The following is a 57,030-nucleotide window of genomic DNA, read 5'->3' on the forward strand; positions in this document are numbered from 1 at the left end:
GGGCTTCGGGCGGACCCGGCCGGTGCGGGCGGTGACCGTGACGGCGGCGCCGGGGTCCTCCGCCGCCGCCCGGCGCAGCGGCTCCAGCTCCAGCTGGGCCCGCCAGGCGGCCGCGCCGTCGCCGCGCGCCTGGGCGGCCAGCAGGTCCACGGCGGCCTCGCCGGCCCGTCCGTAGCGCGCCAGCTGCTCCACCCACGGCCGTACGTCCGCACCGGCCACCGCCAGGTCCGCCGGGGCGGCGCGCATCACGGTGAACGCCCGGCGCAGCTCCCCGGCCGCCTTCGCCGCGGCCTTCGCGTCACCGCCGTCCCGGGTGCGCCAGAAGGCCGCGAGCAGCGGGCGCAGGTAGGCCGACTCGGTGGGGTCCAGGATCGAGGACGCGTCGTTCCCGGCGAGCGCCCCCAGCGCCTCGCGGGCCCTGGGGTCACCGGCCGCCAGGTCGTCCAGGGCGGCCCGCCAGGACGCCTCGGGGTCGTACGCGCGCGGGTTCCAGGCGAAGTCGGCGGCGGTGAACAGCGGGATCCGCGAGGCGGCCGCCTGCTCCATCGCGTTCGCCAGCAGGCCCGCCGACCCGATCGCCACCGCGGGCTCGCGGCCCCGGTAGGGGCCCAGGAAGATGCGGTCCTGGGCGAAGTCGTTGACCGGGTAGTTGTCCATCGTGACCAGCGGGTGCCCGAACGCGGCGCGGGCGTCCGCCAGTTCGCGGCCGGTGATGGTGCGCGGCACCACGCCCACCCCGGTCCAGGCCACCTGCACGCCGTCGTCGAGGCGCTCGGCCAGCTCGGTGCGGTACTCGGTGCGCCCGTCCTGGTAGAACTCCGTCGGCATCAACGACAGCGGCAGCGCGTCCGGATGGCGCTCGCGCAGGTGCCGGGCCAGCTCGCCGGCGACCCGCGCGTGCGCCCGCGCCGCCGCCCCGGGGCCCCGACCGAACGCGTCCGCGTCCTTGCCGCAGTGCCACTCGCTGTAGCTGACGTCCTGGAACTGCAGCTGGAACGCCCGCACTCCGAGCGCGTACATCCCGTCGACCTTGCGCAGCAGCGCCTTCACGTCGTCCGCCGAGGCCAGGCACATCGACTGCGCGGGCGCCACCGCCCAGCCCAGCGTCACGTGGTTGGCCGCCGCCCGCTCGGCCAGCTCCCGGAACCGGGCGCGCTGCTCCGCCGGGTACGGGTCGCGCCACCGCGTCTGGCGGTACGGGTCGTCCCCGGGCGCGTACAGGTAGCGGTTCTGCTTGGTGCGGCCCATGAAGTCCAGCTGCGCGAGCCGCTGTTGCTGGGTCCACGGCGTCCCGTAGAAGCCCTCCGTCATCCCCCGCACCGCCGTGGTCGGCCAGTCGCGCACCCGCACGCCCGGCACGGTCCCGGACGCCGCGAGCCCGCGCAGCGTCTGCACCGCGTGGAACAGGCCGTCCTCGCCGGTGCCGTCCAGCGCCACCGTGTCCCGGCCCTCGTACCGCCCGGACGCGATCCGGTAGCCGCCCCGCGGCAGGTCCCCGGCCTCCGTCCCGCCCAGCGCCCGCAGCGCGCGCCGCGCCGCGTCCCCGCCGACCAGCACCAGCGGGCCCCGGCCGGGCAGTTCGGTGTCCACGGTGCGCACGCCCGCGTCGCGCAGCGCCTTGTCGGCCGCCGCGACGGCGTACGGGTCGGAGCCGGGCCCCGCGACCAGCGTCGCGGTCGTGGTGAGCGGCACGGCCGTCCCGGCGGCCCGCAGCGACTGCGGCCGGGGCCACACGGCGGGGAGCGCGGCGCCGTCGGCCGGCCGCGCCAGGGGGGAGGCGGGTCCCGCGGGGGCGGCCAGCGCGCCCGGCGCCCCGCCGAGCAGTCCACCGAGCACGGCCACCGCCACGGCGGTCGCGGTCCTCTTCCGGCGCGCGATCTGCACCCGAGTCTCCCTCCGCTCCGAACTGCTGCGAGCCCACCACCCGCACGACGAGGGTGTCAATGCGCGTGGCCGTTGTGTCGTGTTTGCCCGCCGGACCAGGGGGCTTGCGTCCGCGCGCACTGGGTAGGGCTGCTGTGTCCCCTGCCGACGACGCCCTTGGGAGGCCGCACCGTGAAGACCGCCGAGATGACCGAAGAGAAACCCGCGAAACCCGCCGGGGAGTTCACCCCGGTCATCGCCGCGCCCGTGAGCGCCGACACCCTGGAGATACCCGAGATCGCCGAGATCCCGGACATCCCCGGCCCGCTCACCAGCGAGCCCCCGATGGCCGACGTCACGCCGCTGACCAGCGAGCCGCCGATGGCCGAGGTCCCGCTGACCAGCGAGCCGACCGCCCCCGCGTACGAGGCGGCGGGCTGCGCGGAGTCACCGGGGGTCTGAATGACCCTCGCCCGGCTCGCCGCGCTGCACGGTGTCGCCACCGCGTACTCCCCTTCCGCGGGCGTCACCGTCCCGGTCCCGGACGCGACGGTCGTCGCGGTCCTGGCGTCGCTGGGTGTGGACGCGTCCACCCCGTCCTCGATCCGCGCGTCCCTCCAGGAGGCCGAGAACGCCCGCCGCAGACGGCTGTTACCGCGGACGGTCGTGGTGTGGGGGGACGAAGGCACCCTCGACGTCCCCGCCGGGACGGTCGTGAGCGCGCGCCCCGCCGGCGAAGCGGAGGCGCCCCCGGCCGTCCTGGACCCCGCCGGGCCGCTCCCGCCGGGCGTCCACCTCCTGGACCTCGCCGCCCCGGACGGCCGCACGGAGACGGCCACCCTCGTCGTGGCCCCGCCCCGGGTCCCCTCCCCGCCGCCCGCCCACGGGCTCATGACCCAGCTCTACTCCCTCCTCTCCCGGCGCTCCTGGGGCATGGGCGACCTCGGCGACCTGCGTGAACTCGCCGACTGGAGCGCCCGCGACCTCGGGGTGGACTTCCTCCAGGTCAACCCGCTGCACGCGGCGGTCCCCGGCCTGGCGGGCCACCCGACCGACCCCTCCCCGTACCGCCCCTCCTCGCGCCGCTTCCCCGACCCGGTGCACCTGCGCGTGGAGGAGGTGCCGGAGTACGCGTACGTCGGCGCCGAGGACCGGCCCGAGCTGGACTCCCTCCTCGCCCGCGCCGGCGCGCTGCGCGAAGCCGTCCTGAAGAAGGGCGAGTTGATCGACCGGGACGCGGTGTGGGCGCTCAAGCGCCGCGCCCTCGAACTCGTGCGCAAGGTGCCGCTGGGCCCCGGCAGGCGCGCCGCCCACTGCGCCTTCCTGGCCGGGCAGGGCCGCGCCCTGGAGGACCACGCGACCTGGTACGCGCTCGCCGGGCGGCACGGCGCCGACTGGCACCACTGGCCCGCCCCGCTGCGGGACCCGCGGTCGGCGGCCGTCGCGCGGGCCCGCCGCGAGCTGCTCGACGAGACGGACTTCCACGCCTGGCTGGCCTGGCTCACCGACGAGCAGCTGGCCGCCGCCGCGGGCGCCGCCCGGGAGGCGGGCATGGCGGTCGGGGTGGTGCACGACCTGGCGGTGGGCGTGCACCCGGGCGGCGCGGACGCCTGGGCGCAGCAGGAGGTGTTCGCCCGGGGCATGTCGGTGGGGGCGCCGCCGGACGCCTTCAACGCCCGGGGCCAGGACTGGGGGCTGCCCCCGTGGCGCCCGGACCGGCTCGCGGAGGCGGGCTTCGCGCCCTTCCGCGACCTGGTGCGGGGCGTGCTGCGGCACGCGGGCGGGGTGCGGGTCGACCACGTGATGGGCCTGTTCCGGCTCTGGTGGGTGCCGGAGGGCCACGCGCCGTCGGAGGGCACGTACGTGCGCCACGACGCGGACGCGCTGCTCGCCGTACTGGCCCTGGAGGCGCACCGCGCGGGCGCCGCCGTGATCGGCGAGGACCTGGGCACCGTCGAGCCGGGGGTGCGCGAGGCGCTGGCCCGGCGCGGGGTGCTGGGCACCTCGGTGCTGTGGTTCGAGCGGGACTGGGAGGGCGACGGGCGGCCGCTGGCCCCCGAGGAGTGGCGGGAGGGCTGCGTGGCGACGGCCACCACGCACGACCTGCCGTCCACGGCCGCCCGGCTGACCGGCGACCACGTGGAGCTGCGCCACCGGCTCGGGCTGCTCACCGGGCCGCTGGAGCGCGAGCGGGTGCGGGAGGCCGCGGAGGTCGCCGACTGGCTGGGCCACCTGGGGCGCCTGGGGCTGCTGCCCGGCGGCCCGGGGGACGAGGAGCGGGAGGTGCGGGCGTTCTACCGGTTCCTGGCGCGCACCCCGGCGCGGCTGCTCGGGGTGTGGCTGCCGGACGCGGTGGGGGACCGGCGGCCGCAGAACCTGCCGGGCACCTGGGACCAGTACCCGAACTGGCGGCTGCCGGTGGCGGACGCCTCGGGACGGCCGGTGACCCTGGAGGAACTGGCCGCCTCGCCCCGGCTGCACGCCCTGTTCCAGGCCGTCGCGGAGGGGGTGCGGACCCGTACGGCACCCCCGGACGCGCGGCCGGCTTAGGCGTTCGCTACTTTTGCACCGTGGACAAGAAGAACGCCCTGCGCGCCGGCGCCGTCGCGGCCGGTACGACGCTGATGATGCTGCTCATGTCGTCCCCGGCCCTCGCGCTGACCCGCGACGACGGCGACGACCCGGGTTCCGGCCTGAGCGTGGCCGAGACGCTCGGCCTGTTCGTGGCCGCGCCGATCCTGCTGTTCGCGGTCATCGCCGGCCTGGTGATGGTCCTGGACAAGTCCAAGAAGGCCTGACGGCCCCGTCGGACCGCGCCTGAGGGCGCCCCGGCCCGTACGCGCCGCGTACGGGACGCCGGGGCGCCCTCAGTGCTGTCCGCTTCGCCGCGCGCTCCTCACTCCACCGCCTTGAGCAGCGGCCTGAGCAGCGCGTTCAACTGCGCGGCCGCGTCGGCGTCCAGGGCCGACTCCAGCGCCTCGCGCTGCACGTCGAGCCCGGCCGCCACGGCCGCGTCGATCATCTCCACGCCCCGCTCCGAGAGCGTCACCCGCAGGCCGCGCCGGTCGTGCGGATCGGGGCTGCGGGCCAGCCAGCCCGCCCGCTCCAGCTTGTCGAGCCGTCCCGTCATCCCGCCCGTGGTCACCATCAGCGTCGCCGAGAGCTGACGCGGGGACAGGGTGTACGGCTCCCCGGAGCGCCGCAGCGTCGCCAGCACGTCGAACTCGCCCCGGGAGATCCCGAAGCGCTTGTACGTGCGCTCCATGCGGACCGCCATCGCCTGCTCGATCCGCCACAGCCGCCCGAAGACCGCCATGGGCAGGGTCTCCAGGTCGGGCCGGACGGCCGCCCACTGGTCGGTGATCGCGTCCACGGGGTCGCGCGGGTCTTCCGGTGCCGGTTCTGGCGCGGGCGCCGCCGCTGGGGTCTGAGGCATGGGGGAAGTATCCGCGCCCGGATCGCTCACGGGCAAGCAGCTCACCACCGAGTGGCTCATGGGCAAGTGGCTCATCCAGGAGAAGCTTTCCAGGAAGCATCTTGCCAAAAAGTAGCTTAGAGATAAGCTACTTCCTGCTGAGCGATTCCGGCGCAGCACCGTCGTACGAGGGGGAAACGTCATGACCCGCAAGGCCGCCCTGGTCGCCCTGACCGCGCTCGCACCGGTCTCCTGGGGCTCCACCTACGCCGTCACCACCGAGTTCCTGCCGCCCGACCGCCCGCTGTTCACCGGCATGATGCGCGCCCTGCCCGCCGGGCTCGCCCTGCTCGCGCTCACCCGCAGGCTGCCGCGCGGCGCCTGGTGGGGGAAGGCGCTGGCGCTCGGCGCCCTGAACATCGGCGCCTTCTTCCCGCTGCTGTTCCTGGCCGCCTACCGGCTGCCGGGCGGCCTCGCGGCCGTGTTCGGCTCGGTGGGGCCGCTGTTCGTGGTCGGCCTGGCCGCCGTGGTGCTGGGGGAGCGGCCCACGGTGCGGACCCTGCTCACCGCGGTCGCCGCCGCCCTGGGCGTCAGCCTGGTGGTCCTCAAGGCGACCGCGGGCCTGGACCTCGTCGGCGTACTGGCCGCGCTCGCCTCGTCCGCCTCGATGGCCTCCGGGACCGTCCTGACCAAGCGCTGGGGCCGCCCCGAGGGCGTCGGCCCGCTCACCCTGACCGCCTGGCAGCTCACCGCGGGCGGCCTGCTGATCGCCCCGGTCGCCTTCCTCGCCGAGGGCGCCCCGCCCGCCCTGGACGCCCGCAACCTCGCCGGGTACGCCTACCTGGCGCTGGCCAACACCGCGGTCGCGTACTGGCTCTGGTTCCGCGGCATGGAGCGGATGACCGCCACCTCGGTCACCCTGCTCGGCCCGCTCTCGCCGCTCACCGCCGCCGTCATCGGCTGGGCCGCGCTCGGCCAGGCGCTCACCCCGGTCCAGCTGCTCGGCATGGCGATCGCGTTCGGCGCCACCCTGGCCGGCCAGCGGGCGGCGGCCCCGAAGCCGGTCGCCCCGGCCACCCTGGAAACGTTCGAAATTCCTGAAAAGAAGCTCCAGAACATTTCGATGGACCTGAAGAAGTAGCGGATGGGAGGTTGGGCGTCGACCGACACCGCCCACACCCCCGACGGGGAGAGAGACCAGGGATACGCCGTGGCGAGCGCTACCGCGACCACCGTCCGCACCACCACCGGAGCCCCGGCGCGCGGGGCGGGCCCCACCGCCCGCCGCGCCGCCGGGCTCGGCCTGCTCCTCGCGGTCCTCGCGACGGTCGTCTGGTCCGGCAGCTTCGTCGCCGCCCGCGCCCTGCACGACACCGTCCCGCCCGTCCAGCACGCCTTCTGGCGCTGGATCGTCGCCCTCGCCGCGGTAGCGCCCCTGGCCGCCCGGCAGACCTGGCGGCAGCGCGCCCTGATCCGCCGCCACCTGGGCTTCCTCACCCTGGCCTCGCTGCTCGGCGTCACCGTCTACAACACCCTGGTCAACCAGGCCGCGATGACCACCTCCGCCTCCAACATGGGCATGATCATGGCGGCCTCGCCGGTCCTGATGGCGCTCCACGCCCGGCTCGGCGGCGCCCGGCTCGGCGCCCGCCGGGCGCTGGGCACGCTGCTCGCCTGCGCCGGGGTGCTGCTGCTCGTCAGCAAGGGCTCACCCACCCTCGACCTGACCACCGGCGACCTGTGGATCAGCGCGGCGGCCGTCTGCTTCGCCTCCTACAGCGCCCTGCTCAAGCGCCGCCCGCCGGAGCTGGGCGGCCTGGTGTTCCTCTTCGCCACCTTCCTGCTCGGCGCCCTGATGCTGCTGCCCGCGTACGCCGTCAGCCTCACCGTCCAGGGCGGCTTCGCCGCCACCCCCGGCACCGTCGGCCCGCTGCTCTACGTGGGCGTGGCCTCCTCCGCGGTCGCCTTCTTCGCCTGGAACAAGGCGATCGCGCTGATCGGCGCGGCCCGCGCGGGCGTCGTCTACTACCTCCAGCCGGTCTGCGTGGCCCTGCTGTCCTACCCGGTCCTGCACGAGCCCCTCGGCGGCCTCCAGGCCCTGTGCATGGCGCTGATCCTCGGCGGCGTCTCGCTCGCGGCGGCGACCCGGGCGCGGCCCTGACCACCGGGTACGTTGGCCCGCATGACCGAGTGGGACGTCAAGAAGCTCCACATCCTGCGCACCCTGCGCGACCGCGGCACCGTCACCGCCACCGCCGAGGCCCTGCTGATGACCCCCTCGGCGGTCTCGCAGCAGCTCACCAACCTCTCCAAGCAGCTCGGCGTGCGGCTCCTGGAGGCCCACGGCCGCCGGGTGCGCCTGACCGACGCCGCCCATCTGGTGCTGCGGCACGCGGAGGCCGTCTTCGCCCAACTGGAGCGTGCCGACGCCGAACTCGCCGGGTACCTGCGCGGCGAGGCCGGCGAGGTGCGGGTCGGGGCCTTCTCCACCGCCGTGCCCGCCCTGGTCGTCCCGGCCGTGCGCGACCTCGCCGGGGCGCACCCCGCGCTGCGGGTGCGGGTCCGCGAGGCCGAGGCGGCGGAGGCGTACGAACTGCTCTCCGGCGGCGCCGTCGACCTCGCCCTGTCGCTGGCCGTCCACGCGCCGACCGCCCGCGACCCGAAGTTCACCCGCGTCCCGCTGCTCGCCGACCCCCTCGACGTCGCCCTGCCCGCCCGGCACCCGCTGGCCGGGGCCACCGGGCTGCGCCTCGCCGACCTCTCCGGCGAGCCCTGGATCTTCGGTGGCTCCGGGCCCTGGTCCGAGATCACCACCGCCGCCTGCGAGGCCGCCGGGTTCGTCCCCGAGCAGGCCCACAGCGCCGCCGGGTGGACCGCCATCCTGGCCATGGTCGAGGCGGGCATGGGCATCGCCCTGGTCCCGCGGATGGCCGCCGCCGAGCGCCGCACGGGGGTCGTCATGCGCGTCCTGAGCGCCGACCAGCCGCGCCGCCACGTGGTCGCCGCCGTCCGCAGGGGCGCCGAGGAGGGCCCTGCGGTCGGCCGGGTCCTGGCGGCCCTGGAGGCGGTCGCGCGCGGCAGGGCCGCGGAGGCGTCCGGGGGACCGTTCAGCGGGGCTTAAGAGCGACCACGGAAACTTTCGATGGACCTCACCGGTGGGCCGGAGCGAGAGTCGACGCCATGACCACCACCACCGACACCCAGGCCCACACCCCCGACGCCCACGACCCGCACGCCAACGACGCCGCACCCTACCCGGGCGGCGACCCCTACGCCGACTACCGCCGGGGCGACTTCGCCTTCACCGAGCTCGTCGACCTCGCCGACCGCCGCCTGGGCGCCGGGGTGGTGGCCGCCAACGACGAGTTCTTCGCCGAGCGCGAGAACCTGCTGCTGCGCGAGCCCGCCGTGTTCGACCCCGAGCGCTTCGGCCACAAGGGCAAGGTCATGGACGGCTGGGAGACCCGCCGCAGGCGCGGCGCCGACGCCGAGCACCCCTTCCCGGCCCCCGACGACCACGACTGGGCGATCGTGCGCCTCGGCGCCCCCGGGGTCATCCGCGGGCTGGTCGTCGACACCGCCCACTTCCGCGGCAACTACCCGCAGCGCGTCAGCGTCCAGGCCGCCGCGGTCGGGGGCACCCCGTCCGTCGCGGAACTGCTCGACGCGAGGTGGGAGGAGGTCGTGCCGCCCAGCCCGGTGCGCGGCCACGCCGCCAACGGGTTCGCGGTCCACGACGAGCGCCGCTTCACCCACGTACGGCTGTGCCAGCACCCCGACGGCGGCGTCGCCCGGCTGCGGGTGCACGGCGAGGTGGTGCCCGACCCGGAGTGGCTGGAGCTGCTGGGCACCTTCGACCTGGTCTCCGTGCTGCACGGGGGCGTGTACGAGGACGCGTCGGACCGCTTCTACTCCTCGCCCACCCAGATCATCCTGCCCGGGACCTCCCGCAAGATGGACGACGGCTGGGAGAACCGGCGGCGCCGGGTGCGCGGCACCAACGACTGGGTGCGCTTCCGGCTGGCCGCGCGGGGGGAGGTGCGCGCGGTGGAGATCGACACCGCGTACCTCAAGGGGAACTCGGCGGGCTGGGTCGCGCTGAGCGCCCGGGACGGTGAGGACGGGGAGTGGTACGAGTTCCTGCCGCGGACCCGGCTGCAGCCGGACGCGCTGCACCGCTTCGCCCTGCCCGTCCCGGTGCGGGCGACGCACGTGCGCCTGGACGCCTACCCCGACGGCGGCGTGGCCCGCCTCCGCCTCCACGGCACCCTCACCCCGGAGGGCCTGACGACCCTGCGGAACCGTTTCACCCGCTGAAACCGGGTCCTCGCGGGGCCCGGGCCGGTGGCCCGGGCCCCGTCGAGGATCAGGCGCCCGAGGCCGCCGCCCCGGTGTCGGCGGACTGGGCGTGGAGGGCGCGGGTGATGCCGGCGCGGGACTCCGAGACCAGGCGGCGCAGCGCCGCGTTCGGTCCGGCGGAGGCCAGCCAGGCGTCCGTCGCGGCCAGGGTCTCCTCGGAAACCTGGAGCGAGGGGTACAGGCCGATCGCGATCTGCTGCGCGATCTCGTGCGAGCGCGACTCCCACACCCCCTTCACCGCCGCGAAGAACTTCTCCGTGTACGGCGCCAGCAGCTCCCGCTGGTCGCTCTGCACGAACCCGCCGATCACCGCCTCCTGCACCGCGTTCGGCAGCCGGTCGGCCTCCACGACCGACGCCCACGCCTCGGCCTTCGCCTCGGCCGTCGGGCGCGCGGCGCGGGCCGTCGCGGCGTGTCGCTCGCCGGTGGCCGTGCGGTCGCGCTCCAGCTCGGCGGCGATCTCCGCCTCGTCGAAGCGCCCGGTCGCGGCCAGCCGCTCCACGAACGCCCAGCGCAGGTCCGCGTCGACGGTCAGGCCGTCGAGGGACGCGGTGCCGTCCAGCAGCCCCGCCAGGAGGTCGAGCTCCGCGCTCGTCCGGGCGGTCGCGGCGAACGCCCGCGCCCAGGCCAGCTGGTGGTCGCTGCCCGGCTCGGCGGCGCGCAGGTGCTCCTGGGCGGCCTGCGTCCAGCGGGCCAGGCCCGTGGTGCGCCACTCGGGCGCCGCGTACAGGTCGACGGCCAGCTTCACCTGGCGCTGCAGCGACTGCACCACGCCGATGTCGCTCTCCTTGCCGATCCCGCCGAGCACCAGCTCCAGGTAGTCGCGGGCGGCCAGCTCGCCGTCGCGGGTCATGTCCCAGGCGGAGGCCCAGCACAGCGCGCGCGGCAGCGACTCGGCGAAGTCGCCCAGGTGCCGGGTGACGACCCGCAGCGACTCCTCGTCCAGGCGGACCTTGGCGTACGACAGGTCGTCGTCGTTGAGCAGGATCACCGCGGGGCGGGCCCGGCCCACCAGCTGCGGCACCGCGGTCAGCTCGGCGGCCTCGACGTCCAGCTCGATCCGTTCGGTGCGGACCAGCTTGCCGCCCTGGAGGTCGTACAGGCCGATCGCGATCCGGTGCGGGCGCAGCGTCGGCTCGCCCTGCGCGCCCGCGGGCAGCGCCGGGGCCTCCTGGCGGACGGCGAAGGAGGTGATCACGCCGTCGGCGCCGGTCTCGACGGCCGGGCGCAGCACGTTGATGCCCGCGGTCTCCAGCCACGCCTTGGACCAGGCCTTGAGGTCGCGCCCCGAGGTCTCCTCCAGCGCGCCGAGCAGGTCGGAGAGCCGGGTGTTGCCGAAGGCGTGGGCCTTGAAGTAGGCCTGCACGCCCTGGAAGAACTCGTCCGTGCCGACGTACGCCACCAGCTGCTTCAGGACGCTGGCGCCCTTGGCGTAGGTGATGCCGTCGAAGTTGACCAGGACGTCGTCCAGGTCGCGGATCTCCGCCATGATCGGGTGGGTGGACGGCAGCTGGTCCTGCCGGTAGGCCCAGGTCTTCATGGAGTTGGCGAAGGTGGTCCAGGCGTGCGGCCACTTGCTGCCCGGGGCGTACGCCTGGCAGGCGATGGAGGTGTAGGTGGCGAACGACTCGTTGAGCCAGAGGTCGTTCCACCACTCCATGGTGACCAGGTCGCCGAACCACATGTGGGCCAGCTCGTGCAGGATCGTCTCGGCGCGCAGCTCGTAGGACGCGTCCGTCACCTTGGAGCGGAAGACGTACTGGTCGCGCAGGGTGACCGCGCCCGCGTTCTCCATCGCGCCCGCGTTGAACTCCGGCACGAAGAGCTGGTCGTACTTGGCGAACGGGTAGGCGTAGTCGAACTTCTCCTGGAACCAGTCGAAGCCCTGCCGGGTGACGTCGAAGATCTCGTCCGCGTCCAGGAACTCCGCCAGCGAGGGACGGCAGTACACGCCCAGCGGCACGACCTGGCCGCCCGGCCCCTCGTACACCGAGTGCACCGAGTGGTACGGGCCGACGATCAGGGCGGTGATGTAGGAGGAGATGCGCGGGGTCGGCTCGAAGACCCACACGTCGTCCTTGACGTCCTCGGCGGACGGCGTGGGCGAGTTGGAGATCACGGTCCAGCCCGCCGGGGCCTTCACGGTGAACTGGAAGGTCGCCTTGAGGTCGGGCTGCTCGAAGGAGGCGAACACCCGCCGCGCGTCCGGCACCTCGAACTGGGTGTAGAGGTACGCCTGCTGGTCGACCGGGTCGACGAACCGGTGCAGGCCCTCGCCGGTGTTGGTGTACGCGCAGTCGGCGACGACCACCAGCTCGTTGGCGCCCTGCCGCAGGTGCTTCAGGGCGATGCGGGAGTCCCGGAACGCGGCGGCGACGTCGAGCGCGCGGCCGTTCAGCACGACCTCGTGGACCGCCGGGGCGACCAGGTCGATGAAGGTCTCCGCGCCGTCCTCGGCGGACTCGAAGCGCACGGTGGTCACGGACCGGAAGGTGCCGCCCTCCTGCGCGCCGCTCAGGTCGAGGTCGATCGCGTACGAGTCCACGGTCAGCAGTCGTGCGCGCAGCTGCGCCTCTTCACGGGTCAGGTTTGTGCCAGGCACCCGGTCATCTCCTCGAAAAGTCCACGGTGGGTGACGTTTCCGGCCATCCTTCCATGGCCCCGGCGCCGGGTGCACCGCACATTCCGAGGGCCCGGACGCGCTGGGCGTCCGGGCCCTCGGGGAGTGCCGTGCGGCGGGGGTCAGCCCTTGAGCTCGGCGGCGACCAGCTCGGCGATCTGGACCGCGTTCAGCGCGGCGCCCTTGCGCAGGTTGTCGTTGGACAGGAACAGCGCCAGGCCGTTGTCCACGGTCTCGTCGACGCGGATGCGGCCCACGTAGGAGGCGTCCTTGCCGGCGGCCTGGAGCGGGGTCGGGATGTCGGAGAGCTCGACGCCCTCGGCGTCCCTGAGCAGCTCGGTGGCGCGCTCGACGCCGAGCGGGCGCTCGAAGCGCAGGTTGACCTGGAGGGAGTGGCCGGAGAAGACGGGCACGCGCACGCAGGTGCCGGAGACCTTGAGGTCCGGGATCTCCAGGATCTTGCGGGACTCGTTGCGGAGCTTCTGCTCCTCGTCGGTCTCGAAGGAGCCGTCGTCGACCAGGTTGCCGGCCAGCGGCAGCACGTTGAAGGCGATCGGGCGCTGGTAGACGCCGGGCTCCGGGAAGTCCACGGCCGAGCCGTCGTGGGTGAGCGCGGTGGCGCCCTCGGCGACGGCCTTGACCTGGCCGTCCAGCTCGGCGACGCCGGCCAGGCCGGAGCCGGAGACGGCCTGGTAGGTGGTGGCGACCAGCGCGGTCAGCCCGGCCTCCTGGTGGAGCGGCTTGAGGACCGGCATGGCGGCCATCGTGGTGCAGTTCGGGTTGGCGATGATGCCCTTGGGGCGGTCCTTGACCGCGTGCGGGTTCACCTCGGAGACCACCAGCGGGACCTCGGGGTCGCGGCGCCAGGCGGAGGAGTTGTCGATCACCACGGCGCCCTGGGAGGCGACCTTCTCGGCGAGCGCCTTGGAGGTGGCGCCGCCCGCGGAGAACAGGACGATGTCGAGGCCGGTGTAGTCGGCGGTGGCGGCGTCCTCCACCGTCACCCCGTCCAGGACCGTGCCGGCCGAGCGGGCGGAGGCGAAGAGGCGCAGCTCGTCGACCGGGAAGGCCCGCTCGACCAGGATCCTGCGCATGACCGTGCCGACCTGACCGGTGGCTCCGACGATTCCGACCTTCACAGTTCCTCCGTACGTCCTGGTGGGCAGGGTGCCGCCCCATGATGCGTATGTCCAGACCCACCTTGTCCAATCCATTGTCCGACAGATGGAACTGTCGTGTCCGCGTCAAGCAGGGAAGCGGAAGGGGCGGGCGCCCCGGAGGACGCCCGCCCCTCACGCAGAGGTGCTACGGGGTCACGGCGTGACCTTCTCGATCACGACGCTGCCCTTGCCCGCGGCGGTGCCCCGGGCGTTGACCAGGCTGACCTCGCCGAAGAACTGCCGGCCCTCGGGGGCCGCCGAGTTCACCAGGACGTTGGCCGAGACCTGGGCGGTGGCGCCGTTGGCCAGGCTGATGACCTTGGAGTCGTCGACCTGGACGGTGCCGAGGCCCGCCGAGAAGAACACGTCCTTGTAGTCGTACGTGGTCTCCCCGGACGGGACCGAGTAGCCGTCGACGACGATCGTGTACGTGCCCGCGGCGGGCTTCACCAGGGAGACGGCCTCCTCGGAGTCGCCGTCGGCGGACTGGCCCACCACCGCGCCGTTGCGCAGCACGGTCAGGTCCAGGTCGGCGCCCTTGTCGGAGGTGTTGCCGATCGCCACGTCGAGGCGCTCCACGCCCTCACCGATGACGACGGTGGAGGTCTGCGACTCGTGGTGCTTGATCGTCTGCGTGGCGACCTTGGCCGAGCCGAGCGAGCCGCCCTTGAGCTTGCCCTCCAGCGCGGCGGCCTCGTTGGTGACCTTCCAGTCGACCGTGGCCGGGGTGCCGATCCTGGCCTCCGGCAGGGTCTTCACGGCCGGGTCGAAGGACGCGCCGAGCAGGGTGACGTTCAGCTCGAAGGGGTTCTCCAGGAGCGGCGACGTGCGGCGCGACTCGACCTCGATCTCCCAGACGCCCGGCTGCGGGTTCGCGTACGAACGCAGGTCGGGGCGGCAGGTGTTGGCCGGGTTGTTGTAGTTGTTGTAGCAGACGGTCGACGCGGTGTCCTCGAGGCCCACACCGTACGGGTGGAAGGAGATGAACCGGGTCTGGCTGTCCTTGGCGAGACCGCCGAGGGCGACCTCCAGGTTCTTGGCGCCCTGGGGGACCGTCACGAAGTAGGACTTGAAGCTGTTGCGCTGGACCTTGTCCTTCGCGGTGAAGGAGAAGGACGGCTTGGCCAGCGCGTTGGACGCGACGACCGTGGCCAGGATCTGCTTGTCGACGCCCTCGGTGCGGAAGTCGTCCACCTCGACGATGGCGCTGTGCACGCCGGACGTCTTCGGCTTGGCCGCGACCTTGATGGTGACCGGCTGGTTCAGCGGGAGCTTGACCTCGCCGGCGCCCAGGATGTCGAACGTGCCGTCGTCGTTCTTCAGGCTCAGGTCGTGCCACAGGGCGCGGTCCGGGCCGGAGGTGCGGGTGACGACGACGTCGTAGACCTTGCGCTGGCCGACCTTCAGGCCGCCCTCACGGTCGTAGATGCCGGTGCCGAAGCCGGGGTTCGGCTGCAGCAGGTGGTCCAGCGCGGTGTCGACCGGGGCCTTGACCGCGTAGGAGTTGGCCGTGGCGCCGTCCTTGATGGACTCCCAGGCCTCGTTGATGTCGATCAGGCCGGCGCCCTGCTCGTGCGCCTTGACGCCCGGGATCTGGTGGGCGGTGCTGGCCAGCGCGGTGCGCAGGGTCAGCGGGTTCAGCTTGATCTTCTGCTGCTTGGCGGCGGAGATCAGCAGCGCCGAGGCGCCGGTGGCCTGCGGGGACGACATCGAGGTGCCGTTGAGCATGCCGTAGCCCGCGGGCAGCGGGTAGCCGGCCTCGGCGACCGGGCCGCCGGGCTGCCAGGTCGGGATCGTGTTGATCGCCGAGCCGGGGGCGGTGACGGTCGGCGTGAAGTTGCCGTTCTCCGTCGGGCCGCGCGAGGAGAAGTTGAACATCGCGTACGGCTTCTCCACCTGCGAGCCGTAGTTGGCCGCCCAGGTCTCCTTGGAGATGGCCGCGCCGACCGAGAGGACCTTGTTGGCCAGGCCCGGGTCGCCGATGGTGTTGATGCCGGGGCCCGAGTTGCCCGCCGAGATGACCAGCTGGACGCCGGTCTGGTCGATCAGCCGGTTGTACAGCAGGGCGCGCGCGTTGTCCGCGTCGTCGCCGCGGTCGCTGTCGTCGTAGTTCAGGGCCGGCAGGCCGCCGATGGACATGTTGATGATGTCCACGCCGCGGTTGGTGGCCAGGTCCTTCATGCCCTCGAACAGGGCGATGTTGGTGCAGCCGCCGCTCCAGGTGCAGGCGCGCGAGGAGACGATCTTCGCGCCGGGGGCTGCGCCGTTCATCTTGCCGCCGAACAGGCTGTTCGCCGCGGTGATGCCCGCGACGTGGGTGCCGTGCTCGCCCTCGATGACGCCGATGCTGACGTAGTCGGCGAACAGGTTGTCGCCGTACTGCACGTTCTTGCGGACCTCGACGACGAACGGGATGCGCTCGGCGATCTCGGTGGCCGGGTTGTCGGTGCCGAAGTAGCCGACCTGGAAGCCGTCCTTGTACGGCTTCATGGCTTCGTCGTTGCCGAAGTTGCCGTCGTCGTTCAGGTCGACGCGGACGGTCCCGGCGGCGGCGTCGTAGAGCACGCCCCACTTGTCCGTGGTGTCGCCGTCGCGGTTCAGGTCGCCCTGCATCTCGCCGCCGAGCGTGGCCGCCTCGGAGAAGACGCTGAACTTGTACGTGCCCGCCGGGGCGCTCCAGGTCCGGCCGCCCGCGGTGAAGGTGGGGCCCGAGACCTCGGTGGTCATCCGGCGCCAGGTGCCGTCGCCGTCGGCGACCGGGTCGGTCGCGGTGACCCAGTCGACGATCTTGCGCTCGCCGGTGGTGGTCTTCTGCAGCGCGGGGTGGGCCAGGTCGACGCCCGAGTCGAGGATGCCGATGGTCACGCCGCGGCCGTCGGCCTTGGGGTGGTCCTTGACGAACTCGACCGCGCCCGTCTCGTGCGACGGGTTGTACGGGTTCTTCGCCGGGGTGTCCTTGCCGGGCGCCGGGTACGAGCCCGCCACGGGCTTCTTCTTCGCGGACGCGCCCTGGGCGGCGCCCGCGTCCGGCTTGGGGTCGTCCAGCTTGATCTCGCGCTGGAGGTCCATGCCCTGGACGCTGTCGAGGGCGCCGGCCCTGCCGAGCGCGGCCTTGGCCTTGGCGGTGGGCAGGGTGGCGCGGACGTAGCCGAGCTTGTCGTCCTTCTGCGCCACGATCGCGCCGTCGATCGCGTCCAGCTCTCCGGCGACCTGGGCGGTCTTGCCGGGCTGGGTGGCGACCATGACGGTCACGCTCTTCTGGCCCTTGGACTCGGCGTCGGCCAGCAGCTGGGCGTCGTCCTTGCCGAGCTTCTCGGCGGGGGTGGCGGTCTTGACGGGGGCGGTCGCCGGGTCGTTCGCGGCGTCGGCCGCGAGGACGGGGGCGGATCCCGCCGCCACCAGCGCGGCGACGAGGCCGGCTGCGGCGGCGACCCGGGCGACACGTCTGTGCCCGGATATGGAGCCCTGCGAGTCGAGGGTGGTCATCAGCATCCCTGTTGGTGAAAGGAACGGTCCGGAATTCGGTGCCGGATGACCGCTCAGCCTTTCCTAAGTGACAGGGGTTTGGGGAGAGTTGATGGAGGCGGATTGTGGTCATGGCGCACATCCGCCACTGTGCGGAGCGCGCCATGCGGGACGAACCCGCCGTTACCAGGCGTACGAAAGCGCCTACTGACTGTTTCCGGGGGTTACTTGACCGTGCGACTACCCGGCTACGGGGTGTCCTTGACCCGCGCGTAGTGCCGCGAGGCCTTCGCCCGGTTCCCGCACGCCGCCATCGAGCACCACCGCCGGGTGCCGTTGCGCGAGGTGTCGAAGAAGTGCAGGACGCACGCCTCGTGGGCGCAGGCCCTGATCCGGTCGGGGGCGGTGCGCAGCAGGTCCAGGTAGTCGCGGGCGGCCGTCCAGCCCGGCCCCCAGGAGGGGTCGGTGAACTCGGCGCGCTCGCCCGGGCCCCGGGCGTCCAGCGTGGCCCGGATCCGGCCGTGCTCCAGGACCGCGTCCAGGGCGGCGGAGGTGATCGGGTCGCCGGGGCGCCGCACGGCGGCGAGCAGCGCCTCGCGTGCGGCGAGGGTGTGCCGCAGGGTCGCGGCGTCGGCGTCGAACCGCCCGTCCAGGCCGTTCGCCGCCAGCCAGACGCCGAGGCCCTCGGTACCGCTGAGCAGGTCCTCGCGCACGCCCTCGTGGTTCCAGCGGGTGTTCAGCAGGTCGAGGGAGACGGGCTCGCCGAGCAGGGGACGGGGGTCGTTCATCGGCGGGCTGCTCCCTCGCGTACGGCTCATCTAACCCCTCAAGCGTACGACAAAGGTTGACGCTCTCCGTATCTAACCTCTAAAGTCGAATTAAGAGGTTAGGTCATCACTGGTGACCGACGACGCGACCGAGAGGCACGCCATGGCACTGCGCACCGGACACATCGGCCTGAACGTCACCGACCTGGGCAAGTCCCTCGCCTTCTACGCCGGGACGCTCGGCTTCGAGGTGCTCGGCGAAGGGACGGAGGAGGGGCGTCAGTACGCCTTCCTGGGGCGTGACGGACAGCTCGCCCTCACGCTCTGGCAGCAGGCGCGGGGCGCGTACGACCCCGGCCGCGCGGGACTGCACCACCTCGCCTTCGAGGTCGCCACCGTCGAGGAGGTGCGGGAGTACGAGAGCGGCCTGCGGGCCCTCGGCGTCGACTTCGCGCACGAGGGTGTCGTCGCCCACGGCGAGGGCGCCGCCTCCGGCGGGATCTTCTTCCACGACCCCGACGGCACCCGCCTGGAGATCTACGCCCCGCAGGGCGCCGAGAACGCCCCCGCCCCCTCCGGATCCGCCCCCACCTGCGGGTTCTTCTAGAGCGACCGCAGCGGCCAGAAGAGACCGCGGCGCTGGGCGACCACAGCGCCGAGAGCCCGCCGACCCGAGGAGCGCGCACCGTGACCACCCCCTACCACCCCGGTTCCCTCGCCGTGCAGGACCGCGTCGGCGTGCGTGAGCAGGCCGCCCACGTCGGGCGGTCCATCAGCCGCGGCATCCGCCCGGTCGCCGCCGCCTTCCTGGAGCTCCAGCCGATGCTGGTGCTCGGCGCCGCCGACGGCGACGGGCGCCTGTGGAGCTCGCTGCTCACCGGCCGCCCCGGGTTCGTCCGCGCCACCGGCCCCGGGCAGGTCTCGGTCACCGGGGGAGTGCGCCCCGACGACCCGCTCGCCGGGGCCCTCGCGGTCGCGGGCACCCGGGTCGGCTCCCTCGCCCTCGACCCGCGCACCCGGCGCCGCATGCGGGTCAACGGACGGGCCAGGCCCACCCCGCGCGGCCTCGCGATCGAGGCCGACGAGGTGTTCGCCAACTGCCCCAAGTACCTCCAGCAGCGCGAGGGGTACGCGTACGAGAGCACACGCGCGCCCGGTGCCGCGCGGCACGCCGACCGCCTCGACCCCGCCCAGCAGGCGTTCGTCCGGGCCGCCGACACGCTCTTCGTGGCCACCGCCGCCGAGGACGGCGCCGACGCCAGCCACCGGGGCGGCAACCCCGGCTTCGTCCACGTCTCCTCGCCGACCGAGCTGAGCTGGCCCGACTACCCGGGCAACGCGATGTTCCTGACCCTCGGCAACCTCCAGGCCGACCCGCGCGCCGGGATCCTGCTGCTCGACTGGGCCACCGGCACCACCCTCCAGCTCTCCGGCACCGCCCGCACCGAACACCACCCCGACGGCCGCACCGTCCGCTTCACCGTGGAGCGGGTCGTCCAGACCGACGCGGCCAGCCCGCTGCGCTGGTCCCCGCCCGCGTACTCACCCGCCAACCCGCCCGTCGACTAGGACCGGTCCCGGCTCCCCTCCAGGGCCGCTCCACAACACCGCGCGCAGGAAGGCCGATTCGCGCTCAACCACCCGATCGGGCGGCAACCCCGCGCGCCTCCACCGGGTCCCCCTCGGCGACCGCAGTCTCGGAGCACAGCCAAGGAACCAGGGGAACCCACATGTCCGTACGCACGGTCCGGCCGGTCCGCACGGCCCTCGCCGCCACCGCGGTGGCCGCCGCCCTCGCCGTCACCGCCCTGCCCTCCACCGCCTCCGCCGCCACCCACGGCGGCGGGGGCCACGCGGGCACCCAGCGCGCGCTCGACGCCGCGGTGGCCGCCGGGGTGCCCGGCGCCCTGGCCTCCGCCCGGCTGGGGGACCGCACCTGGTACGGCGAGGCGGGCGTCGCCGACCTGCGCACCGGCCGGGAGCGCGGCGCGCGGGACCGCTTCCGGGTCGGCTCCATCACCAAGACGTTCACCGCGACCGTGCTGCTCCAGCTCCAGGCCGAGGGCAGACTCGACCTCGACGACACCGTCGACCACTGGCTGCCCGGCGTGGTCACCGGCAACGGCAACGACGGCCGCGCGATCACGGTGCGCCAGCTCCTCAACCACACCAGCGGGATCTACAACTACACCGAGGACCCCGGCTTCCAGGAGAAGGTCTTCGGCCCCGGCTTCCTGCGGCACCGCTACGACACCTGGACGCCCGGGCAGCTCGTCGGCGTCGCCCTCGCCCACGCCCCCGAGTTCACCCCCGGGTCCCGCTGGCAGTACTCCAACACCAACTACGTCCTGGCCGGCATGGTGATCCGGAAGGTCACCGGCCGCCCCTACGGCGAGGAGGTGGAGCGGCGCGTCCTCAAGCCCCTGCACCTGACGGGCACGTCCGTCCCCGGCACCCGGTCCGCCCTGCCCGCGCCCAGCGGCCGGGCCTACTCCAAGCTGTCGCGCGAGGCCACCGGGCCGACCTACGACGTCACCGCGCTCAACCCCTCCGCGGCCTCCGCCGCGGGCGAGATGGTCTCCACCACTAGTGACCTGCAGACCTTCTACCGGGCGCTGCTGCGCGGCACGTTGCTCCCCGCCGCCCAGCTCAAGGAGATGAAGCGGACCGTCGCCGTCGACCCGTCGGTCACCAACATCCGCTACGGCCTGGGCCTGATGTGGCAGAAGCTCGACTGCGGCACCGAGGTGTGGGGCCACAGCGGCGGCATCCACGGCTCCACCTCCAACGCCGTCACCACCGCCGACGGCGCGCACTCGCTGGCCAGCAACTTCAACGGGGACTGGGCGGGCGACGAACAGGCCCTGGCCGACGCCGAGTTCTGCGGCAGCGGCCGGTAGCGGCGCGCGGGGGTCACCGGGGCAGCACGACGACGTAGGCGGCCGGCTCCCGGTCGACGGAGGCCATCAGCGCCGTACGCACCACCGTCGCCTGCTGCTCCGGTGCCTCGCGCAGCTTCTTCGGCGTGAGGTGCACGACCGTGATCCCCAGCCGCTCCAGGTGGTCGCGCTTGCGGGTGTACTCCGTCCACACCGTAGCTTCGTCCTGCCGGGGCGCGCGCGTGTCCAGCTCCACGGCCACCGCCTGCTCCGGCCAGTACGCGTCCACGCCGCCCAGGTGCGGGCCGCCCGGCATCCGCAGGTCCACGTTCCACACCGGGTCGGGCAGGCCATGCGCCCGCACCATCTCGTACAGCCGCTCCTCGGCCCTCGCCCGCCCCTCGGCGAGCAGCGCGTCCACGGCGTCCACGACGTGCGGCCGCGAGAGCAGCCTGGCCCCGTTCAACTCCCGCACGATCGCGGCCGGTTCGCAGTGGCCGCCGCGCACCGCCTCGGTCAGCACCAGCCGGACGTCGTCCGCGTCGGCGAGCTGCGCCACCGCGTCGGCCACGGCCCGAGCCACCGGCGCGACGGGAAGCCCGGTGACCTCCTCGGCCACCGGGACCTCGGCGCTGCGCACCACCCGCACGCAGCCGGTGGAGCGCAGCCGCCGGGTGCGCGGCACCAGCACGTCGAACCGGTCCAGGCCGGTCAGCGCGGGCGTGGAGGCGAAGCCGTGCAGGGCGAGCGCCGCCAGGCCGGTGATCAGGGCCTCGGGGGCGCCGCCCGGCCGGGGCAGCGGGCCGGTGGCCGGGCGCCCGGCGTACAGCAGGGCGCCGTGCAGCCGCTCCTCGCTGGTGGGCGGGCCCGGGTGCAGCAGGTAGACGCCCGGGAGGAGCTGCTGCCAGGGGCCGCCGGGGCGGCACTGGGCGGAGAGCCGCGCGGCGGGGACCCCGTGCTCGCGGAGCTGCGCGGCGCTCATCACGCGCCGGTGCGCCTCGGAGAGGTGGGAGAGCGGGCGGGGGGAGAGCGGGGTGTTGTGGTTCATGCCGGGGGTCTTCCGCCCCGGGGCCCCGGGATAACCGCTGTTACGGTCCCGTCGACAAACCCGGACGAGCTGCCGCTAAAGCGGGGCCCCGGAGAACCCGATAGGGGGACCCCGGGGCGAACTCCCGTACGTGGAAAGCCCGTTCGGCGGGTGCGGGGAGGGGCGGTCCGCCCCTCCCCGCGGCCGGACGGTCCGTCAGGCCGCCGCGTCGCGCTCCTGGCCGCGCAGCGCGCGGGCCAGGTCGTCACGGGCCTCCAGGACCAGCCGGCGCAGCGCCGGCGCCGCGTCCGGGCGCTCCGCCAGCCAGGCGTCCGTGGCCGCCAGCGCGGACGCGCCGCCCCACCACGGGTAGAGGCCCGACACCACGTCCATGCCGATCTGGATCGACCGCTGCTCCCACACCCGCTCGATCGCCGCGAAGTACTTCGGGGCGTACGGCGCGACCAGGTCACGCTGGGAGCCCTGGACGAACCCCGCGATCGTCGCGCCCACCAGCGCGTTGGACAGCGCGTCCGACTCCACGACCGCGGCCCACGCCTGCGCCTTCACCGCCTCGGACGGCCGGGCCGCCAGGCAGCGCACCTGGTGGCGCTTGCCGGACGCCGTGTCGTCCAGGGCCAGCTCCGCGCCGACCGCGGCCTCGTCGGCCCGCCCGTGCGCCGCCAGCGGCAGCAGGAACGCCCAGCGCAGCTCCTGGTCCACGTCCAGGCCGTCCACCTTCGCCGACCCGGCGAGCAGTCCTTCGAGGAGCTGGAAGTCCGCGTCCGAGGCCGCCACCGAGGCGAAGAACCGCGCCCAGGTCAGCTGCTGCTCGCTGCCGGGACCCGCGAGCCGCAGCTCGCGCAGCGCGCCCTCGGCGAGCAGCCGCCCGCCCTCCTCGCGCCACTCGGGCGCCGCGTAGTGGGTGACCGCCGACTGGGCCCAGGCGTGCACCATCTGCAGCACGCCGATGTCGCTCTCGCGCCCCGCGAAGTCCAGCACCAGGCGCACGAAGTCCCGGGCCGGCATCAGCGCGTCGCGCGTCATGTTCCACAGCGCCGACCAGCACACGGCCCGCGCCAGCGGGTCGGTCACGTCGCCCAGGTGGTCCCGCAGCGTGGCCAGCGACCCCTCGTCGAACCGGCTCTTGCAGTACGTCAGGTCGTCGTCGTTGACCAGCACCAGGTCGGGCCGCGGCTCGCCCGCCAGGGCCGCCACCACGGTGCGGGTGCCCACCACGTCCACCTCGGCGCGCGCGTAGCGCACCAGCTCCCCGCCGACCAGCCGGTACAGGCCGACCGCCGAGCGGTGCGGGCGCGGCTCGTCGCCCTCCTGGACCACCGCGAGCTCGGTGATCCGGCCCTCGGCGTCGTGGGTGACCAGCGGGGTCAGGGAGTTGACGCCCGAGGTCTGCAGCCAGGAGCGCGCCCACTCCTTCATGTCGCGCCCGGAGGTCTCCTCCAGGACAGACAGCAGGTCGCCCAGGCGGGTGTTGCCGTAGGCGTGCCGCTTGAAGTAGCGCCGGGCGCCCTCCAGGAACGCGTCCCGCCCCACGTACGCCACCAGCTGCTTGAGCACCGAGGCGCCCTTGGCGTAGGTGATGCCGTCGAAGTTCAGCTTGGCGTCCTCCAGGTCACGGATGTCGGCCGTGATCGGGTGGGTGGACGGCAGCTGGTCGGCCCGGTAGGCCCACGACTTGCGGTTGTTGGCGAAGGTCACCCAGGCGTTGGTGAAGCGCGTCGCCTCGGCCAGCGAGAACGAGCCCATGAAGTCCGCGAAGGACTCCTTCAGCCACAGGTCGTCCCACCACTGCATGGTCACCAGGTCGCCGAACCACATGTGCGCCATCTCGTGCAGGATGACGTTGGCCCGCCGCTCGTACGACGCCCGGGTGACCTTGCCCCGGAAGACGTACTCCTCGCGGAAGGTGACGCAGCCCGGGTTCTCCATCGCGCCGATGTTGTACTCGGGCACGAACGCCTGGTCGTACTTCCCGAAGGGGTACGGGTAGTCGAAGTGCTCGTGGAAGAAGTCCAGGCCCTGCTTGGTGACCAGGAAGATGTCGTCCGCGTCGAAGTGCCGGGCCAGGCCCTTGCGGCACAGCGCGCCCAGCGGGATCTCCAGCTCGCCGCCGTCCGCCAGGGTGCGCCGGTAGACGTCGGTGACGTAGTGGTACGGGCCCGCGACCACGGCCGTGATGTACGTGGAGATGGGCTTGGTCCCGGCGAACCGGCGGACGTCGCCGTCGCGGGACTCCTCGGCGCCGTTGCTCCACACCGTCCAGTCGGCCGGCGCGGCCACCTCGAAGCGGAACGGGGCCTTGAGGTCCGGCTGCTCGAAGTTGGCGAAGACGCGGCGGGCGTCGGCGGGCTCGTACTGCGTGTAGAGGTAGACCTCGCCGTCCTCGGGGTCGACGAAGCGGTGCATGCCCTCGCCGGTGCGGCTGTAGGCGCACTGCGCGTCCACCACCAGCACGTTCTCGGCGGCGAGCGAGGGGAGCGTCACCCGGGTGCCGTCGAAGACCTCGGCCGGGTCCAGCGCGGTGCCGTTCAGCGTGACCGCGTTGACCGAGGGGGCCACCAGGTCGGCGAAGGTGCTCGCGCCGGGCGAGGAGCAGCCGAAGCGGATCGTGGTGACCGAGCGGAAGGTGCGCACGGGCCCGTCCGGGTCGCCGACCGCCGATCGCAGGTCGAGGAAGACCTCGTACCCGTCGACGGACAGCAGGACGGCCCGCTCGCGGGCCTCGTCGCGGGACAGATTCTCACCGGGCACCGGACACTCCACTCCTTCGTGGCTGATTTCGAACGGGATCGATCCTCCCACGGCGGGAATGCCGCCGCCGACCGGCGGTGTTGCCGGTCACGAGCGTGCTCGTGAACCCCCTGTGGAGGAGTGACATGTCCGAGACCCGGACCCCCGCCGACTTCTGGTTCGACCCGCTGTGCCCGTGGGCCTGGATGACCTCGCGCTGGATGCTGGAGGTGGAGAAGGTCCGCCCGGTCGACGTGCGCTGGCACGTGATGAGCCTGGCGGTGCTCAACGAGGACCGCCTCGACGAGCTGCCGGAGCAGTACCGGGAGCTGCTGAAGACCGCCTGGGGCCCGGTGCGCGTGGTCGTCGCCGCCCAGCAGCTGCACGGCGACGAGGTGGTCGGCAAGCTGTACACGGCCATGGGCACCCGCTTCCACAACGAGGGGCTCGGCCACGGCCGTGAGGCGATCGTGGCCGCCCTGGCCGACGCCGGGCTCCCGGCCGAGCTGGTGGAGTACGCGGACAAGGACACGTACGACGAGCAGCTGCGCGCCTCCCACCAGGAGGGCATCGACAAGGTCGGCCAGGACGTCGGCACGCCGGTGATCGCGGTCCCGGGTGCCGACGGCGAGCAGATCGCCTTCTTCGGCCCGGTGGTCACCCCGGCGCCGCAGGGCGAGGCGGCGGCCCGGCTGTGGGACGGCACGCTGCTGGTGGCGTCGACCCCGGGCTTCTACGAGATCAAGCGGACGCGGACCGCGGGCCCGGACTTCAGCAACCTGTAGGACCTGAGTGACCGGCGGACGCAGAAGACCCCCGCGAGTCACGTCCTCGCGGGGGTCTTCCTCTGTTCCGCCTGCAGGTGAAGGTTGAGAAGACGATCACGAGCAGGACGCGGGGCGGGTCAGGGCGTCACGGCGTGATGAGCGGCGTGCGGCCCTTGGCCTCGGTGTAGCGCTTGGCGACGTCCTGCCAGTTGACGACCTGCCACATGGCCTCGATGAAGTCGACCTTCTGGTTCTTGTACTGCAGGTAGAAGGCGTGCTCCCAGGCGTCGAAGACCAGGATCGGCACGGAGCCCTGGCCCACGTTGCCCTGGTGGTCGTAGACCTGCTCGACGATCAGGCGGCCGCTGACCGGCTCGTAGGCGAGGACGCCCCAGCCGGAGCCCTGGGTGGTGGCGGAGGCCTTGGTGAGCTGGGTCTTGAACTTGGCGAAGGAGCCGAAGGACTCGGCGATGGCGTCGGCGAGCTCGCCCACGCCGTCCGCGGCCAGCGGCTCACCGCCGCCGCCCTCCTTCGGGCTGTTCATGTTGTTCCAGTAGATGCTGTGCAGGATGTGGCCGGAGAGGTGGAACGCGAGGTTCTTCTCCAGGCCGTTGATCGAGCCCCACTGGTCCTTGTCGCGCGCCTCCTCGAGCTGTTCGAGGGTGTCGTTCGCGCCCTTCACGTACGCCGCGTGGTGCTTGTCGTGGTGCAGCTCGATGATCTGCGGGTTGATCACCGGCTCGAGAGCGGCGTAGTCGTACGGAAGTTCAGGAAGCGTGTAAATGGCCATGTCCGAGCCCTCCAACTGCTTATTGCAACCCGTGTGCAACTACACGCTAGCAGCAGGTGCATGGCGATGTTGATCAGCCCTTCGTCCTAGGACCGGGGCAGGACCGGGGCGCCGCCCGGGCACGCGCGAGGGCCCCGGACCGTCACCCGGTCCGGGGCCCTCCACGTCGTCGCTCCGCGTGCGCTACGCGTCCGCGCGCGCCGCCAGCTTCTGCCGTACGAAGCCGGTCACGGCGAGCACCAGCGTCAGCCCGCCCGTGTAGTACAGCTGCTCGCGGGTGCCCGCCTCCCGGGCCATCAGCACGAACACCGTCGCCATCCCGGCCAGCGCCACCCAGGTCAGGTACGGGTACAGCCACATCCGCACCACCAGCTTCCCGGGCGACTCCCGCTCCAGGCGGCGGCGCAGCACCAGCTGCGAGGCGGCGATGAAGAACCAGACGACCAGGATGATCGCGCCGATCATGTTCAGCAGCCACAGGAAGACGGTGTCCGGGTAGACGTAGCTGAGCAGCACGCAGAAGAAGCCGAAGACCGAGCTGACCAGTACCGCGACCCGGGGCACCCCGCCGGAGACCTTGCCCAGCACCTTCGGGCCCTGGCCGCGCGCCACCAGCGAGCCCGCCATGCGCGAGGCGCCGTAGATGTTGGCGTTCATCGCGGACAGCAGCGCGATCAGGATGACGACCTGCATGATCTGCCCGGCGGCCGGCAGCCCCAGGTGCTCCAGGGTGGCGACGTAACTGCCCTTGTCGGGGTCGACCAGGGCCTTGTCGTTCCACGGGATCAGCGTGACCACCACGGCCATCGAGCCGACGTAGAAGATCGCGATCCGCCACATCGCGGTGCGCACCGCCTTGGCGACGCCCTGGACCGGGTGCTCGGACTCGGCCGCCGCGATGGTGACCGTCTCCAGGCCGCCGTACGCGAACACCGAGGCCAGCAGGCCGACGATCAGCCCCTCGCTGCCGTTGGGCATGAACCCGCCGTGGCCGGTGAGGTTGGCGCCGCCCGGCGCGTCCGTGCCGGGCAGCACGCCCAGGATCGCCAGCACGCCGATGACCAGGAAGAGCACGATCGCGCCGACCTTGAGGGCGGCGAACCAGAACTCGAACTCGCCGAAGTTCTTCACCGCCGCCAGGTTGGTGGCGCAGAAGACCAGCATGAAGAGCGCGACGAAGGCCCACTCCGGGACGCCCGGGACCCAGCCGTGCACGATCTTGGCGGCGCCGATGCCCTCCAGACCGACCGCCACGCACAGCAGGAACCAGAACGACCAGCCCGCCGTGAAGCCGGCCCAGGGGCCGATGGCCCGCTCGGCGTGCACGGAGAAGGAGCCGGAGGCCGGGTTGGCGGCGGCCATCTCGCCCAGCATGCGCATCACCAGCATGACCAGGGCGCCGGATATCGCGTAGGCGACGATGATCGACGGGCCGGCGGCCGCGATGGCGCCGCCGGAGCCGACGAAGAGCCCGGCGCCGATGACACCGCCCAGGGCGATCATCGACAGATGGCGTTGCTTGAGGCTGTGGGACAGCTGGGAGGCGGGGGGCGCCTGCTCGGCGGGCGCGGGCGCGGTTGTCCGGGACATGAGCGGCCCTGTTCAGTAGCTGAGACGGGGGAGCGGTCCCACAGTCTGGCCACGGTCACCGCTCACGGGGAACGCCCGTCCGCTATACGGGCACGATCTTCACACAAGGTGAAGCGCTACCCACGCTTCGTGCGTACCTCGCGCACGCCCGCGACCAGCAGCACCGCCGCCGTCGCCGCCCCCGACCACAGCACCTGCGGCCGCGCCGAGTCGTCCAGCAGCATCAGCACCAGCACGACGGCCATCGCCACCAGCGCCGCCCAGGTCAGGTACGGGAAGCCCCACATCCGCAGCACCAGCTTCTCCGGCTCCTCCCGCTCGATCCGGCGCCGCAGCCGCAGCTGCGACACCGCGATCAGCGCCCACACGAACAGCAGCACCGCGCCGACCGCGTTGAGCATGTAGAGGAACACCGAGTCCGGCCACTTCAGGTTCAGCAGTACGGAGACGAAGCCGAAGGCCACCGACGCCAGCACCGCCCGGCGCGGCACCCCGCGCACCACCTTGAGCAGCCCCTGGGGCGCCTCGCCGCGCTCGGCCAGCGAGAACACCATCCGCGAGGAGCCGTACAGGTTGGCGTTCAGCGCCGAGAGCAGCGCCACGAACACCACCACGTTCATGATCTGCCCGGCCGCCGGGATGCCGATCGAGTCGAGCACCGCCACGTACGGCGACTTCCCCGGCGTCATCGACGTCCACGGCAGCAGCGTGACGATCACCAGCATCGAGCCGACGTAGAAGAACAGGATCCGCCACACCGCGCTGCGCACCGCCCGCGCCACGTTGCGCGCGGGGTCGTCCGACTCGGCCGCCGCGATCGTCACGACCTCCAGGCCGCCGAACGCGAACACCACCGCGAGCACCCCGGAGACCACGCCCTCCCAGCCGTTGGGCAGGAAGCCGCCCCGGCCGGTCAGGTTCGTCAGGCCCACCGCCCCGGTGTCCGGCAGCACGCCGAACACGGCGAGCAGCCCGAGCACCAGGAAGAGCACGATCGCGCCGACCTTCAGCGTGGCGAACCAGAACTCGAACTCGCCGAAGTTCTTCACCGCCGCCAGGTTCGAGGCGGTGAACACCACCATGAACAGCAGCACCCAGGCCCACTGCGGGACCGCCGGCAGCCAGCCGTTGGCGATCTGGGCCGCGCCCGTCGCCTCCACCGCGAGCACCACCACCAGCAGGAACCAGTACAGCCAGCCCACCGAGAAGCCCGCCCAGCGGCCCAGCGCGCGCTCGGCGTGCACCGAGAAGGCGCCCGAGGCGGGCATCGCCGACGACATCTCGCCCAGCATCCGCATGACCAGCATCGCCAGCGCGCCCGCGATCAGGTACGACACGACGATGCCCGGGCCCGCCACCGCGATGCCCGCGCCGGAGCCGACGAAGAGCCCGGCGCCGATCACGCCGCCGAGGCCCAGCATGGTCAGGTGGCGTCGCTTCAGCCCGTGCGAGAGGGGCTCGGCCCCGGGGGCCGGGGGGACGGGCGGGGCATCGTGCATGGCGCTCAGGATTCCTTGGTGGTGCGTGGGGGAGGAGCACGCGCCGTCGTTTATGGGGAACCCACAGTGTCCCCGTTGGGTGGCGCTCGGCGCAAAAGCACCCCTTTCGCACGCCGTACGAGGTGATGAGCGTCACGCCCACGCGTGGTGGCGTACCGCCGTTTGTACGGAACCCATCAACGAGCGGGCCGGGGCTTTGTCGGCGGCTGACGGTGATCGGACGATCGCCCTTCGGCTAGCGTCGGGCTGTCCCGACCCGTCCCCACGATCCGCGGAGTACCGATGAGCACTGCTGCCGCCCCCGTCCGTCCCGGAGTGGTCCTCGCCGACCTGCTGCCCGCCTCCCGTACCCGGGACATCGCCCTGGTCCTCGGCGGCGCCGTCCTCACCGGCATCGCCGCCCAGATATCGCTGCCGGTCCCGGGCTCCCCGGTCCCGGTCTCCGGCCAGACCTTCGCGGCCCTGCTCGTGGGCACCGCCCTCGGCGCCCGCCGCGGCTTCCTCTCCCTCGCGCTGTACGCGGTCGTCGGCATGGCGGGCGTCCCGTGGTTCGCCGAGGCCAAGGCGGGCTACGCGATGCCGTCCTTCGGCTACGTCCTCGGCATGCTGCTGGCCGCGACCGTGGTCGGCGCCCTGGCCCGTCGCGGCGGCGACCGCGGGGTGCTGCGCACCGCGGGCACCATGGCGGTCGGCTCGCTGGTCGTCTACGCGGTCGGCGTGCCCTACCTGGCCCTGGCCACCGGGATGACGCTCGGCCAGGCGGTCGCCGCGGGCCTGGTGCCGTTCCTGGTCGGCGACGCGCTGAAGGCCGCGCTCGCCATGGGCGCGCTGCCCACCGCCTGGAAGCTGGCGGGCCGCAAGGGCTGAGCCCGCGCCCGAGGTACGTACGAAGGGGTCCGCCCGGACCGACGCGTGAGCCGTCGGCCCGGGCGGACCCCTTTGCGTGCGGGAGGTGCGTACGGGTTCGCGTGCTGGTCCGTGTGCGTCGCACTCGTCCGTACGCGCCGTGCGCTTCGTGCGCGGGTCAGCGGGGAGCCCTGCGGGACGTCCACCACAGCCCGGCGCCGCCGGCCGCGAACAGCACGGCCGCGGCGAGGCCCAGCGGCAGCGCCGCGTCCGGCGCACCGGTGCGCGGCAGGTCCCCGCCCCCGGTCGAGCCGCCCGTGGAGCCCCCGGTCGAACCCCCGGTCGAGCCGCCGGTGCCGCCCGTCGCGCCCCCGTCCCCGGTGCCGCTGGAAGGCGGCGGGGACGGCACGTTCACCGTGTTCAGCAGCAGCGGGGTGTCCGGGGCGTTCGGCGTGGGCCGGGTGGTGCCGAACGGCACCGGTCCCTGCTGCCAGATCAGTTCCCTGCCCGTCCCCTTGGTGACCGGCAGGCAGATCCGGCCGGTCTTGCGCAGGTCGAAGGTGGCGGACACGGCGTACGCGCGCTCCTGGCCCGCCGCGACGTTGTCGATCACGCACGCGTAGCCGCTGTTGGAGCCCGGGGGCAGCATGGCCTTCGGGATCGCCACGCAGCCCCCGACACCGGTGACGGCCAGTCCGTCGAAGCCGACGACGGAGAGGGTGACGGGCCCGCTGTCCTTGGTGCCGCCGTTGCGCACCTTCGCGGTCAGCGTGGTCTTCCCGGACGCGTTGTCGACGGTGATCTTCCCGGGCAGTTCGGTGGTGATCTTCACGTCGGCGGGCGCGGCCGGGCCCGGGGTCCCCCCTTCGCTGCTGCCGGGTGCCGGATCGTCCGCGTACGCGCCGAGCGGAAGGGCGAGGACGCCCGCGGTGAATACCGCGACCATGATTCCCCGGAGTCCTCTGCCGCCCCGTTCCTTTTTCTCGGATTTCTCGAACAATTTCCTCTCCCCCTTCACCGCGCACGCGCCCCTCCGGGCTGTGCGTATCGGAAAGGGTTCCACAAGATTTCGAGGAACTATGCTGTCATGGTGGCAAGTTCATGCTTCTGTCCTGCTCGTAGCAGGTGTGCAAGGGGCTGAGGGGGCGAGCGCTCATGCCGGGTGTTCCAGGGCTTTTGGTCGCGGGCCGTTATCGCCTGGACGAAAGCATCGGGCAGGGGGGAATGGGGCGCGTGTGGCGTGCCGCCGATGAAATGCTCGACCGTCCGGTCGCGGTCAAGGAAATGCGCGTGGACCATGTGTCCGATGCCGAGGACAGCCGGATCCGGCGCGAACGCAGCCTGCGCGAGGCGCGGGCCACGGCCCGGATCGACCACCCCAACGTGGTGCGGGTCTACGACGTCGTGGAGGACGGCGACCGGCTCTGGATCGTGATGGAGCTGGTGGAGTCCCGCTCGCTGGAACGGGCCCTTGCCGAGGGCGGCCCGCTGCCGCCGCGCGAGGCCGCCCGCATCGGCACCGGCCTGGCGGCGGCCCTGCGCGAGGTCCACGCGGTGGGCGTGCTGCACCGCGACATCAAGCCGGGCAACGTGCTGCTCGGACCGCAGGGGCGGGTGGTGCTCACCGACTTCGGGATCGCCGCCATCCAGGACGCCGAACAGCTGACGATGGCCGGGATGCTGGTGGGCTCTCCGGACTACATGGCGCCCGAGCGCGTCAGCGGACGCCCGCAGGGCCCGCCGTCGGACCTGTGGTCCCTGGGGGCGACGCTGTGCGCGGCCCTGGCCGGCACCTCGCCGTTCAGTCGCCCCACGACGCTGGCGACCCTGCACGCGGTCCTGTACGAGGAGCCACGACTCCCGCCGGAGGCGGGCCCGTTGACCCCGCTCCTGACGGCCCTCCTGGTGAAGGACCCGGAATCCCGCCCAGGTCTGGACGAGGTGTACGACCGCCTGAACGAGACAGCGGCACCACCGACCCTGTTGGACCTGCCCGGCGGGCAGTCGTTCAGCAGGGCGGAACGGGTGGGCACCCCCCGGACGAGCGAAGCGCTTACGTCGCTCCCGCCCCCGGAGACCCCGCTCCCCCCGGAGGAGCCCGCACCCCGCAAACGCCCCCGCACCCCGCTCCTCGCAGGAGCGGTCCTGGCCCTCGCGGCGGCGGCCACGGCCACGGCCCTGGTCCTCCAGCGCCAGGACGACCACGGCACCCCCACCCCCACCACCCCGCCCCCCACCGTCGCCGGCACCTCCCGCCCCCAGTCCCCGCCCCAGTCCCCGACCCGGTCCGGGTCCCCGGCCCCGACCCTCGCCCCCGGCTCCCGCGACGAGACCGGCTTCGCCTGGGTCCCCCCGGCGGGCTGGACCCGCAGCGCCAAGAGTCCGTCCAACGTCCACTACCACGCGCCGGACGGCACACAGGAGATCGCCGCCTCGTACGCACTCGCGCGAGGCGGCGATCTGCTCACCCAGTGGCAGGAGGCCGAGCGCGGCCAGGACGACGTCCCGGGGTACGGGAACATCCGCCTGGAGCGCACCACCTTCCGCGGCGCCCCCGCGGTGATCTGGGAGTACCGCTTCACCCAGGGCGGGGACGCCTGGCTGGCCCGTCAGCTCGGGTTCACCTCGGGCGGCAAGTCGTACCAGCTCAACGTCTGGTACGCCGCCGCCGTCAGGACCGCGGCGCTGGCCGCCTACGAGCGGGTCACGGACTCCTTCGTACCGCTCTGAGCCTCGTCCGCGGCGCCCCGGCGCGGCGCGAGCTTCTGCCGTACCAGCGCGACGGCCAGCACCAGCGCCGCCACCAGGAGCGAGAGCAGGACCTGCTCCCGGGCGTCCCCGCCGTCGTAGATCATGTAGCCGAGCACGAAGGTGATCATGGCGATGGTCAGCCAGGTCAGGTACGGGAAGGCCCACATCCGCACGACCAGCTTCTCCGGCGCCTCGCGCAGGATGATCCCGCGCATCCGCAGCTGCGTCACGCAGATCACCAGCCAGACGAAGAGGGCGACCGCGCCGGAGGAGTTGAGCAGGAACGCGAAGACGGTGTCCGGCCACTTGTAGTTGAAGAACACGGCGACGAAGCCGAAGAGCACGGACGCCAGGATCGCCTTCTGCGGCACGGCGCGCACGCTGGTCGTGGCGAAGGCCTTGGGCGCGTCACCGCGCTGCCCCAGCGAGAACGCCATCCGGGAGGCCGTGTACAGGCCGGAGTTGAGGCAGGACAGCACGGCGGTCAGCACGATGACCTCCATGATCCGGCCCGCGTTCGGGATGCCGATGGAGTCCAGCGCGGCGACGTACGAGCCCTTGTCGACGATCGACTCGTCGTTCCACGGCAGCAGCGTGAGGACGACGAAGATCGAGCCCAGGTAGAAGACGGCGATGCGCCAGATCACGCTGTTGGTGGCCCGGGTGACGGCCTTCTGCGGGTCCTCGGACTCGCCGGCGGCCAGCGTCACGATCTCGCTGCCCATGAAGGAGAAGACGACCATCAGCACGCCGGTGAGGATCGCGCCCGCGCCCATCGGGAAGAACCCGCCGTGGTCGGTGAGGTACGCGACGCCGTGGCCGGGGTTGTCGGAGCCCGGCAGCACGCCGAAGACGGCGAGCAGGCCGACGACCACGAACGCGCCGATCGCCACGACCTTGATCCCGGCGAACCAGAACTCGAACTCGCCGTAGGAGGAGACGGACGCCAGGTTGGTCGCGGTGAGCACCACCATCACGATCAGCGCCCAGGCCCACTGCGGCACGGCCGGGATCCAGCCCTCCAGGATCTTGGCACCGGCGGTCGCCTCGACCGCCAGCACCACGACCCAGAAGAACCAGTACAGCCAGCCGATGGTGAACCCGGCCCAGCGGCCGAGCGCGCGGTCCGCGTAGGCGGAGAAGGAGCCCGAGGTGGGCTGGGCGGCGGCCATCTCGCCGAGCATCCGCATGACGAAGACGACCATCACGCCGACGAGGGCGTACGACAGGAGGATGGCGGGGCCCGCCGCGGCGATGCCGGAGCCGGAGCCGACGAAGAGGCCCGCGCCGATCACGCCGCCGATGGCGATCATGGACAGGTGGCGGTTCTTGAGGCCGGCCTTGAGGCCGTCGGAGGACTGAGGATTCCCGGGTTCTCCGGCCTTCCCGCCTTCCTTGGGCAGGGTGGGCTGCGTGGTCATGGACGCATCCTTACGTTTTCGAGGTGCTCGGGTGACGAGCCCGTACATGGGAACCCGTCACCCGCCCGGGTCGAAAGACCCCGTTTCCGGATCGTGATCCAGGACCTCCGTCTGCGACCAAGGTCCGGACCCCCGCTGGCACCTGCCCCCCGATCTCCGTGCCACACTCGGAGCCATGCGCGTCTACCTCGGCTCCGACCATGCCGGTTACGAACTGAAGAACCACCTCGTGGAGTGGCTGAAGGCCCACGGCCACGAGCCCGTCGACTGCGGACCCCACGTCTACGACGCCCAGGACGACTACCCGCCGTTCTGCCTGCGCGCCGCGGAGCGCACGGCCGCGGACCCCGACGCCCTGGGCATCGTGATCGGCGGCTCGGGCAACGGCGAGCAGATCGCCGCGAACAAGGTCAAGGGCGTCCGCGCCGCGCTGGCCTGGAGCGAGCAGACCGCCGCCCTGGGCCGCGAGCACAACAACGCCAACGTCATCTCCGTCGGCGGCCGGATGCACACCGAGGAGGAGGCGACCAAGTTCGTCGAGATCTTCCTCGCCACCCCGTACTCGGGCGAGGAGCGCCACACCCGCCGCATCGAGATGCTCTCCGCCTACGAGGAGACCGGCGAGCTCCCCCCGATCCCGGCCCACCACCCGCAGCAGGACGCCTGACGGCCGATGCCTGAAGGGCACACCATCCACCGGCTGGCCGCCGACTACCGCGAGCGGTTCGGCGGCTGGCCCGTGCGCGCCTCCAGCCCCCAGGGCAAGTTCGCCGACGCGGCGGCCCTGCTCGACGGCAGCGTCCTGGAGTCCACCGAGGCGCACGGCAAGCACCTGTTCCTCGGCTTCCCGCGCGACGAGTGGGTGCACATCCACCTCGGCCTGTTCGGCAAGGTGGACTTCGCCGCGGCCCCCGCCGCGCCGCCCACCGACACGGTCCGGCTGCGCCTGGCCAACGCGGAGTCGTACGTGGACCTGCGCGGGCCCACCACCTGCGCGCTGATCACCGACGGCGAGAAGGCCGCGGTGCACGAGCGGCTCGGCCCCGACCCGCTGCGCCCCGCCGACGACGGCGAGCGCGCCTGGAGCCGGGTCTCCCGCTCCCGTACGACCGTCGCGGCGCTGCTGATGGACCAGAAGGTCATCGCGGGCGTCGGCAACGTCTACCGCGCCGAGGTCCTCTTCCGGCACGGCATCGACCCCTACCGCGCGGGCCGCGACCTGACCCGCGCCGAGTGGGACGCGGTCTGGGCGGACCTGGTGGCGCTGATGGCGGAGGGCGTGCGGCTCAACCGCATCGACACCGTCCGCCCCGAGCACACCCCCGAGGCCATGGGCCGCCCGCCGCGGGTGGACGACCACGGCGGCGAGGTGTACGTCTACCGGCGCGCCCACCAGCCGTGCCACCTGTGCGGTACGGAGATCCGCACCGCCGGGCTGGCCGCCCGCAACCTCTTCTGGTGCCCCGGCTGCCAGACGGCCTGAGGCCCGACGCGACTCAGAAGCCGTGCGCGACCCACGGCGCGCGGGCCGCCCCGAAGGCCAGGGACGCCCGCTCCAGGGTCCCGGGGACCAGCTCCCGCACCCGGCCCGCCCCGGCCAGCTCGACCAGCGAGGTGCCGCCCAGGTAGGCCGCCCCCAGCTCCCGCGCGCCCAGCGCCAGGTCCGCCGGGTCCTCGGTGCGCTCGCAGCGGGCGCCCGGCCCGTCCGCGACCAGCCGCCAGCGGCCCGCGTTCCACGGGCAGAAGTCGTCCGCCACCTCCAGGACCACGTCCAGCGGCACCTGGTAGCTCCGGGCCGCCAGGGCCGCGCCCACGTCCACCACCCGTACGAACAGCTCGTCGCGCACCATGACCTCGCAGCGGCGCACGTCGCTGACCATCTGCAGCAGCGGGTCGTCCACCGGGCGGCGCTTGGCCACCACCCACGAGGTCAGGTCGATCCCGAACAGGAAGTTCCACAGCGCCCCGCGGGCCGCCGGGTCCAGCGCGTCCAGGTCGCGCACCAGCACCACCCCGTCCGGGCCCGCGGGCGCCCACTTCGGCTGGGTGTGGAAGCGCGCGTACCCCACGGCCACGCCGTCCCGCTCGGCCACCACGCAGCGCAGCGCGGAGCCGCCGTCGCGGTCCTGCGGGGGGTCGAGCAGGGCCTGGCGCTCCCAGCCGGGCGCGTGCGTGGTCGTCCCGGGCCGCTCCGGCACCAGGCGCGCGTACACCTCCTCGCAGGCGGCCAGCGCCTTCGCCGGGTCCACCTCGCGCAGCCGCACCCGGTCGGTGCCCCCGGGCAGCCGCAGCGTCACCCGCCGGGTGTCCACGCGCAGCCAGAGCTTGCGGCTGCCGAGCCCGTAGCCGAAGCGGCCGTAGATGTCCGGCTCGGACGCGGTCAGCACGGCCAGCGGCTCGCCCAGGGCGTGCACGTCGTCCAGCTGGCGGCGCATCATCGAGGTCAGCACGCCCCGGCGGCGGTGGGTCGCGGCGACCGAGACCATCGTCACGCCGGCCGCCCGCACCAGCTGCCCGCCGGGCACGGTGAGGCCGAAGGAGAACGCCCCCGCGGTGCCCACCCAGCGGTCGTCGTCGCGCACCCCCAGGGAGCGCTCGCACTCGGTCAGCTCCCGGTAGAGCTCCACCTCCTCCGGGGCCTCCGGCACGCCCCCGAACGCCAGCGTCAGACTGCCGTACCACTCGTCCCAGTCGGCAGGTCGCAGCACCTGCGGCGGTGTCGTCATATGCCATGGGTACCAGGGGCCCGGCACCCGACGCGACCCGATTTCGAACGCAATGTCTCAGGGGTCCCCCTGCGCGCGGGGCGCACGGGTGGATAGGGTCCTGGCCAATGGCCAAGAGAGCGGGAGCGGACTCCTTCACGGCCCGGCTGCGCAAGAGCGTCCACCGGGTCCGCGTCGCGCTGCGCAAATCGGGTGTCGACTACTTCCGCGGCGACGGCTCCGACTGGATCGCCCTGGTGGGCCTGATACTGACCATCCCGGCGATCACCCTGGGCACGATCGCGATGCCCGTGTGGGTCTCGCCGCCCGCCCTGGTGCTGCCGATCGTCGCGGGCGGCCTGCTGCTGCGCCCGGCCAGCCTGCTCGGCCTGTACGCGGGGACGGCCGCGGCCCTCATCGTGGAGTCCGTCGCCCTCGGCCCGTACACCCAGGGCCCCGGCCGGGTCACCCCGGGCACGGTCCTGGTGGTCGCCGCCTGCGGTCTGTTCGGCCTGCTCATCGCCCAGTTCAGGGCCCGGGTCGGAGTGCCCTGGCGGCGCGGCGGCACCATGCTCTTCGACCTGCGCGAGCGGATCCGGGTGCAGAGTTCGCTGCCCGCGCTGCCCCGGGGCTGGCACCACGAGATGGCGCTGCGCCCGGCCGGCGGCCAGTCCTTCTCCGGCGACTTCGTGGTGGCCGCGCGCACCAACGGCGGGCGCACCCTGGAGGTCGTGCTCACCGACGTCTCCGGCAAGGGCATGGACGCGGGATCGCGCGCCCTGCTGCTCTCCGGCGCCTTCGGCGGGCTGCTCGGCTCGCTGCCCCCGCACGGCTTCCTGCCCGCAGCCAACGGCTACCTGCTGCGCCAGGACTGGGACGAGGGCTTCGCCACCTCGATCCACCTGGTCCTCGACCTGGAGTCGGGGGACTACGAACTGCTCTCCGCGGGCCACCTGCCCGCCCTGCAGCTGCACGCGGGCAGCGGGCGCTGGGAGGAGAAGGACGCCGCCGAGGGCCCGCTGCTGGGGGTGTACGACGGGGCCGAGTTCCACCCGGCCAAGGGGTCGCTGCGCCCCGGCGACGTCCTGATGCTCTTCACCGACGGCCTGGTGGAGGCCGCCGACCGGGACATCGCCGAGGGCGTCGACCGCCTCACCGGCGAGGCGGACCGCTACGTCGCCTCGGGGTTCCAGGGCGCCGCCTGGCACCTGATCGAGGCGTGCGCCAAGGACGTCAACGACGACCGGGCGCTGCTGCTCATCTCGCGGGAGGCGTGAGCTCCGCGAGCGCCGGCTCCTCGTCGCCGGCCGCTTCCGGCCCGCGGCCCCGGCCGCCGGGGAGCAGCCGGGCCAGCCACGCGGAGCGCCCGGCGGCGAGCGGCCCGAGGACGGCGAGCAGCAGCACGTAGCCCGCGATGAACGGCGAGAGCCGCTCGTCGAGCCCGGCCGCCGCGGCCATGGTCGCCAGGATCAGCGCGAACTCGCCCCGGGCCAGCAGGGTCGTCGCCACGTTGGCCGCGGGGCCCGCCCCGAACCCGTACACCCGCGCCGCGGCCAGTCCCGCGACCACGTTCATCACCAGGGTCACCGCGACCGCCGCGAGGACCGGCCAGAGGACCACCGGCAGGTCGCCGGGGTCGATGGAGAGCCCGAAGGCGAAGAAGAACATCGCGCCGAAGGCGTCGCGCAGCGGGTGCACCAGGGAGCGGATCCGGGCGCCGGAGGCGGTGGAGCCGAGCATCAGGCCGACCATGAACGCGCCGATCGCGTCGGCGACCCCGAACCACTCGGAGACCCCGGCCACGAAGACGGCGGCGCCCAGGAACGAGATGACCAGCAGCTCGTCGTCGCGGGTGGCGAAGAGGCGGGAGACCACGCGGGTGCCGAAGCGCGCCGCGAGCGCGAGCAGCAGCAGGAAGCCGAAGGCCTTGCCGCCGTCCACCACGGCCGCCGCCAGGCTGTCGGCGCCGGACAGGATGGGCTGCAGCGCCGCCAGGTAGAGGGCGAGGAAGACGTCCTCGACGACGATGATGCCGAGGATGGGCTTGGTCTCGGGGTTGCCGATGCGGCCGAGGTCGACGAGGACCTTGGTGACGATGGCGGACGAGGAGATGCCCAGGACCCCTGCGAGGACCAGGGCCTCCGCGGTGCCCCAGCCGAGCGCGAAGCCGAAGGCGAGCCCGGCGCCGACGTTCAGGGCGAGGTAGGCGCCGCCCGCGAGGGCCATCCTGCGCCCGCCGGTCCTCAGGTCGTCGAGGTGGAACTCCAGGCCCAGGTAGAAGAGCAGCAGTACCAGGCCGAGGGCGGAGAGCATCTCCAGCTCGTGCGGGTCGGAGACCAGGACGATGCCGGGGGTGTGCGGGCCGAGGAGTATCCCGGCCAGGATGAACAGGGGGATGGTCGGCAGTCCGATGCGGTTGCCGAGCCGGGCGAGGACGGCGGCGGCCAGGAAGGCCCCGCCCATGGCGATGAGGGTGTCCGCGTGTCCGATGGGCCTGCCTCCACGGGTCAAGAGAGCGTCAAGGAATCGTCAGTAATTAGTTTACCGAAAGATTGACGCCGCAACCAATGGGTGGATTCCCCTACGGGGCGGGGCGTACCGGTACGGTCCGGACGCCACCGGAGCCGGGCCGCACCGCCCCCGTACAGTCGGGCCCATGGCCGAGCTGACACCGACCGCGATCGAGGAACTGGCCCGCGCCGCGCACGCCGGGCAGACCGACAAGGCGGGCCGCCCCTACGAGGAACACCTGGCCGCCGTCGCCGCCGGGGTGCGGGCGCGCGGCGGCAGCGACGAGCAGATCGCCGCCGCCTGGCTGCACGACGCGGTGGAGGACGACGCGCTCAGCGAGCAGTGGCTGGCGGACGCGCCCCTGCCGCGGGCCGTCAAGGACGTCGTCCTGGCGCTCACCAAGCGGGCGGGGGAGGAGCCGGAGGACTACGCGGCCCGGATCCTGGCCGTCCCCGGCGCGCTGCTGGTCAAGGAGGCCGACCTGGCCCACAACGCGGACCCGGGCCGGCTCGCCGCACTCGACGCACCGACCCGGGACCGGCTCACCGCGAAGTACGCGCGGATGCGACGGCTGCTCGGCCTGGCGGACGGCTGACCTCGCGGCCGGCCTCCCGGCGGAACGCCCAGTCCATCCGGGGCTCGGTCACCGGCCGCAGCAGCCGGCGCACCGGAGGCGTGCACAGAAGGGTGACGGCCGCGGCGGCGGCCAGGGTGACGGCGACGATGCCCGGCGGCGTCGTCAGCCACGGCTCCACCCGCGGCACCCGCCAGAAGACCAGCGACTTCACCAGGAAGCCGTGCAGCAGGTAGCCGCAGATCGTGCCGGTGCCCAGCACCGTGAACCAGGTCCGCCGGCGCGGTACGAGGGCCAGGAACGACGCGGTCAGCAGCAGGCTCCCGGCGAACAGCGCCAGCGTCATCAGCGGCCCCGACCACCAGGGCGCGTCCAGCTCCACCGCGCTGGTGGAGTGGTAGAACCAGCCCATCCGCAGCCGCGGCGCGAGGAAGTAGAAGGCGGGCAGGGCCAGCGCCAGGACCGCGGCGGCCGCCCGGCGCGCCAGCGGCCGGTGCAGCAACGCGAAGTGCTCGCGCCGCAGTTGCAGCCCCAGCACGAAGAACGGCAGGAACTGCAGGATCCGCTGGAGGTCCAGGTCCGCGCCCACGTCCGGGGTCAGCGTGCCCACCATCGCCACGCCCAGCGCCACGGGCAGCGGCCAGCGCGCCGCCCGCCACAGCGGCGTGGACAGCCGCCACACGAAGAGCGCGATCAGGAACCAGGTCAGGTAGAAGGGGTCCAGGATGCTCAGCGGGTACTCCGGGTCACCGGTCGCCCAGCGCCGGTAGAGCGTGTACCCGACCTCGAAGACCACGTACGGCACCAGCAGGGTGGTCACCAGCTTGCGCAGCTGGTCGGGGCGCCCGGTGTAGGAGCGCGAGAAGTAGCCCGAGACGACGATGAACGCCGGCATGTGCAGGGCGTACACGAGCATGTACAGCGCCCTGGTGGCCCGGCTGCCCTCCATCACGGGCTCCCAGGCGTGGCCGACCGCGACGAGCACGATCGCCAGGTACTTCGCGTTGTCGAAGAAGGCGTCTCGTCTGCTGGACGCCCCGCCGTCCGACTGCCGGCGCCCGGCTCCCTCCGCGACCGGATCCGGTTCCCGGGTCCCGGAGGGCGACCCGCTGGCACATTCCTGCGTGGCGTGGAACATCCAAGGCACCCTAGTAAGCGCCGACGGAGCGTTGTCAACTGCCGGAAATGCCCTGGTTAATCCGGAGGAAAACCCGCATTTCGGCACACGGAACCCCGTGTTCCAGGGCTGCGCACACGGGGCGCACGCGCCCCGCGCACCTCGCGATTTCCAGCCGATCTGGTGACGGCGCGCCGCTGATCAACACGGCCCGGGACCCTTTTGATGGCGTGAACCGTTCGCCAACGATTCGTCACGCGGCAGCGCCCGCAGGGGGGTTGGTGGCACGATGGTGCGAACGGGGGCGCTGGGTGTGCGCTGCCGGGCCGGCTAGGCGGACCGACCGAGGGTGTGATGAGACGTGGCCGTTTCACTGTCAGTGGTGCTTCTGCTGGCCATCATCATGGTGGTGCTCATCCGGGGCGGCTCGCTCAAGGCGGGCCCCGCGGTCGTCGCGGCCCTCTTCGGCTTCTTCCTGGCGTCGACCGGCATGGCCCCGTCGATCCAGCGCTTCATGAACTCGATAGCCGAGACGATCAACAGCATCAGCTTCTGAGGCGTGCCGCCCCGAGCCGCACGGCCCGGGCGTCCGCACGCCCGGGCGCGGCCCGTGAACGAGACCGGGGCCGGGGGGGGGGGGGGGGGGCCGCCCCCCCCCCCCCGGGGGGAGGCGTGGCCACGGCAGCCCGGCAGACCGGCGCGAGCGAAGAGGCCATGCGCCGGGCCTTCGCGGAGTATGACCGGCTGTACCCGGAGATCGGGGACCCAGGTCCCCGCCCGGCCCCGGGCCGGTTGGAGCGGGCGACGGGAATCGAACCCGCGTAGCTAGTTTGGAAGACTAGGGCTCTACCATTGAGCTACGCCCGCATGCGTGCGCCGCAGGTCACGAGGGCCGCGGCACGAAGAGCATGGTAGCGGGTCCGGGCCCGGTCGCGCACGCCCCGCCCCGGCCCGCGGAATGCGGGCGTCGCACGGCTCCGGGACATGTACCCTACGGATCGCACCGACGGGGTGTGGCGCAGCTTGGTAGCGCGTCCGCTTTGGGAGCGGAAGGCCGTGGGTTCAAATCCCGCCACCCCGACCAGCCCGCCGACGGCGCTCCGCCCGGTCCCCGCCGTCCGTGCCGCGCGCCCGGACCGCGGGCCGTCAAGATCACATTGTGGGGGCCGTCCCGCTTGCGGTTACTATGCAAGCTGCGTGCCCGTGTGTCTCTCTGACCGGGCCGATCGGCTGGACCGCCGACCAAGCGGCCACCAGCGGAATCCAAGAATCAGCCACAAGGAGACCGAACCGTGAAGAGCGCCGTGGAGACCCTGAACCCGACCCGGGTTCGGCTCACTGTCGAGGTGCCCTTCGAGGAGCTCAAGGACAGCCTCGACGCGGCGTACAAGAAGATCAACCAGCAGGTCACGGTCAAGGGCTTCCGCAAGGGCAAGATCCCGGCTCGTGTCATCGACCAGCGCTTCGGCCGCGGTGCGGTGCTGGAGGAGGCCGTCAACGACGCCCTCCCGAAGTTCTACACCGAGGCGGTCAACGAGGCCGAGGTCAACCCGCTGGGTCAGCCCGAGGTCGACATCACGGAGCTGAAGGACGGCGAGCTGCTGGCCTTCACCGCCGAGGTCGACATCCGCCCGACGATCGAGATCCCGGACTACTCCGGCATCGAGATCACCGTCGACGCGGTCGAGGTCACCGACGAGGACATCGAGAAGTCCGTGGAGCAGCTGCGCGAGCGCTTCGCCTCCACCAACCCGGTCGAGCGGGCCGCCGAGGACGGCGACGTCGTGACGATCGACCTCGAGGCCAAGGTCGACGGCGAGGTCCTGCCCGACGGCGTGGCCCAGGGCGTCTCGTACACCATCGGCTCGGGCGAGCTGCTCGACGGCATCGACGAGGCCGTCAAGGGCCTCGCGGCCGACGGCGAGGCCACCTTCACCTCGCAGCTCAAGGGCGGCTCCGCCGAGGGCAAGGACGCCGAGGTCACCGTCAAGGTCACCGCGGTCGCCAAGCGCGAGCTCCCCGAGCTCGACGACGACTTCGCGCAGCTCGCCTCCGAGTTCGACACCCTCGACGAGCTCAAGGCCGACAGCCGCAAGCGCCTCGAGAACATGAAGCAGTACGACCAGGCCACCCAGGCCCAGGAGCGCGTCCTCGACGAGCTGCTGAAGCTGGTCGAGGTCCCGATCCCCGAGAAGCTCCTCGAGGACGAGATCCAGACCCGCACCCACAACCTGGAGCACCACCAGCTCGGTCAGATGGGCCTCGACCTCGACAAGTACCTGGAGATCCAGGGCAAGACGCGCGAGGAGTTCGAGACCGAGACCAAGGAGCAGGCGGTCAAGGGCATCAAGACCCAGTTCATCCTGGACGAGCTCGTCTCCAAGGAGAAGCTCAACGTCAGCCAGGACGAGCTCACCGAGCACCTGATGCGCCGCGCGGCCTCCTCCGGCATGAGCCCGGACCAGTTCGCCCAGGCCGTCGTCGAGGGCGGCCAGGTGCCGATGCTCGTCGGCGAGGTCGCCCGCGGCAAGGCCCTCGCGGTCGTCGTGGAGTCCGCCACGGTCAAGGACACCAACGGCGAGGTCGTCGACCTCGACGACGAGGACGAGACCGAGGAGGCCGCCGAGGCCGCCGCGGAGGCCCCCGAGGCCGCCGCCGAGTCCACGGAGAAGGCCGAGGCCTGAGCCTCGCCCTGACGCCCGTCACGGGCCCGGTCGCACCCGCGTGCGGCCGGGCCCGTGCGCGTACGGGAGGGCCCCGCGCCCCCAACTACCTTGCGCTGCCAGCGAACAGTTCGGGAACCGGGATGGCGTTGTCCGACCTGCGCGTTAGGGTCCATGAATACGAGGGCAGGCAAGTACCCGCCCGCAGTACGCAAGACGCTGAGACGGCCGAAGCCGTCAGAGACGAGCAGGTGGATACGTGACGAATCTGATGCCTTACGCCGCCGGTGAGCCGTCCATCGGTGGTGGCCTCGGCGACCATGTCTACAACCGACTGCTCGGCGAGCGCATCATCTTCCTCGGCCAGCAGGTCGACGACGAGATCGCCAACAAGATCACGGCGCAGCTGCTTCTCCTGGCCGCCGACCCGGAGAAGGACGTCTTCCTCTACATCAACAGCCCCGGTGGCTCGGTGACGGCCGGCATGGCCATCTACGACACCATGCAGTACATCCCGAACGACGTCGTCACCATCGGCATGGGCATGGCCGCGTCCATGGGACAGTTCCTGCTCACCGGCGGCACGGCGGGCAAGCGCTTCGCGCTGCCGAACACCGACATCCTGATGCACCAGGGCTCGGCCGGCATCGGCGGCACCGCATCGGACATCAAGATCCAGGCCGAGTACCTCCTTCGCACGAAGAAGCGCATGGCCGAGATCACCGCGCACCACTCCGGCCAGACCGTCGAGGCGATCATCCGCGACGGCGACCGCGACCGCTGGTTCACCGCGGAGGAGGCCAAGGACTACGGCCTCATCGACGAGATCATCTCTGCCGCTTCGGGCGTTCCGGGCGGCGGTGGCACCGGGGCCTGAGCCCCAGCCGACCCGCAGTCCAGCCCCCGCCGAACGCCACCAGGATGGTGAACCCCCAATGACCAACTTCTCCGCGAGCGGCCTCTACACCGGCCCGCAGGTGGACAACCGCTACGTCGTCCCGCGCTTCGTCGAGCGCACCTCGCAGGGCGTGCGCGAGTACGACCCGTACGCGAAGCTGTTCGAGGAGCGCGTGATCTTCCTCGGCGTGCAGATCGACGACGCCTCCGCCAACGACGTCATGGCGCAGCTGCTGTGCCTGGAGTCGATGGACCCGGACCGCGACATCTCCATCTACATCAACAGCCCCGGCGGCTCGTTCACGGCCCTCACGGCCATCTACGACACGATGCAGTTCGTGAAGCCGGACATCCAGACGGTCTGCATGGGGCAGGCGGCCTCCGCCGCCGCGATCCTGCTGGCCGCCGGCACCCCGGGCAAGCGCATGGCCCTGCCCAACGCGCGCGTGCTGATCCACCAGCCCTCCGGCGGCACCGGCCGCGAGCAGCTCTCCGACCTGGAGATCGCGGCCAACGAGATCCTGCGCATGCGCACGCAGCTCGAGGACATGCTGGCCAAGCACTCGTCGACGCCGATCGAGAAGATCCGCGAGGACATCGAGCGCGACAAGATCCTCACGGCCGAGGACGCCCTGTCCTACGGCCTGATCGACCAGATCGTCTCGACCCGCAAGACCACGGCGGCCGCGGCGGCCTGACGCCCGACCTTCCCTTGGTGCGGGGCGCGGAGGACCATGCGTCCATGCGAACCGTGCCAAGGGGGGCCCGAACGGGGGGCCCGGCAAGGTACCGTCGGATATGAGGCACCAGGAGCGGCTGCACCAAGCCGCTCCCAGGCGAAGGGGAAGCACCTCGTGGCACGCATCGGTGATGGCGGCGACCTGCTCAAGTGCTCGTTCTGCGGAAAGAGCCAGAAGCAGGTGAAGAAGCTCATCGCGGGCCCCGGTGTGTACATCTGCGACGAGTGCATCGACCTCTGCAACGAGATCATCGAGGAGGAGCTCGCCGAGACGAGCGAGGTGCGCTGGGAGGAGCTTCCCAAGCCCCGCGAGATCTACGAGTTCCTGGAGGGGTACGTCGTCGGGCAGGAGCCCGCGAAGAAGGCCCTCTCCGTCGCGGTGTACAACCACTACAAGCGCGTCCAGGCCGGCGAGAACGGCGGCGCGCAGGGCCGGGACGACGCCATCGAACTGGCGAAGTCCAACATCCTCCTGCTGGGCCCCACGGGCTCCGGCAAGACACTGCTCGCCCAGACGCTCGCCCGCATGCTCAACGTCCCGTTCGCCATCGCCGACGCGACGGCGCTGACGGAGGCGGGGTACGTGGGCGAGGACGTCGAGAACATCCTGCTGAAGCTCATCCAGGCCGCCGACTACGACGTCAAGAAGGCCGAGACGGGCATCATCTACATCGACGAGATCGACAAGGTCGCCCGTAAGAGCGAAAACCCGTCGATCACGCGCGACGTCTCCGGCGAGGGCGTGCAGCAGGCCCTGCTGAAGATCCTGGAGGGCACCACCGCCTCGGTCCCGCCGCAGGGCGGCCGCAAGCACCCCCACCAGGAGTTCATCCAGATCGACACGACGAACGTGCTGTTCATCGTGGGCGGCGCCTTCGCGGGCCTGGAGAAGATCATCGAGTCCCGGGCGGGTGCCAAGGGCATCGGCTTCGGCGCGACGATCCGCTCCAAGCGCGAGATCGAGGCCAGCGACCAGTTCCAGGAGGTCATGCCGGAGGACCTGGTGAAGTTCGGGATGATCCCCGAGTTCATCGGCCGCCTCCCGGTCATCACCTCGGTGCACAACCTGGACCGCGAGGCCCTGCTGAAGATCCTCGTCGAGCCGCGCAACGCGCTGGTCAAGCAGTACCAGCGCCTGTTCGAACTCGACGGCGTGGAGCTGGACTTCGACCGCCCGGCCCTGGAGGCCATCGCCGACCAGGCGATCCTGCGCGGCACCGGCGCGCGCGGCCTGCGCGCCATCATGGAAGAGGTCCTGATGTCGGTGATGTACGAGGTGCCGTCCCGCAAGGACGTGGCCCGCGTGGTCATCACCGAGGACGTCGTCCACAACAACGTCAACCCGACGCTGGTCCCGCGCGAGCCGCGGATCGTCAAGAACGACGGCCGGCACGAGAAGTCGGCGTAGCGGCGACCGCCGTACGACGGACGCAGGAGGGGGCCCGGTCCAGCTGGACCGGGCCCCCTCCTTCCGTACGCCCGGGTGCTCGGCGCACCGGGCGGACGGTCACCTGATCTCGACGCGCGTCTCGGCGCGGACCTTCGCGGTCATGTCGGCCATCTGCTCCAGCGTGTAGCCCTTGCCGGTCAGCGCGGCGGCGCCCTCGGCCCCGCTCACGTAACCGACCGTGCTGTGGTCGGTCCACAGGCAGTACGGGACGGTGAGGCTGCTCGGGCCGCCGGAGGTGGAGCCGGACGCCATCGTCATCTTGATGTTGCGGCACTTCATGACGCCGTTGTCGAACCCGGCCGGCTTCATGTCCTTGGCCGGGCCGTCGAACTCGACCTTCATGCCGCTGGAGTCCTTGCTGTCCTGGGCGTTCTTCTCCTGCTCGGCCATCATCGCGGCCATGACCTTGTCCGGGTCGTCGATGTCGCCCCACACGCCGCTGAAGTTGAGGTTCTTGGCGGTCATGCCGTCGCCGGCCTTGTAGGAGCCGCCCTCCTGCTTGGCGTTCTTGACGCCCGCGGCCTCCAGCTCCTTGGTGTCCTTCTGGGTCAGACCGCCCTTGTCCCCGGAGCCCTCGGACTTCTTGTACTCGGTGAGCAGCGTCGGCGGCGTCGTCAGCTTGTACTTCTTGCCGTCGCTCGCCACCGAGCCGCCGCCACCGTCGCCCAGCAGGAAGTACGCGCCCACGCCGAGCGCGGCCACCACGGCCACCGCGCCGATGATCAGGCCCGTCTTCTTGCCGCCACCGCCCTGCGGCGGCGGGGGCGGGAAGCCGCCCTGGCCGTAGCCGGGCTGCTGTCCGTACGGTCCGGGCTGCTGGGGCTGTCCGTACGGCCCCGGCTGCTGCGGCTGCTGCTGGGGGTACCCGTACGGCTGCTGCGGCGGTACGCCCTGCGGGGCCTGCTGCGGGTAGCCGTACCCGGGCTGGGGCTGTCCGTAGGGACCAGGGCCACCGGGCTGGGGCGCCTGCGGCGGCTGGCCGTAGGGTCCCGGCTGACCGTACGGTCCGGGCTGCTGGGGCTGGCCACCGTACGGGCCCGGCTGGTTGTAGCTCATTCCTGGGTTCCCCTCCGCATGCACATGTCGTCCGGACATCCTGTCGGAAGGGCCTCCGACGTGGGGCGGCGGGGGGTCGTCCGTTACGAAAGATTCCCGTTTCAGTACCGGCCCGTGACACCCCTAAACTGGGGCCCGTGACCGAGAACCCTCAGCAGCAGACAGCAGCCACTCCCGAACTGCCGACCCAGTACGCGCCGGCCGAGGTAGAGGGGAAGCTGTACGAGCGCTGGGTAGAGCGCGGGTACTTCGAGGCCGACGCCTCCAGCGAGAAGCCGCCGTACACCATCGTCATCCCGCCGCCGAACGTCACGGGGTCGCTGCACCTGGGGCACGCCTTCGAACACACCCTGATCGACGCCCTCACCCGCCGTGCGCGCATGCGGGGCTTCGAGACGCTGTGGCAGCCGGGCATGGACCACGCAGGCATCGCCACCCAGAACGTGGTCGAGCGCGAGCTCGCCAAGGAGGGCAAGTCCCGCCACGACCTGGGCCGCGAGGCGTTCGTCGAGCGCGTCTGGAAGTGGAAGGAAGAGTCCGGCGGCCAGATCTCCGGACAGATGCGCCGCCTCGGTGACGGCGTCGACTGGTCCCGTGAGCGCTTCACCATGGACGAGGGCCTGTCCGTCGCCGTCCAGACCATCTTCAAGAAGATGTACGACGACGGCCTGATCTACCGCGCCGAGCGCATCATCAACTGGTGCCCCCGCTGTCTGACGGCCATCTCCGACATCGAGGTGGACTACCAGGACGACGACGGCGAGCTCGTCTCCATGAAGTACGGCGAGGGCGAGGACACCATCGTCGTCGCCACCACGCGCGCCGAGACGATGCTGGGCGACACGGCCGTCGCCGTCCACCCCGACGACGAGCGCTACGCCCGGCTCATCGGCAAGCGCATCAAGCTGCCGCTGACCGACCGCAGCATCCCGGTCGTCGCCGACACCCACGTCGACCCCGCGTTCGGCACCGGCGCCGTCAAGGTGACCCCGGCCCACGACCCGAACGACTTCGCCATCGGCCAGCGCCACGACCTGGAGACCATCGAGGTCCTCGACGAGCGCGGCGTCATCGTCACCCCCGGCCCCTTCCAGGGCCTGGACCGCTTCGAGGCCCGTTCCGCGATCGTCGCCGCCCTGCGCGCGGACGGCCGGATCGTCGCCGAGAAGCGGCCGTACGTCCACTCGGTCGGCCACTGCTCCCGCTGCAAGACGACGCTGGAGCCGCGCCTCTCGATGCAGTGGTGGGTCAAGGTCGAGACGCTCGCCAAGGCCGCCGGTGACGCGGTCCGCGACGGCCGTGTCGACATCCACCCCGCCGAGCTGACCCCGCGCTACTTCGCCTGGGTCGACAACCTCAACGACTGGTGCATCTCGCGCCAGCTGTGGTGGGGCCACCGCATCCCGGTCTGGCACGGCCCGGACGGCGAGATGGTCTGCGTCGGCCCGGACGACGAGGCGCCCACCGGCGAGGGCTGGCACCAGGACACCGACGTCCTCGACACCTGGTTCTCCTCCGGCCTCTGGCCGTTCTCCACCATGGGCTGGCCGGAGCGGACGGAGTCGCTGGAGAAGTTCTATCCGAACTCCGTCCTGGTCACCGGCTACGACCTGATGTTCTTCTGGGTCGCCCGCATGATGATGTTCGGCCTGTACGCCATGGACGACGTCCCGTTCCGCACCATCGCCTTCCACGGCATGGTCCGCGACGAGACCGGCAAGAAGATGTCGAAGTCCAAGGGCAACGTGGTCAACCCGCTGGACTGGATGGACAAGTACGGCTCCGACGCCGTCCGCTTCACCCTCGCCCGCGGCGCCAACCCCGGCGTCGACGTGCCGATCGGCGAGGACTGGGTCCAGGGCTCGCGCAACTTCGCCAACAAGATCTGGAACGCCACGCGCTTCGCGCTGATGAACGGCGCCACCGTCGAGGGCGAGCTCCCGCCGGCCGAGTCGATGTCCTCGGTCGACCGCTGGATCCTGTCCCGGCTGAACAAGACCGTCGCCGAAGTGGACGCCCTCTACGACGACTACCAGTTCGCCAAGCTCAGCGACGCCCTCTTCCACTTCGCGTGGGACGAGGTCTTCGACTGGTACGTCGAGCTGTCCAAGACCACCTTCTTCGCGGGCGGCGAACCGGCCAAGGTCTCCGGCCGGGTCCTCGGCGAGGTCCTCGACGTGATGCTGCGCCTGCTGCACCCCGTCGTCCCGTTCGTCACCGAGACCCTGTGGACCAACCTCACCGGCCGCGAGTCGGTCGTCATCGCCGAGTGGCCCGAGGACTCAGGCTTCCGCGACGACACCGCCGAGGCGGAGATCGAGAACCTCCAGCAGGTGGTCACCGAGGTCCGCAGGTTCCGGGCCGACCAGGGCCTGCAGCCCGGCCAGAAGGTCCCCGCCCGCCTCACCCTCACCGGCACCCCGCTGGCCGCGCACGAGGCGGCGATCCGGCAGCTGCTCCGGCTGCAGCCGGAGGGCGAGGGCTTCTCGGCCACCGCCACCCTGCCGGTCGCGGGCGCCGAGGTGGCGCTCGACCTGTCGGGCACCATCGACGTGGCCGCCGAGCGCAAGCGGCTCGCCAAGGACCTGGCCGCCGCCGAGAAGGAGAAGGCCCAGGCCCAGGGCAAGCTCGGCAACGAGGCGTTCCTGGCCAAGGCCCCGGACAACGTGGTCGACAAGATCCGTACCCGGCTCGCCAAGGCGGACGAGGACATCGCCCGCATCCAGGCCCAGCTGGACCGCCTCCCGCAGGCGTGACCGGCTGAGCGCGAAGGGAAGGGGCCCGCACCACTCGGTGGCGCGGGCCCCTTCCCCGTACGCGCGCCTCAGGCCTCCACGGCGACCGGGCCGATGCCGACGGCCTCGGCGTTGCGGCGGGTCTTGGCCCAGCCGTTGCGGCCGCGCAGCAGGCGCACGAAGGCGCGGGCCGAGACCACGAAGAGGTGGTACGCGTACAGCCAGAGCACCAGGCCCCACAGCACGCCCGTCAGGCGCGAGGCGTCCGGGGCGAACGCACGGCGGTAGGCCGGGCCCCACAGCGTGAACGGCACGATCGTGCCCGCCGCGAACAGCAGGGCCAGCGGCCAGCTGCCGGGCAGCAGGCTCGCGCCGTCCAGCAGCAGCCCGGCCGTGATGACCACGGTGAGCAGCAGGGCCGCCAGGTGCGTGAAGGGCTGGAAGAAGGTGTAGAGGGTCTCCAGGACGCCCTTGCCCTTGTACTGGCGCGAGCCCGCGATGCGCGCGCCGTAGCGCATGCACTGGAGGTTGCCCTGCGCCCAGCGGGTGCGCTGGGTCAGGAAGCGCCGCAGGTGGGGCAGGCCCTCCTGGGTCACGAAGGTGTCCGTGAGGTGCGTGATGCGGTGCCCGCGCAAGGTGATGTTCAGGCCCAGCTCGTAGTCCTCGAGGAGCGCGTCGCGCTGCCAGGGCCGCTGCTCGTGCGCGGCGACCGCGTCCAGCGCGCTGAGCCGGGTGAACTGGCCGTTGCCACCCAGGCCGACCGAGCCGGTACGGATCCGGAGCATCTGCATCCCGGCGTTGGCGACGGCGAACTCCATGTCCTGGGCGCGGATCAGCAGCCGGGCGAAGGCGTTGCGCACCCGGCCCCGCTCGGGCAGCGGCTCGGGGTCCTCGACGTTGCGCATCCGTACGGAGACCTGGACGCCGCCGATCTCCGGGTCGCCGAAGCCGTGCGCGCCGCCGACCAGGCGCAGCGCGTCGGGGGCCAGCCGGCCGTCGGCGTCCACGACGCAGACGACGACGCGGGAGCGGTCGGTGCCCGCGGGCAGGTACTCGTCCAGCTCCGCGTAGGCGGCGTTCAGCGCGGCGCCCTTGCCGACGCGGGCGTCCGGGCGGCGCCTGCTCACCAGGTGCACCCGCCGGTCGTGCTCGGCCCGGGCGGCGACGAGCGCGCCGGTGCGGTCCTCGCTGTCGTCGTCGATGACCCACACGTGGGCCTCGGGGAAGTCGGCGCGCAGCTGGTCGACCGTGGTGCCGACGACGGTCTCCTCGTCGCGGCAGGGGACGAAGAAGTGCCAGGCGAACGCGGAGGCGTCACCGGGGGGAGCCGTCTCTCGGCGCCCCCAGGCGTGCCGGGCCCCGGCCCAGTACAGCAGGAAGCACGCCAGCATGGCGAAGGGGAAGAGGGCGAGGAGGGTGTGGAGGGACATCGGGACTCCTGGTCGGGGCGGCGGGGTGCGGGACGGCGGTGTCAGGCCGCGAGGGCGTGCGGGGGGACGGACCGCGCGATCAGCTCGGCGATGCGGGCGGACGCCCGGCCGTCGCCGAACGGGCTCGGCAGCGCCGCCAGCCGGCGCAGCCCCTCCGGCCCCTCGGCGAGGCGGCGGCGCGCCGCCGCACCGAGCCCGGGCCCCGGCCGCACCAGCTCGGCGAAGTCGCCCATCGCCTCGGGGCGCTCGGTGGAACGGCGCACCACCAGCAGCGGGCGGCCCAGCACCGTCGTCTCCTCCTGCACGCCCCCGGAGTCGGACACCAGCAGCGCCGCGTGCCGGGCCAGCGCCAGGAACTCCCCGTACCCCACCGGCTCCAGCACGGTCAGGCCCGCGAGCAGCCCGGCCAGCCCGGCGGCCTCGATCCGCGCCCGGGTGCGCGGGTGCAGCGGCAGCACCACCGGGAGGTCCGCCGACAGGGCCGACAGCTCGGTGAGGATCGCCGCGAGGGCCTCGGGCTCGTCCGTGTTCTCCGGGCGGTGCACGGTCGCCAGCACGTACCCGTCGGCCGCGAGGCCGTGCCGGTCGAGCAGCTCCAGGCGCTCCCCGGCCGGCGGCAGGGCCCGGCGCACCGCCTCCACCACCGTGTTGCCGGTCACCGCGACGCGCGCCCCCGGCACGCCCTCCGCGAGCAGGTTCGCCCGGTTGTCCAGGGTCGCCGCGCACAGCACGTCCGCCAGCCGGTCGATGAGCACCCGGTTGTGCTCCTCCGGCATCGCCCGGTCGTGGCTGCGCAGCCCCGCCTCGACGTGGACCAGCGGGATGCCCCGGGCGTTGGCCGCGAGCGCGCCGGACAGCGCGGCGTTGGTGTCGCCCTGCACCACCACGGCCAGCGGCCGCCCGGCGGCGAACAGCGCGTCCAGGCCGGACAGCGCCGCGGCGATCTGCTCGGCGCGCGGGCGCCCGCCGACCCCGGTGAGGAGCTCCGGCTCCGGCAGCCCCAGCTCCGCCAGGAACCGCCCCGACAGCTGCTCGTCGTAGTGCTGGCCGGTGTGGACCAGGCGCGCGGCGGGGCCGAGCAGGCGCACCAGTTCGGCGACCTTGACCAGTTCCGGGCGGGTGCCCAGGACGACGGCGACACTGCGCGGCGGGAGCCGGCGGGCGGAGGCGGGGGAGAGGGGGAGGCTGTGCATGACCCCGAGGCTGCGGGCCCTTGGTAGTGCCCCCGGTGGTCTTTGGTTGCCCGACGGTTGCTCCTTTCGTCCCGGCCCGGGAAGCGACCAAAGTCCGGGACCTTGGTCCCGGTGGGCGCCCGCGCCGCCGCGATCCGGGACCGTCGCCTCCCCAAACCACTTCCGCCGCCCGAGTGCCTGATGTCACACGCGCCAGGACGTGAGTCAGATCGAACGGGTCGAAAGACCTTGGATGATGGAGGGATGCCGCACACGCCCACCGTCTACGCGCTCCGTCGCGCCGCCGCGGCGGCCCGCCGGCGCGTCGACCGCTGGGCCGGCTCCCCGCGCGCGCTCGACGTGCTCACCGCCCTGAGCTGCTTCGCGCTCATGGTCCTGGACGTCCCCGGCCTCGCCGCCGCCGACAACTCCCTCAGCGGGCTCACCGCCACCCTGGTCCTCGCCCTGGGCGCGGCCACCCTGATGGTGCGCAGGGCCGCGCCCTGGGTGCCGTTCCTGGTGGCGCTGGTGCTGCTGGCCTGGCTGCACGAGCTGACGATGATCCAGTTCGCGCTGTACTCGCTCGGCCGCTTCCGGGGCCGCAGGGCCGGCGTCCCCGCCACCCTGCTGTACGTCGCCGTGTCCTACGGCCTCTTCGAACTGCCGGGCTGGCCCGCGCACCGCGCCGACTCCCTCAGCGAGTTCCTCAGCCTGGTCGTCCCGGTCGGCGTGCTGGCCTCCGGCGTCGGCATCGCCGCCTACCGCCAGGACCTGGTGCGCGAACTGGCGGCCCAGCGCGCCGAGACCGCCGCCGTGCAGGCCGTCCACCAGGAGCGCATCTCCGTCGCCCGGGACGTCCACGACCTGGTCGGCCGCGAGCTGACCGTCCTCGCGGTGCGCGCCGAGGTGCTGGCCGTACGGGCCAGGGGCGAGGCGCACCAGGAGCGGTTCGAGGAGCTCGCCGACACCGCCCGGCGCGCCCACCACATGCTCAACGAGACCATCGTGCGCCGGGCCGACGGCGCCGACGCCACCCCCGGCCTGGAGGGCCTGCCCGCACTGGCCGCCGAGAGCGAGCGCATGGGCAGCCCCGTGGACCTGGCCGTCGCCCCCGAGGCCCGCGCCCTGTCCCCGCTGCGCCAGACGGCCGTCTACCGGGTCGTCCAGGAGTGCCTGACCAACGCGGCCAAGCACGCCCCGGGCGAGCGGGTCGCCGTCACCATCTCCGTACTGGGCCGGGACCTGCGCGTCGACGTGCGCAACGCCCTCGCGGGCGCCCCGCCGGACCGGGCGCCGCTGTCCACCGGCACCGGCCTGTTCTCCATGGAGGAGCGGGTGCGCAGCATGGGCGGCACGCTCAGCGCCCGCCACCGCACCGAGACCTTCGAGGTCACGGCCCTGCTGCCGACCGGCTTCCGGGACTGAGCCCCGGCCGCCGGTGCCGACAGGTCCTAGCGGGCCAGCAGCTTCTGCAGGTTGTCGAAGTCCTCCACGCAGCGCCCCGACCCCAGCGCCACGCAGTCCAGCGGATCGTCCGCCACGAACACCGGGATGCCCGTCGCCGACGCCATCCGCAGGTCCAGGCCCGGCAGCAGCGCGCCGCCGCCCGTCAGCACGATCCCGTGCTCCATCACGTCACCGGACAGCTCCGGCGGGCACTCCTCCAGCGTGGTGCGCACCGCCGCGATGATCTGCTCCACCGGCTCGTCCAGCGCCGCCCGCACCTCGCGGGTCGTCAGCGACACCGTCTTGGGCAGCCCGCCGACCTTCTCCCGCCCGCGGATGGTGAAGGTGCGCTCCTCCAGCTCGTCGTCGCCCGGCACCGGCCACGCCGAGCCGATGGCCACCTTCACGTCCTCCGCCGTGCGCTCGCCGATCAGCAGCGAGTGCTCCTTGCGCACGAAGTCCGTGATCGCCGTGTCCAGCCGGTCGCCGCCCACCCGCAGCGACTGCGAGGTCACGATCCCGCCCAGCGAGATCACCGCCACCTCGGTCGTCCCGCCGCCGATGTCCACCACCATCGAACCGCGCGGGTCCGACACCGGCAGGCCGGCCCCGATCGCCGCCGCCATCGGCTCCTCGATCAGGTGCACCGCCTTGGCGCCCGCCCGCTGCGAGGCGTGCACGATCGCCCGGCGCTCCACCGGCGTCACCCCGCTGGGCACGCAGACCACCATCCGGGTGCGCGGCCGCCGCCCGGGCACCGCCTTGCGCACGAAGTGCCGGATCATCTCCTCGGCCGCCTCGTAGTCGCTGATCACCCCGTCCCTCAGCGGGCGGATCGCGGTGATGGACCCGGGCGTGCGGCCGATGGTCTCCTTCGCCTCGGAGCCCACCGCCAGCGCGGTCCGCGAGCCCTCCTGGACCGCCACCACGGACGGTTCGTTGAGCACGATGCCCTGCCCGCGGGCGTAGAGGAGGGTGTTCGCGGTGCCGAGGTCGATGCCTATGTCCATGATCGCCAAGTTTGCCGGGAGCATCCTGGGAGCCGGGGGGCCGAAGGTCCCGAAAGGGGCGGGTCCAAGGTCCTGTCGGTGGTGCTCCGTAGACTGGCCGTGTGAGTGAGCCCCGCGACGAGTTCGACCAGGACGCGTTCGACGCGATCGTCGACGCCGAGACAGACCGTGACCCCGACCTGGCCGTGATCGAGGCCGGCAGCCGCACCCTGCGCGCCCGGGCCGGATCCCCCCAGGACGACGCCGTGCCCGCCCGCCCCGCCGACCCCGAGGTCGACGCGGCGCTGCGCGCGGTGGAGGCCGACCTGGCGACCCGCTGGGGCGAGACCAAGCTGGAGCCGTCCGTCGCCCGCATCTCGGCGCTGATGGACGTCCTGGGCGAGCCCCAGAAGGCGTACCCCTCGATCCACATCACGGGCACCAACGGCAAGACGTCCACCGCCCGCATGATCGAGGCCCTCTTCGGCGCCTTCGAGCTGCGCACCGGCCGCTACACCTCGCCGCACGTGCAGTCCGTCACCGAGCGCATCAGCCTGGACGGCGCCCCCATCCCGGCCGAGCGCTTCGTCGAGACGTACCAGGACATCAAGCCGTACGTGGAGATGGTCGACGCCAAGGAGGAGTACCGGCTCTCCTTCTTCGAGGTCCTCACCGGCATGGCGTACGCCGCCTTCGCCGACGCCCCCGTGGACGTCGCGGTCGTCGAGGTCGGCATGGGCGGCAGCTGGGACGCGACCAACGTGATCGACGGCACCGTCGCCGTCATCACCCCCATCGACCTGGACCACACCGACCGGCTCGGCTCCACGCCCGGCGAGATCGCGGTGGAGAAGTCCGGGATCATCAAGGAGGGCGCCACCGTGGTGCTCTCCCAGCAGCCGGTCGACGCCGCCCAGGTCATCCTCAAGAAGGCCGTCGAGGCCGACGCCACCGTGGCCCGCGAGGGCCTGGAGTTCGGCGTGGTCTCCCGCGAGATCGCGGTCGGCGGCCAGCTGCTCACCCTGCGCGGGCTCGGCGGGGAGTACGAGCAGGTGTTCCTGCCGCTGTACGGCGCGCACCAGGCGCACAACGCCGCCGTGGCGCTCGCCGCCGTCGAGGCGTTCTTCGGCATCGGCGCGGACCACGCCCGCACCCTGGACGTCGAGGCGGTGCGCCGCGCCTTCGCCTCGGTGTCCTCCCCGGGCCGCCTCGAGGTCGTGCGGCGCTCACCGACGGTGGTGCTGGACGCCGCGCACAACCCGGCGGGCGCGCGGGCCACCGCCGACGGCATCACCGAGGCGTTCAGCTTCTCGCGGCTGATCGGCGTCGTGGGCGCCAGCGGCGACAAGGACGTGCGGGGCCTGCTCGAGGCCTTCGAGCCGATCTTCGCCGAGGTCGTGGTCACCCGTAACTCCAGCCACCGCTCGATGGACGTGGACGAGCTGGCCGCCGTCGCGGTGGAGGTCTTCGGCGACGAGCGGGTCGTGGTGGAGCCCCGGCTGGACGACGCCCTGGAGGCGGCGATCACGCTGGCCGAGGAAGAGGACGAGTACGCGGGCGCGGGCGTCCTGGTCAC

At 72.7% G+C, this 57,030-nt stretch carries 45 protein-coding genes and 2 tRNA genes (1 of these 47 only partly in view); 26 read left to right on the plus strand and 21 right to left on the minus strand.

The window, feature by feature from the left end; all coding sequences use genetic code 11:
* The coding region (locus ABT160_RS00005; RefSeq protein ID WP_351641462.1) for a glycoside hydrolase family 84 protein at positions 1 to 1,884 on the minus strand (1,884 nt) is incomplete at its 3' end.
* Between the two features lie 186 nt (positions 1,885 to 2,070).
* On the opposite strand from ABT160_RS00005, the gene ABT160_RS00010 reads away from it, so the two are divergent.
* The 3 genes from ABT160_RS00010 to ABT160_RS00020 are packed head-to-tail and all read left to right on the plus strand — an operon-like array spanning position 2,071 to position 4,661.
* Positions 2,071 to 2,325, plus strand: a complete 255-nt coding sequence (locus ABT160_RS00010) for a hypothetical protein (protein ID WP_502984144.1) — start codon at positions 2,071 to 2,073, stop codon at positions 2,323 to 2,325.
* Positions 2,326 to 4,413: a 4-alpha-glucanotransferase gene (malQ, locus tag ABT160_RS00015; RefSeq protein WP_351641466.1), complete on the plus strand. Its 2,088-nt coding sequence runs from the start codon at positions 2,326 to 2,328 to the stop codon at positions 4,411 to 4,413.
* 20 nt (positions 4,414 to 4,433) lie between these two features.
* Positions 4,434 to 4,661: a hypothetical protein gene (locus ABT160_RS00020; protein WP_351641468.1), complete on the plus strand. Its 228-nt coding sequence runs from the start codon at positions 4,434 to 4,436 to the stop codon at positions 4,659 to 4,661.
* Between the two features lie 98 nt (positions 4,662 to 4,759).
* Here the strand turns inward: ABT160_RS00020 and ABT160_RS00025 are convergent, their stop codons facing one another.
* Positions 4,760 to 5,299 (minus strand): MarR family winged helix-turn-helix transcriptional regulator, encoded by a 540-nt coding sequence (locus ABT160_RS00025; RefSeq protein ID WP_351641471.1) that lies wholly within the window; start codon positions 5,297 to 5,299, stop codon positions 4,760 to 4,762.
* A 181-nt stretch (positions 5,300 to 5,480) separates the two neighbouring features.
* Here ABT160_RS00025 and ABT160_RS00030 point away from each other — a divergent pair, with 181 nt between their 5' ends.
* The 4 genes from ABT160_RS00030 to alc all read left to right on the plus strand — a co-directional run bounded on the left by ABT160_RS00030 (position 5,481) and on the right by alc (position 9,595).
* The gene (locus ABT160_RS00030; protein WP_351641473.1) at positions 5,481 to 6,419 is read left to right on the plus strand and encodes an EamA family transporter; all 939 of its coding nucleotides are present in this window, start codon (positions 5,481 to 5,483) and stop codon (positions 6,417 to 6,419) included.
* A 69-nt stretch (positions 6,420 to 6,488) separates the two neighbouring features.
* On the plus strand, positions 6,489 to 7,439 hold the full coding sequence (locus ABT160_RS00035; RefSeq protein ID WP_502984133.1) for a DMT family transporter: 951 nt from the start codon (positions 6,489 to 6,491) through the stop codon (positions 7,437 to 7,439).
* 21 nt (positions 7,440 to 7,460) lie between these two features.
* Positions 7,461 to 8,399, plus strand: coding sequence for a LysR family transcriptional regulator (locus ABT160_RS00040; protein WP_351641474.1), 939 nt, complete (start codon positions 7,461 to 7,463; stop codon positions 8,397 to 8,399).
* Between the two features lie 59 nt (positions 8,400 to 8,458).
* Positions 8,459 to 9,595 (plus strand): allantoicase, encoded by a 1,137-nt coding sequence (alc, locus tag ABT160_RS00045; protein ID WP_351641477.1) that lies wholly within the window; start codon positions 8,459 to 8,461, stop codon positions 9,593 to 9,595.
* A 49-nt stretch (positions 9,596 to 9,644) separates the two neighbouring features.
* On the opposite strand, the gene pepN (ABT160_RS00050) is transcribed toward alc, so the two are convergent.
* The 4 genes from pepN (ABT160_RS00050) to ABT160_RS00065 form a co-directional block, all read right to left on the minus strand.
* On the minus strand, positions 9,645 to 12,239 hold the full coding sequence (pepN, locus tag ABT160_RS00050; RefSeq protein ID WP_351641479.1) for an aminopeptidase N: 2,595 nt from the start codon (positions 12,237 to 12,239) through the stop codon (positions 9,645 to 9,647).
* A 140-nt stretch (positions 12,240 to 12,379) separates the two neighbouring features.
* Complete coding sequence (locus ABT160_RS00055) at positions 12,380 to 13,396, minus strand: aspartate-semialdehyde dehydrogenase (RefSeq protein ID WP_351641481.1); 1,017 nt, start codon at positions 13,394 to 13,396, stop codon at positions 12,380 to 12,382.
* Positions 13,397 to 13,570: 174 nt separating this feature from the next.
* Positions 13,571 to 16,903, minus strand: a complete 3,333-nt coding sequence (locus ABT160_RS00060) for a S8 family serine peptidase (protein ID WP_351641483.1) — start codon at positions 16,901 to 16,903, stop codon at positions 13,571 to 13,573.
* A gap of 227 nt (positions 16,904 to 17,130) precedes the next feature.
* Entirely contained in the window at positions 17,131 to 17,670 is a 540-nt protein-coding gene (locus ABT160_RS00065; protein WP_351641485.1) for a CGNR zinc finger domain-containing protein, read from the minus strand.
* A 142-nt stretch (positions 17,671 to 17,812) separates the two neighbouring features.
* On the opposite strand from ABT160_RS00065, the gene ABT160_RS00070 reads away from it, so the two are divergent.
* The 3 genes from ABT160_RS00070 (at position 17,813) to ABT160_RS00080 (ending at position 20,549) form a co-directional block, all read left to right on the plus strand.
* Positions 17,813 to 18,256: a VOC family protein gene (locus ABT160_RS00070; protein ID WP_351642190.1), complete on the plus strand. Its 444-nt coding sequence runs from the start codon at positions 17,813 to 17,815 to the stop codon at positions 18,254 to 18,256.
* A gap of 80 nt (positions 18,257 to 18,336) precedes the next feature.
* Positions 18,337 to 19,218: a pyridoxamine 5'-phosphate oxidase family protein gene (locus ABT160_RS00075; RefSeq protein WP_351641488.1), complete on the plus strand. Its 882-nt coding sequence runs from the start codon at positions 18,337 to 18,339 to the stop codon at positions 19,216 to 19,218.
* Between the two features lie 161 nt (positions 19,219 to 19,379).
* Positions 19,380 to 20,549, plus strand: a complete 1,170-nt coding sequence (locus ABT160_RS00080) for a serine hydrolase domain-containing protein (RefSeq protein WP_351641490.1) — start codon at positions 19,380 to 19,382, stop codon at positions 20,547 to 20,549.
* Positions 20,550 to 20,562: 13 nt separating this feature from the next.
* Here ABT160_RS00080 and ABT160_RS00085 read toward each other — a convergent pair whose 3' ends face one another.
* The gene (locus tag ABT160_RS00085; RefSeq protein WP_351641491.1) at positions 20,563 to 21,576 is read right to left on the minus strand and encodes a hypothetical protein; all 1,014 of its coding nucleotides are present in this window, start codon (positions 21,574 to 21,576) and stop codon (positions 20,563 to 20,565) included.
* Between the two features lie 195 nt (positions 21,577 to 21,771).
* On the minus strand, positions 21,772 to 24,327 hold the full coding sequence (gene pepN, locus ABT160_RS00090) for an aminopeptidase N (protein ID WP_351641493.1): 2,556 nt from the start codon (positions 24,325 to 24,327) through the stop codon (positions 21,772 to 21,774).
* A 125-nt stretch (positions 24,328 to 24,452) separates the two neighbouring features.
* Between pepN (ABT160_RS00090) and ABT160_RS00095 the strand changes: the two genes are divergently transcribed.
* On the plus strand, positions 24,453 to 25,091 hold the full coding sequence (locus ABT160_RS00095; RefSeq protein WP_351641496.1) for a mycothiol-dependent nitroreductase Rv2466c family protein: 639 nt from the start codon (positions 24,453 to 24,455) through the stop codon (positions 25,089 to 25,091).
* A 127-nt stretch (positions 25,092 to 25,218) separates the two neighbouring features.
* Here ABT160_RS00095 and ABT160_RS00100 read toward each other — a convergent pair whose 3' ends face one another.
* From ABT160_RS00100 to ABT160_RS00110, 3 genes are all read right to left on the minus strand, one after another.
* Complete coding sequence (locus tag ABT160_RS00100) at positions 25,219 to 25,863, minus strand: superoxide dismutase (RefSeq protein WP_351641498.1); 645 nt, start codon at positions 25,861 to 25,863, stop codon at positions 25,219 to 25,221.
* A 183-nt stretch (positions 25,864 to 26,046) separates the two neighbouring features.
* On the minus strand, positions 26,047 to 27,453 hold the full coding sequence (locus ABT160_RS00105; protein WP_351641499.1) for an amino acid permease: 1,407 nt from the start codon (positions 27,451 to 27,453) through the stop codon (positions 26,047 to 26,049).
* 116 nt (positions 27,454 to 27,569) lie between these two features.
* Complete coding sequence (locus ABT160_RS00110) at positions 27,570 to 28,952, minus strand: amino acid permease (protein ID WP_351641501.1); 1,383 nt, start codon at positions 28,950 to 28,952, stop codon at positions 27,570 to 27,572.
* A 282-nt stretch (positions 28,953 to 29,234) separates the two neighbouring features.
* On the opposite strand from ABT160_RS00110, the gene ABT160_RS00115 reads away from it, so the two are divergent.
* Positions 29,235 to 29,819: a biotin transporter BioY gene (locus ABT160_RS00115; RefSeq protein WP_351641503.1), complete on the plus strand. Its 585-nt coding sequence runs from the start codon at positions 29,235 to 29,237 to the stop codon at positions 29,817 to 29,819.
* 157 nt (positions 29,820 to 29,976) lie between these two features.
* On the opposite strand, the gene ABT160_RS00120 is transcribed toward ABT160_RS00115, so the two are convergent.
* The gene (locus ABT160_RS00120; protein WP_351641506.1) at positions 29,977 to 30,744 is read right to left on the minus strand and encodes a hypothetical protein; all 768 of its coding nucleotides are present in this window, start codon (positions 30,742 to 30,744) and stop codon (positions 29,977 to 29,979) included.
* A gap of 278 nt (positions 30,745 to 31,022) precedes the next feature.
* Here ABT160_RS00120 and ABT160_RS00125 point away from each other — a divergent pair, with 278 nt between their 5' ends.
* Positions 31,023 to 32,528 carry a serine/threonine-protein kinase gene (locus ABT160_RS00125; protein ID WP_502984134.1) on the plus strand — a complete coding sequence of 502 codons (1,506 nt, stop codon included), beginning with the start codon at positions 31,023 to 31,025 and terminating at the stop codon, positions 32,526 to 32,528.
* Here the strand turns inward: ABT160_RS00125 and ABT160_RS00130 are convergent.
* Positions 32,492 to 33,970 carry an amino acid permease gene (locus ABT160_RS00130; protein WP_351641510.1) on the minus strand — a complete coding sequence of 493 codons (1,479 nt, stop codon included), beginning with the start codon at positions 33,968 to 33,970 and terminating at the stop codon, positions 32,492 to 32,494. The two genes, ABT160_RS00125 and ABT160_RS00130, sit on opposite strands and share 37 nt — an antisense overlap.
* 175 nt (positions 33,971 to 34,145) lie before the next feature.
* Here ABT160_RS00130 and ABT160_RS00135 point away from each other — a divergent pair, with 175 nt between their 5' ends.
* A complete protein-coding gene (locus ABT160_RS00135; protein WP_351641513.1) occupies positions 34,146 to 34,637 on the plus strand; it encodes a ribose-5-phosphate isomerase in 492 nt (163 codons plus the stop codon).
* 6 nt (positions 34,638 to 34,643) lie between these two features.
* On the plus strand, positions 34,644 to 35,453 hold the full coding sequence (locus ABT160_RS00140) for an Fpg/Nei family DNA glycosylase (protein WP_351641514.1): 810 nt from the start codon (positions 34,644 to 34,646) through the stop codon (positions 35,451 to 35,453).
* 13 nt (positions 35,454 to 35,466) lie between these two features.
* Here the strand turns inward: ABT160_RS00140 and ABT160_RS00145 are convergent, their stop codons facing one another.
* On the minus strand, positions 35,467 to 36,696 hold the full coding sequence (locus tag ABT160_RS00145; RefSeq protein ID WP_351641517.1) for a GNAT family N-acetyltransferase: 1,230 nt from the start codon (positions 36,694 to 36,696) through the stop codon (positions 35,467 to 35,469).
* Between the two features lie 107 nt (positions 36,697 to 36,803).
* Between ABT160_RS00145 and ABT160_RS00150 the strand changes: the two genes are divergently transcribed.
* A complete protein-coding gene (locus tag ABT160_RS00150) occupies positions 36,804 to 37,952 on the plus strand; it encodes a SpoIIE family protein phosphatase (RefSeq protein WP_351641518.1) in 1,149 nt (382 codons plus the stop codon).
* Here the strand turns inward: ABT160_RS00150 and ABT160_RS00155 are convergent.
* Entirely contained in the window at positions 37,933 to 39,138 is a 1,206-nt protein-coding gene (locus tag ABT160_RS00155) for a cation:proton antiporter (protein ID WP_351641521.1), read from the minus strand. The two genes, ABT160_RS00150 and ABT160_RS00155, sit on opposite strands and share 20 nt — an antisense overlap.
* A gap of 193 nt (positions 39,139 to 39,331) precedes the next feature.
* Here ABT160_RS00155 and ABT160_RS00160 point away from each other — a divergent pair, with 193 nt between their 5' ends.
* Entirely contained in the window at positions 39,332 to 39,781 is a 450-nt protein-coding gene (locus ABT160_RS00160; RefSeq protein ID WP_351641523.1) for an HD domain-containing protein, read from the plus strand.
* Here ABT160_RS00160 and ABT160_RS00165 read toward each other — a convergent pair.
* Positions 39,729 to 40,898: an acyltransferase family protein gene (locus tag ABT160_RS00165; RefSeq protein WP_351641524.1), complete on the minus strand. Its 1,170-nt coding sequence runs from the start codon at positions 40,896 to 40,898 to the stop codon at positions 39,729 to 39,731. The two genes, ABT160_RS00160 and ABT160_RS00165, sit on opposite strands and share 53 nt — an antisense overlap.
* A 340-nt stretch (positions 40,899 to 41,238) precedes the next feature.
* Between ABT160_RS00165 and ABT160_RS00170 the strand changes: the two genes are divergently transcribed.
* Entirely contained in the window at positions 41,239 to 41,433 is a 195-nt protein-coding gene (locus ABT160_RS00170; protein ID WP_351641526.1) for a hypothetical protein, read from the plus strand.
* 237 nt (positions 41,434 to 41,670) lie between these two features.
* Here ABT160_RS00170 and ABT160_RS00175 read toward each other — a convergent pair.
* Positions 41,671 to 41,744: transfer RNA gene (locus ABT160_RS00175), tRNA-Gly, on the minus strand.
* A 140-nt stretch (positions 41,745 to 41,884) separates the two neighbouring features.
* Between ABT160_RS00175 and ABT160_RS00180 the strand changes: the two genes are divergently transcribed.
* The 5 genes from ABT160_RS00180 to clpX all read left to right on the plus strand — a co-directional run bounded on the left by ABT160_RS00180 (position 41,885) and on the right by clpX (position 46,584).
* A tRNA-Pro gene (locus ABT160_RS00180) sits at positions 41,885 to 41,961 on the plus strand.
* A gap of 208 nt (positions 41,962 to 42,169) precedes the next feature.
* A complete protein-coding gene (gene tig, locus ABT160_RS00185; protein ID WP_351641528.1) occupies positions 42,170 to 43,561 on the plus strand; it encodes a trigger factor in 1,392 nt (463 codons plus the stop codon).
* Positions 43,562 to 43,799: 238 nt separating this feature from the next.
* Complete coding sequence (locus ABT160_RS00190) at positions 43,800 to 44,417, plus strand: ATP-dependent Clp protease proteolytic subunit (RefSeq protein ID WP_351641531.1); 618 nt, start codon at positions 43,800 to 43,802, stop codon at positions 44,415 to 44,417.
* 58 nt (positions 44,418 to 44,475) lie between these two features.
* A complete protein-coding gene (locus ABT160_RS00195) occupies positions 44,476 to 45,135 on the plus strand; it encodes an ATP-dependent Clp protease proteolytic subunit (protein WP_351641532.1) in 660 nt (219 codons plus the stop codon).
* A gap of 156 nt (positions 45,136 to 45,291) precedes the next feature.
* Positions 45,292 to 46,584 carry an ATP-dependent Clp protease ATP-binding subunit ClpX gene (clpX, locus tag ABT160_RS00200; protein ID WP_351641533.1) on the plus strand — a complete coding sequence of 431 codons (1,293 nt, stop codon included), beginning with the start codon at positions 45,292 to 45,294 and terminating at the stop codon, positions 46,582 to 46,584.
* Positions 46,585 to 46,683: 99 nt separating this feature from the next.
* Here the strand turns inward: clpX and ABT160_RS00205 are convergent, their stop codons facing one another.
* Positions 46,684 to 47,682 carry a hypothetical protein gene (locus ABT160_RS00205; protein ID WP_351641534.1) on the minus strand — a complete coding sequence of 333 codons (999 nt, stop codon included), beginning with the start codon at positions 47,680 to 47,682 and terminating at the stop codon, positions 46,684 to 46,686.
* A gap of 137 nt (positions 47,683 to 47,819) precedes the next feature.
* Between ABT160_RS00205 and ABT160_RS00210 the strand changes: the two genes are divergently transcribed.
* Positions 47,820 to 50,438, plus strand: coding sequence for a valine--tRNA ligase (locus ABT160_RS00210; RefSeq protein ID WP_351641537.1), 2,619 nt, complete (start codon positions 47,820 to 47,822; stop codon positions 50,436 to 50,438).
* 68 nt (positions 50,439 to 50,506) lie between these two features.
* Here ABT160_RS00210 and ABT160_RS00215 read toward each other — a convergent pair whose 3' ends face one another.
* Together ABT160_RS00215 and wecB are read right to left on the minus strand one after the other, a co-directional pair.
* Positions 50,507 to 51,847: an XrtP-associated glycosyltransferase gene (locus ABT160_RS00215; RefSeq protein WP_351641538.1), complete on the minus strand. Its 1,341-nt coding sequence runs from the start codon at positions 51,845 to 51,847 to the stop codon at positions 50,507 to 50,509.
* Positions 51,848 to 51,888: 41 nt separating this feature from the next.
* Positions 51,889 to 53,040 (minus strand): non-hydrolyzing UDP-N-acetylglucosamine 2-epimerase, encoded by a 1,152-nt coding sequence (gene wecB, locus ABT160_RS00220; protein WP_351641540.1) that lies wholly within the window; start codon positions 53,038 to 53,040, stop codon positions 51,889 to 51,891.
* Positions 53,041 to 53,283: 243 nt separating this feature from the next.
* Here wecB and ABT160_RS00225 point away from each other — a divergent pair, with 243 nt between their 5' ends.
* Positions 53,284 to 54,444 (plus strand): sensor histidine kinase, encoded by a 1,161-nt coding sequence (locus ABT160_RS00225; RefSeq protein ID WP_351641543.1) that lies wholly within the window; start codon positions 53,284 to 53,286, stop codon positions 54,442 to 54,444.
* Between the two features lie 26 nt (positions 54,445 to 54,470).
* Here the strand turns inward: ABT160_RS00225 and ABT160_RS00230 are convergent, their stop codons facing one another.
* Positions 54,471 to 55,475 (minus strand): rod shape-determining protein, encoded by a 1,005-nt coding sequence (locus ABT160_RS00230; RefSeq protein WP_351641544.1) that lies wholly within the window; start codon positions 55,473 to 55,475, stop codon positions 54,471 to 54,473.
* Positions 55,476 to 55,576: 101 nt separating this feature from the next.
* On the opposite strand from ABT160_RS00230, the gene folC reads away from it, so the two are divergent.
* Positions 55,577 to 57,030, plus strand: the 5' portion of a protein-coding gene (gene folC, locus ABT160_RS00235; protein ID WP_351641546.1) for a bifunctional tetrahydrofolate synthase/dihydrofolate synthase. 52 nt of this gene lie beyond the right edge of the window; 1,454 of the gene's 1,506 nt are visible here — the first part of the coding sequence; its start codon is at positions 55,577 to 55,579; its stop codon lies off the right edge, out of view.

This window comes from Streptomyces sp. NPDC001941 (genome assembly GCF_040296945.1).
Lineage (GTDB): Bacteria > Actinomycetota > Actinomycetes > Streptomycetales > Streptomycetaceae > Streptomyces.

Excerpts from the sequence above, each read along its gene's own strand:
- ABT160_RS00010 (WP_502984144.1), top strand. The coding sequence starts at position 2,071 with ATGACCGAAGAGAAACCCGCGAAACCCGCCGGGGAGTTCACCCCGGTC.
- malQ (WP_351641466.1), top strand. The coding sequence starts at position 2,326 with ATGACCCTCGCCCGGCTCGCCGCGCTGCACGGTGTCGCCACCGCGTAC.
- ABT160_RS00025 (WP_351641471.1), bottom strand. The coding sequence starts at position 5,299 with ATGCCTCAGACCCCAGCGGCGGCGCCCGCGCCAGAACCGGCACCGGAA.
- ABT160_RS00030 (WP_351641473.1), top strand. The coding sequence starts at position 5,481 with ATGACCCGCAAGGCCGCCCTGGTCGCCCTGACCGCGCTCGCACCGGTC.
- ABT160_RS00040 (WP_351641474.1), top strand. The coding sequence starts at position 7,461 with ATGACCGAGTGGGACGTCAAGAAGCTCCACATCCTGCGCACCCTGCGC.
- alc (WP_351641477.1), top strand. The coding sequence starts at position 8,459 with ATGACCACCACCACCGACACCCAGGCCCACACCCCCGACGCCCACGAC.
- ABT160_RS00060 (WP_351641483.1), bottom strand. The coding sequence starts at position 16,903 with ATGACCACCCTCGACTCGCAGGGCTCCATATCCGGGCACAGACGTGTC.
- ABT160_RS00065 (WP_351641485.1), bottom strand. The coding sequence starts at position 17,670 with ATGAACGACCCCCGTCCCCTGCTCGGCGAGCCCGTCTCCCTCGACCTG.
- ABT160_RS00070 (WP_351642190.1), top strand. The coding sequence starts at position 17,813 with ATGGCACTGCGCACCGGACACATCGGCCTGAACGTCACCGACCTGGGC.
- ABT160_RS00080 (WP_351641490.1), top strand. The coding sequence starts at position 19,380 with ATGTCCGTACGCACGGTCCGGCCGGTCCGCACGGCCCTCGCCGCCACC.
- ABT160_RS00085 (WP_351641491.1), bottom strand. The coding sequence starts at position 21,576 with ATGAACCACAACACCCCGCTCTCCCCCCGCCCGCTCTCCCACCTCTCC.
- ABT160_RS00095 (WP_351641496.1), top strand. The coding sequence starts at position 24,453 with ATGTCCGAGACCCGGACCCCCGCCGACTTCTGGTTCGACCCGCTGTGC.
- ABT160_RS00100 (WP_351641498.1), bottom strand. The coding sequence starts at position 25,863 with ATGGCCATTTACACGCTTCCTGAACTTCCGTACGACTACGCCGCTCTC.
- ABT160_RS00105 (WP_351641499.1), bottom strand. The coding sequence starts at position 27,453 with ATGTCCCGGACAACCGCGCCCGCGCCCGCCGAGCAGGCGCCCCCCGCC.
- ABT160_RS00110 (WP_351641501.1), bottom strand. The coding sequence starts at position 28,952 with ATGCACGATGCCCCGCCCGTCCCCCCGGCCCCCGGGGCCGAGCCCCTC.
- ABT160_RS00115 (WP_351641503.1), top strand. The coding sequence starts at position 29,235 with ATGAGCACTGCTGCCGCCCCCGTCCGTCCCGGAGTGGTCCTCGCCGAC.
- ABT160_RS00120 (WP_351641506.1), bottom strand. The coding sequence starts at position 30,744 with ATGGTCGCGGTATTCACCGCGGGCGTCCTCGCCCTTCCGCTCGGCGCG.
- ABT160_RS00125 (WP_502984134.1), top strand. The coding sequence starts at position 31,023 with ATGGGGCGCGTGTGGCGTGCCGCCGATGAAATGCTCGACCGTCCGGTC.
- ABT160_RS00130 (WP_351641510.1), bottom strand. The coding sequence starts at position 33,970 with ATGACCACGCAGCCCACCCTGCCCAAGGAAGGCGGGAAGGCCGGAGAA.
- ABT160_RS00135 (WP_351641513.1), top strand. The coding sequence starts at position 34,146 with ATGCGCGTCTACCTCGGCTCCGACCATGCCGGTTACGAACTGAAGAAC.
- ABT160_RS00140 (WP_351641514.1), top strand. The coding sequence starts at position 34,644 with ATGCCTGAAGGGCACACCATCCACCGGCTGGCCGCCGACTACCGCGAG.
- ABT160_RS00145 (WP_351641517.1), bottom strand. The coding sequence starts at position 36,696 with ATGACGACACCGCCGCAGGTGCTGCGACCTGCCGACTGGGACGAGTGG.
- ABT160_RS00150 (WP_351641518.1), top strand. The coding sequence starts at position 36,804 with ATGGCCAAGAGAGCGGGAGCGGACTCCTTCACGGCCCGGCTGCGCAAG.
- ABT160_RS00155 (WP_351641521.1), bottom strand. The coding sequence starts at position 39,138 with ATGGGCGGGGCCTTCCTGGCCGCCGCCGTCCTCGCCCGGCTCGGCAAC.
- ABT160_RS00160 (WP_351641523.1), top strand. The coding sequence starts at position 39,332 with ATGGCCGAGCTGACACCGACCGCGATCGAGGAACTGGCCCGCGCCGCG.
- ABT160_RS00165 (WP_351641524.1), bottom strand. The coding sequence starts at position 40,898 with ATGTTCCACGCCACGCAGGAATGTGCCAGCGGGTCGCCCTCCGGGACC.
- ABT160_RS00195 (WP_351641532.1), top strand. The coding sequence starts at position 44,476 with ATGACCAACTTCTCCGCGAGCGGCCTCTACACCGGCCCGCAGGTGGAC.
- ABT160_RS00205 (WP_351641534.1), bottom strand. The coding sequence starts at position 47,682 with ATGAGCTACAACCAGCCGGGCCCGTACGGTGGCCAGCCCCAGCAGCCC.
- ABT160_RS00215 (WP_351641538.1), bottom strand. The coding sequence starts at position 51,847 with ATGTCCCTCCACACCCTCCTCGCCCTCTTCCCCTTCGCCATGCTGGCG.
- wecB (WP_351641540.1), bottom strand. The coding sequence starts at position 53,040 with ATGCACAGCCTCCCCCTCTCCCCCGCCTCCGCCCGCCGGCTCCCGCCG.
- ABT160_RS00225 (WP_351641543.1), top strand. The coding sequence starts at position 53,284 with ATGCCGCACACGCCCACCGTCTACGCGCTCCGTCGCGCCGCCGCGGCG.
- ABT160_RS00230 (WP_351641544.1), bottom strand. The coding sequence starts at position 55,475 with ATGGACATAGGCATCGACCTCGGCACCGCGAACACCCTCCTCTACGCC.